At 71.7% G+C, this 57,671-nt stretch carries 40 protein-coding genes (2 of these 40 cut by a window edge); 8 read left to right on the top strand and 32 right to left on the bottom strand.

The features are described 5' to 3' along the window. The 3 genes in view from NQZ70_RS45615 to NQZ70_RS45605 are tightly spaced (at most 55 nt apart) and all read right to left on the bottom strand, a layout consistent with a single transcriptional unit that may run on beyond the window. Positions 1–1,312, bottom strand: partial view of an RsmB/NOP family class I SAM-dependent RNA methyltransferase gene (locus tag NQZ70_RS45615; protein WP_129579830.1) — the 5' portion only. It extends 188 nt beyond the left edge of the window; the window shows 1,312 of its 1,500 coding nt (coding positions 1–1,312); its start codon is at positions 1,310–1,312; its stop codon lies off the left edge, out of view. Next, positions 1,305–2,975, bottom strand: coding sequence for an RIP metalloprotease RseP (rseP, locus tag NQZ70_RS45610; RefSeq protein WP_129579829.1), 1,671 nt, complete (start codon positions 2,973–2,975; stop codon positions 1,305–1,307). Before rseP ends, NQZ70_RS45615 begins: the two co-directional genes overlap by 8 nt. Positions 2,976–3,030: 55 nt before the next feature. After that, positions 3,031–4,083: a hypothetical protein gene (locus tag NQZ70_RS45605; RefSeq protein ID WP_129579828.1), complete on the bottom strand. Its 1,053-nt coding sequence runs from the start codon at positions 4,081–4,083 to the stop codon at positions 3,031–3,033. Between the two features lie 293 nt (positions 4,084–4,376). Between NQZ70_RS45605 and NQZ70_RS45600 the strand changes: the two genes are divergently transcribed. After that, entirely contained in the window at positions 4,377–4,709 is a 333-nt protein-coding gene (locus tag NQZ70_RS45600) for a polyhydroxyalkanoic acid system family protein (RefSeq protein WP_129579827.1), read from the top strand. A 163-nt stretch (positions 4,710–4,872) separates the two neighbouring features. On the opposite strand, the gene NQZ70_RS45595 is transcribed toward NQZ70_RS45600, so the two are convergent. From NQZ70_RS45595 to NQZ70_RS45585, 3 genes are all read right to left on the bottom strand, one after another. Continuing rightward, complete coding sequence (locus NQZ70_RS45595) at positions 4,873–5,856, bottom strand: sigma-70 family RNA polymerase sigma factor (protein ID WP_129579826.1); 984 nt, start codon at positions 5,854–5,856, stop codon at positions 4,873–4,875. Between the two features lie 20 nt (positions 5,857–5,876). Further along, a complete protein-coding gene (locus tag NQZ70_RS45590) occupies positions 5,877–7,172 on the bottom strand; it encodes an NAD(P)/FAD-dependent oxidoreductase (RefSeq protein WP_129579825.1) in 1,296 nt (431 codons plus the stop codon). Between the two features lie 108 nt (positions 7,173–7,280). Continuing rightward, a complete protein-coding gene (locus NQZ70_RS45585) occupies positions 7,281–7,763 on the bottom strand; it encodes a Dps family protein (protein ID WP_272826937.1) in 483 nt (160 codons plus the stop codon). A gap of 286 nt (positions 7,764–8,049) precedes the next feature. On the opposite strand from NQZ70_RS45585, the gene metG reads away from it, so the two are divergent. Continuing rightward, a complete protein-coding gene (gene metG / locus NQZ70_RS45580; RefSeq protein ID WP_129579823.1) occupies positions 8,050–10,122 on the top strand; it encodes a methionine--tRNA ligase in 2,073 nt (690 codons plus the stop codon). 66 nt (positions 10,123–10,188) lie between these two features. Further along, on the top strand, positions 10,189–11,781 hold the full coding sequence (locus tag NQZ70_RS45575) for a sensor histidine kinase (protein WP_129579822.1): 1,593 nt from the start codon (positions 10,189–10,191) through the stop codon (positions 11,779–11,781). A gap of 38 nt (positions 11,782–11,819) precedes the next feature. Here the strand turns inward: NQZ70_RS45575 and NQZ70_RS45570 are convergent, their stop codons facing one another. The 3 genes from NQZ70_RS45570 to NQZ70_RS45560 all read right to left on the bottom strand — a co-directional run bounded on the left by NQZ70_RS45570 (position 11,820) and on the right by NQZ70_RS45560 (position 16,863). Beyond that, positions 11,820–13,307: a hypothetical protein gene (locus NQZ70_RS45570; protein ID WP_129579821.1), complete on the bottom strand. Its 1,488-nt coding sequence runs from the start codon at positions 13,305–13,307 to the stop codon at positions 11,820–11,822. Between the two features lie 396 nt (positions 13,308–13,703). Further along, positions 13,704–15,152 (bottom strand): non-reducing end alpha-L-arabinofuranosidase family hydrolase, encoded by a 1,449-nt coding sequence (locus tag NQZ70_RS45565; protein ID WP_237244654.1) that lies wholly within the window; start codon positions 15,150–15,152, stop codon positions 13,704–13,706. Between the two features lie 178 nt (positions 15,153–15,330). Further along, complete coding sequence (locus tag NQZ70_RS45560; protein WP_165374492.1) at positions 15,331–16,863, bottom strand: RICIN domain-containing protein; 1,533 nt, start codon at positions 16,861–16,863, stop codon at positions 15,331–15,333. A 1,302-nt stretch (positions 16,864–18,165) separates the two neighbouring features. Here NQZ70_RS45560 and NQZ70_RS45555 point away from each other — a divergent pair. Next, positions 18,166–19,374: a cytochrome P450 gene (locus NQZ70_RS45555; protein ID WP_129579820.1), complete on the top strand. Its 1,209-nt coding sequence runs from the start codon at positions 18,166–18,168 to the stop codon at positions 19,372–19,374. A 14-nt stretch (positions 19,375–19,388) separates the two neighbouring features. Here NQZ70_RS45555 and NQZ70_RS45550 read toward each other — a convergent pair whose 3' ends face one another. Then, complete coding sequence (locus NQZ70_RS45550) at positions 19,389–20,288, bottom strand: PaaI family thioesterase (RefSeq protein ID WP_129579819.1); 900 nt, start codon at positions 20,286–20,288, stop codon at positions 19,389–19,391. Positions 20,289–20,458: 170 nt separating this feature from the next. On the opposite strand from NQZ70_RS45550, the gene NQZ70_RS45545 reads away from it, so the two are divergent. The 3 genes from NQZ70_RS45545 (at position 20,459) to NQZ70_RS45535 (ending at position 24,805) form a co-directional block, all read left to right on the top strand. Then, positions 20,459–21,844: a sigma-54 dependent transcriptional regulator gene (locus NQZ70_RS45545; RefSeq protein ID WP_129579818.1), complete on the top strand. Its 1,386-nt coding sequence runs from the start codon at positions 20,459–20,461 to the stop codon at positions 21,842–21,844. A 477-nt stretch (positions 21,845–22,321) separates the two neighbouring features. Then, positions 22,322–23,146 (top strand): hypothetical protein, encoded by an 825-nt coding sequence (locus tag NQZ70_RS45540; RefSeq protein ID WP_237244653.1) that lies wholly within the window; start codon positions 22,322–22,324, stop codon positions 23,144–23,146. 957 nt (positions 23,147–24,103) lie between these two features. Next, complete coding sequence (locus tag NQZ70_RS45535; RefSeq protein WP_129579816.1) at positions 24,104–24,805, top strand: PHB depolymerase family esterase; 702 nt, start codon at positions 24,104–24,106, stop codon at positions 24,803–24,805. Positions 24,806–24,891: 86 nt separating this feature from the next. Here the strand turns inward: NQZ70_RS45535 and NQZ70_RS45530 are convergent, their stop codons facing one another. From NQZ70_RS45530 to NQZ70_RS45510, 5 genes are all read right to left on the bottom strand, one after another. Then, positions 24,892–26,163, bottom strand: a complete 1,272-nt coding sequence (locus NQZ70_RS45530) for a non-reducing end alpha-L-arabinofuranosidase family hydrolase (RefSeq protein WP_237244652.1) — start codon at positions 26,161–26,163, stop codon at positions 24,892–24,894. Positions 26,164–26,598: 435 nt separating this feature from the next. After that, positions 26,599–28,842, bottom strand: a complete 2,244-nt coding sequence (locus NQZ70_RS45525) for a DUF3160 domain-containing protein (RefSeq protein ID WP_237244651.1) — start codon at positions 28,840–28,842, stop codon at positions 26,599–26,601. Positions 28,843–29,035: 193 nt separating this feature from the next. Then, complete coding sequence (locus NQZ70_RS45520) at positions 29,036–30,439, bottom strand: DUF362 domain-containing protein (RefSeq protein WP_129579815.1); 1,404 nt, start codon at positions 30,437–30,439, stop codon at positions 29,036–29,038. Positions 30,440–30,465: 26 nt separating this feature from the next. Then, the gene (locus NQZ70_RS45515; RefSeq protein WP_129579814.1) at positions 30,466–32,712 is read right to left on the bottom strand and encodes a glycosyltransferase; all 2,247 of its coding nucleotides are present in this window, start codon (positions 32,710–32,712) and stop codon (positions 30,466–30,468) included. A gap of 81 nt (positions 32,713–32,793) precedes the next feature. Further along, positions 32,794–33,474: a methyltransferase domain-containing protein gene (locus NQZ70_RS45510; RefSeq protein ID WP_129579813.1), complete on the bottom strand. Its 681-nt coding sequence runs from the start codon at positions 33,472–33,474 to the stop codon at positions 32,794–32,796. A 332-nt stretch (positions 33,475–33,806) separates the two neighbouring features. On the opposite strand from NQZ70_RS45510, the gene NQZ70_RS45505 reads away from it, so the two are divergent. Further along, entirely contained in the window at positions 33,807–35,186 is a 1,380-nt protein-coding gene (locus NQZ70_RS45505) for a methyltransferase domain-containing protein (protein WP_165374491.1), read from the top strand. A gap of 80 nt (positions 35,187–35,266) precedes the next feature. On the opposite strand, the gene NQZ70_RS45500 is transcribed toward NQZ70_RS45505, so the two are convergent. The 17 genes from NQZ70_RS45500 to NQZ70_RS45420 all read right to left on the bottom strand — a co-directional run. After that, positions 35,267–36,580, bottom strand: a complete 1,314-nt coding sequence (locus NQZ70_RS45500) for an Ig-like domain-containing protein (protein ID WP_129579811.1) — start codon at positions 36,578–36,580, stop codon at positions 35,267–35,269. Positions 36,581–36,953: 373 nt separating this feature from the next. Further along, entirely contained in the window at positions 36,954–38,189 is a 1,236-nt protein-coding gene (locus NQZ70_RS45495; RefSeq protein WP_237244650.1) for a CotH kinase family protein, read from the bottom strand. 121 nt (positions 38,190–38,310) lie between these two features. After that, positions 38,311–40,440 (bottom strand): HlyD family secretion protein, encoded by a 2,130-nt coding sequence (locus NQZ70_RS45490; RefSeq protein ID WP_129579808.1) that lies wholly within the window; start codon positions 40,438–40,440, stop codon positions 38,311–38,313. 100 nt (positions 40,441–40,540) lie between these two features. Continuing rightward, positions 40,541–41,224 (bottom strand): DUF4956 domain-containing protein, encoded by a 684-nt coding sequence (locus tag NQZ70_RS45485; protein WP_129579807.1) that lies wholly within the window; start codon positions 41,222–41,224, stop codon positions 40,541–40,543. A gap of 64 nt (positions 41,225–41,288) precedes the next feature. Further along, positions 41,289–43,361 carry a PEP/pyruvate-binding domain-containing protein gene (locus NQZ70_RS45480; protein ID WP_129579806.1) on the bottom strand — a complete coding sequence of 691 codons (2,073 nt, stop codon included), beginning with the start codon at positions 43,359–43,361 and terminating at the stop codon, positions 41,289–41,291. Between the two features lie 57 nt (positions 43,362–43,418). Continuing rightward, entirely contained in the window at positions 43,419–44,471 is a 1,053-nt protein-coding gene (locus NQZ70_RS45475) for a hypothetical protein (protein WP_207217646.1), read from the bottom strand. A 62-nt stretch (positions 44,472–44,533) separates the two neighbouring features. Next, positions 44,534–45,592: a hypothetical protein gene (locus NQZ70_RS45470; protein ID WP_237244649.1), complete on the bottom strand. Its 1,059-nt coding sequence runs from the start codon at positions 45,590–45,592 to the stop codon at positions 44,534–44,536. 73 nt (positions 45,593–45,665) lie between these two features. Continuing rightward, positions 45,666–46,820: a tol-pal system YbgF family protein gene (locus NQZ70_RS45465; protein ID WP_129579805.1), complete on the bottom strand. Its 1,155-nt coding sequence runs from the start codon at positions 46,818–46,820 to the stop codon at positions 45,666–45,668. After that, positions 46,817–47,416: an RNA polymerase sigma factor gene (locus NQZ70_RS45460; protein ID WP_237244648.1), complete on the bottom strand. Its 600-nt coding sequence runs from the start codon at positions 47,414–47,416 to the stop codon at positions 46,817–46,819. Before NQZ70_RS45460 ends, NQZ70_RS45465 begins: the two co-directional genes overlap by 4 nt. Before the next feature lie 147 nt (positions 47,417–47,563). Continuing rightward, positions 47,564–48,928, bottom strand: coding sequence for a hypothetical protein (locus NQZ70_RS45455; protein WP_272826936.1), 1,365 nt, complete (start codon positions 48,926–48,928; stop codon positions 47,564–47,566). A 110-nt stretch (positions 48,929–49,038) separates the two neighbouring features. After that, positions 49,039–50,118, bottom strand: coding sequence for a prephenate dehydratase (pheA, locus tag NQZ70_RS45450; RefSeq protein ID WP_129579803.1), 1,080 nt, complete (start codon positions 50,116–50,118; stop codon positions 49,039–49,041). Positions 50,119–51,062: 944 nt separating this feature from the next. Next, entirely contained in the window at positions 51,063–51,533 is a 471-nt protein-coding gene (locus tag NQZ70_RS45445; RefSeq protein WP_129579802.1) for a hypothetical protein, read from the bottom strand. 68 nt (positions 51,534–51,601) lie between these two features. Continuing rightward, a complete protein-coding gene (locus tag NQZ70_RS45440) occupies positions 51,602–51,973 on the bottom strand; it encodes a DUF4150 domain-containing protein (protein WP_129579801.1) in 372 nt (123 codons plus the stop codon). Positions 51,974–51,979: 6 nt separating this feature from the next. After that, positions 51,980–52,630: a DUF3540 domain-containing protein gene (locus tag NQZ70_RS45435; protein ID WP_129579800.1), complete on the bottom strand. Its 651-nt coding sequence runs from the start codon at positions 52,628–52,630 to the stop codon at positions 51,980–51,982. Between the two features lie 7 nt (positions 52,631–52,637). Beyond that, the gene (locus NQZ70_RS45430; RefSeq protein WP_129579799.1) at positions 52,638–53,729 is read right to left on the bottom strand and encodes a pentapeptide repeat-containing protein; all 1,092 of its coding nucleotides are present in this window, start codon (positions 53,727–53,729) and stop codon (positions 52,638–52,640) included. Further along, positions 53,722–56,850 (bottom strand): DUF2169 domain-containing protein, encoded by a 3,129-nt coding sequence (locus NQZ70_RS45425; protein ID WP_129579798.1) that lies wholly within the window; start codon positions 56,848–56,850, stop codon positions 53,722–53,724. Before NQZ70_RS45425 ends, NQZ70_RS45430 begins: the two co-directional genes overlap by 8 nt. Before the next feature lie 83 nt (positions 56,851–56,933). Then, a protein-coding gene (locus tag NQZ70_RS45420) for a type VI secretion system Vgr family protein (RefSeq protein WP_129579797.1) crosses the window boundary here: on the bottom strand, positions 56,934–57,671 show its final stretch. 1,692 nt of this gene lie beyond the right edge of the window; only the last 738 of its 2,430 coding nucleotides appear in the window; the start codon falls outside the window, past its right edge; its stop codon occupies positions 56,934–56,936.

Here is a 57,671-nt window from a genome sequence, read left to right as displayed (position 1 = left end):
ACTCCTCGCGCAGCACGCTGCACACCGCGAACACGAGCCGGCCGCCGTCCCGGGCGCGCGTCGCCGCGCGGCGCGCGATCGCGACCTGCAGATCGGCGAGGCGCGGGAGGTCGTCCGCCGCGCGCCGGAGCGCGATCTCCGGGCGCCGCCGCAGCGTGCCCACCCCGGAGCAGGGCGCGTCCACGAGCACCCGGTCGTAGCCCTCAGGGACGTCGCCCGCGCCCACCGTCCAGTCCACGGCGTACGTCTCGCGGACGAACGCCGCGGCCCGCTCCAGCCCGCCGCGCGCGCCTGCGCCCCCGCCGCGCGCGCCTGCGCCCTCGCCGCCCCCGCCCTCCGCGCCTGCGCCCTCCGAGCTCGCCGGGGGCGCGCTCAGCGTCGCGCGCAGCTGCGAGAGCTTCGCGGGATACAGGTCCGCCGCGTCCACCGCGCCCCCGGGGAGCACCGCGCGCGACAGGAGCCACGACTTGTTGCCCCGGCCCGCGCAAGCGTCGAGCACGCGCTCGCCAGGCCGCGCGCCGAGCGCGAACGCGAGCGCCTGCGCCCCCTCCTCCTGGCCGATCCACGCCGCGCCGAAGCCGGGGAGCCGCCGCAGATCGCCCGCCCCACGCGCGACGATCGCGGCCGGCGAGACGCGCCCCGCCTCGAACGTCGCGGCGGGCGCGGCGCCCCGCAGCGCCGCGAGCCACGCGTCGCGGTCCTCGCCGGGCGAAAGGCAGAGGCCGGTCGGCGGCGGCACCGGGCCGGCCGACAGGAACGCCTCGGCCGCGGCGCGGCCGAGCGAGCGGCGCAGCGCCCCCCGCAGCCACCCCGGCGCCGACGCGACCACCGCGTCGGCGAGCAGCGGGCGACCGCCGGCCTCCACGGCCGCCGCGACCTTGCGCAGCACGGCGTTCGCGAACGCGCCCACGCGCGGCCCGCCGGCCGCCTGGGCGCCGTCCACCGCCTCGGAGACGGCCGCGAACGAGGGGACGCGATCGAGGAAGCACAGCGAGTACGCGCCCATCAGCACGTGCGCGCGCACCAGCGGATCCGCCGTCCAGCGGCCCTTCGCGGCGAGCTCGGCGATCCGCGCCTCGAGCGCCGCCTGCGCGCGCAGGACGCCGTAGACGAGCTCGGTCGCGAGGCCCACGTCCCGCGGGTCGAGCGCCGGGGCGCGGCGCAGCTCGGCGTCGAGGGCCGCCGAGGCGAACGCGTCGGAGCCCCACACCCGCGCGAGCACGCGCGCGGCCACCACGCGCGCGGCGCTCTCCCCGGAGCGCGCCGCGGCGCCGCCGCCGCCGCGCCCGCCGCGTTGTGCCCGGTCAGCCAACGAGCTCCTTGAACTGCCCCTGGATCACGTCCCAGCGGCGCTCGACGTCGTTCTTGAACGCGATGCCCATCAGGCCGATGAGCACCATGAGCCCGACCAGGCTCGCGATCTCGCGGACGCGCAGCGGCAGCGGGCGCCGCAGCACGGCCTCGAACGTGAAGAACAGGAGGTGGCCGCCGTCGAGCACGGGGATGGGCAGGAGGTTGATGAGCCCAAGGTTGATCGAGATGACCGCCATCGCCCAGACGAAATAGCTCACCCCCTTCGCGCCCTCCTCGCCGATCACGTCGTACACCGTGATGGGGCCGCCCAGCGTGGAGATGCTGACCTTGCCCTCCATGATGCGGACGATCCCGACCACGATGAACCGGATGACGTCGTACGTCTCGTCGACGGCGCTCTCCAGGGCGAACTGGAACGCGGACGGGCTCTCGACGTAGGGCTCGGCCACCATCGGCGACCAGTTCGACGCGCGCAGGTAGAAGCGCGGGCGGTGCTGGCCGTACTCGTCGACCCAGTCCTCGCGCCGGAGCTCGATCGTGCCGCTCTTGCGCTGGCCCGAGCGCTGCCAGGTGATCACGTGCGGCCGGTCGGGCGCCGCGAACAGCCGCTCGACGAACGTCGACCAGGCGGTGACCTCGACCCCGTCGACCTCGGTGATGCGATCGCCCGGCCGGAGCTCGGCGTCCCACTCGGCCGAGCCCACGGGCACCTCGGCGACGTAGAGATCGGCCGGCTCGATGCCGGTCCGCGCGAGCAGATCGCCGTGGCCGCTCTCCGGGGTCAGCGCGGCGACGCCCGACTCGTAGACCGCGAGCTCGGCCAGCCCGCCGAGCGCGCGCGGCACCGGCATCGGGCGCAGGTACGTGACCGGCACCGTGGCGCCGCGGCTCTCCTCGAGCGCGAGCTCCAGGTCGGCGAACGTCTTCACCGGCGTGCCGCGCACCTCGGTCACGACGTCGAAGGTGCGGAGCCCGGCGCGGAACGCCGGCGAGTCGGGCCGCGAGACGCCGACCACGGCGGCAGGGCGGCTCGGCTTGATGCCGATCTCGCCCACCCGATCGACGATCTCGAGCGGCTTCTGGACGACCTTCTCCTCCGGGACGACCGTGACCTCGACGTGATCCTTGTTGCGGAACACCTTGAGCCGGAGCTCCTGGTTCGGGCTCTTGGCGACGATGCGGTGGAGCTCGGCGAAGGTGCTGACGCGCTCGCCGTCCACCTCGAGGATCCGATCGCCCGGGAACAGCCGGCCCTCGGCCGGGTGCCCCGGCAGGACCACGCCGACCGTCGGCGGGACGAAGCGGGTCTCCCCGACGAAGACGGCGAAATAGAGGAGCACCGGGAAGAGCACGTTCATCGCCGGGCCGGCCATGACGATGATCACGCGCTTCCAGAGCGCCTGGGACTCGAAGGTGCGCTTGCGATCCTCGGGGAGCACCGCCTCCTGCCGGTTCTCCTCGAGCATCTTCACGAAGCCGCCGAGGGGCAGGAGCGCGATGCAGTACTCCGTCTCCCGGCCCCGCAGGCGCAGCACCCGGGGGCCGAAGCCGATCGAGAAGGTGAGGACCTTCACGCCGAAGATCTTCGCGCACACGAAGTGGCCGAGCTCGTGCACGAAGATGAGCACGGAGCAGAGCAGCGCGAAATACAGGAGGTCCACGGCGGCGGCTCTCTTTACGCGAGGCCGGGCGCGGTGACCACTGGGGAGCGACGGCTCAGCGGGGCGGCGGCCTCGGCAGGTCGCCGTCGGCGCCGCTCGCGCCGTTCGCGCGGGCGCGCGCCCCGAGCACCCTGCGCCGGGCGCGGCGGAGCGTGAGCTCGGCGGCCTCCTCGTCGGTCCGGAAGCGGTCCTCGAGCGCCGCGAGCAGCTCGTCCGACCAGGGCTTGCCCTCGGTCGCCTCGATCGCCTCGAGGAGCAGGCGCGCCCGCGCGCGCCGCTCGATGTCGGCGCGGTAGCGCTTGCGCTGCACGAGCAGCATCGTCACCCAGACCGCGAGCGCGACCGCGGCCGCGCCGAGCAGCCAGGTGATCGTGCTGACGAGCTGCGCGCCCTGGTCGGCGAGGTGGCCGATGCGCGAGAGCATCGAGTCGTCCCGCCGCTCGCCCCGCTGCTGCGCCTCGATGAGCGCGTCGTTCGCGCCGGCGACCATCTCGCGGGCGACGACGCGCGCCGTCTTGCCCAGCGCGCGCTGGAATTCCTCGCTGCCGAGCAGCGACGTCACCCCGGGGCCGAGGTCCTCGGCGATGACCGCCCGGAGCGCGGGGCCGAGCTGCTCGCGCATCGCCGCCGCCACGGACGGGCCGAGATCGGCCTCGTCGAGGCTCTCCTTGAGCTGCCGGACGCTCGCCTCCACCAGCGAGCCCGCCGCGCGCTGGAGCTCGCGCCGCCCGTCCTCGTCGAGCGCCCCGCGCATCGCGCTCCGCACGACCCCCCGCGCGTACTGCGCGGTGAGCTCGTCGACGCGCGCGGCCCGGTCCTCCTCGCTCAGCGAGGCGAGCGTGCCGTCGATCAGCCCGGCGACGAGCTGCCGCTGCGCCGCCCTGATCTCCGGGCTCGCCATCATCCGCGCGACGCGCCGCTGGGTCTCCGCCTCCTCCAGCTTGCGGAGCCCCTCGTCGATCGCCGCCGGCGTCTGGACCCGGGCCACCTCCGCGTCCACCGAGGTGATCCGCGTGGGGAGGGCGCACCCGCCGGCGCCGAGCGCCAGACAGAGCGCGGTGAGGAGCCCTCCTCGTAGACCGCCGGATCGAGCGCCTCGCGCACGCATGAGAGGGCGCTTTGCATCGCCGGTGCCCGCCGCCGGTCCGTCGCGCCGCGCGCGCCGAAGCCCGCCGCGCACGCGCGCGAGCCCACAAAGACCTGCAATTCCGCCTCGTGGCGAAATGCCACAGAGCACAGAAGTGAGCCAATCGCGCGCCGGAGGGCCGCGAGCTCCGCGCATCCGTGATATCTCACCGATGGAAATCGGCCGGGCGCAGCGCCCGCGAGCGGACGCCCCCGGCGGACGGCCCCCGGGCCGATTCTCGCGATGTGCCCCCCAACGAACTGCGAGGTCCCATCATGAAGCACACGATTGAGCACGACCTGAACGACAGCGAGGCGAAGGTGGCCACCGAACGAGCGATCGCGCAGTACCGAGAGCGGTACGCGGAGTACGAGCCGTTCCTCGTGTGGCGCGACGAGAAGCGCGCCGAGCTCGGCTTCTCGGTGAAGGGGGTCAAGCTGAAAGGCAGCATGGAGCTGCGCCCCGGCGCCGTGGACGTCGATCTCGACGTGCCGTTCCTCCTGCGCCCCTTCAAGGGAGTGGCGATCGCCGCCATCGATAAAGAGGTTCGCCACTTCATCGAAGAGGCGCACAAGGAACGGGCGCAGGGCGGGGGCAAGACCGCCTGAGCGAGCGGCCTGATCCGCCGTGGACATGAGCGTGCGCCGGCGCTATGTTGGTGCGACAGAATTCACTTCGCCGGCCGAAGCACGCCTCGCAACATGACTCACTCCAGTGCTCGGCCGGCAGGGGCTGTCTCCTCGCCGCGCGCCCTCGATCTCGCCGCGGCGCTCACGGCGCGATGGCCCTGACGGCCGTCAGCTTCTGCGAGGCGAGCACGATGTGGATGGCCGTGATGCGGCCGCGCGCGTCGACGTCGCAGCGGATGACGTACCGGGGCGCCAGCCTGTCGGCGGGGGCCCCGCGCTCGACGACGAGGCCGGGGAGGCCGTTGAGCAGGCGGACGTCGTAGCGGAGGTCTCCGTCGCCCTCGTGCCTCAGCAGGCCGACGAAGAGCCGCGCGACCCGGCTCGGGCCGACGACGATCCGGCGCGCGGCCCTGTACTCGCCGTCCGCGTCGCTGACGACGCGGACGCCCTCGCTGAGGAGGGCCTCGATGGCGGCGACGTCCTGCGTGGCCAGGGTCTCCAGGAAGCGCGCGAGCGCCGCGCCCGACCGCTCGACGAGCTCGGGCGAGGGGCGGCAGCGCTCGCGCTCGTACGGCTCGAGGGCGCGGCGGGCGCGGTGGTGCGTCGTCTTCACGCTCGCCTCCGACAGGCCGAGCGCGTCGGCGGTCTCCTGCACCGAGTAGTCGAAGACGTCGCGGAGCAGGAGCACGGCGCGCTGCCGCGCGGTGAGCGCCTCGAGCGCGATCAGGAAGGCGAAGGACGCGCTCTCGAGCAGATCGTAGCGGCCCTCGGTGCCGTCCTTGCCCGGGATCTCGAACGACGGCGGCTCGGGCTCCGCCTCGATGGGCGAGGGGAGCCACGGGCCGTCGTAGGCGCGGCGCTCGCGGCGCCGCAGGGCGTCCCGACCGAGGTTGAGCGCGACGCGCGCGAGCCACGGCCGGACGGGCTCTTCCGTCCTCGCGGGCGGGCGCTCCAGCGCGCGGACGAACGTCTCCTGCACGATGTCGTCCGCGTCGGCGGCGCTGCCGGTGAGCCGGTAGCAGAGCGCCCAGAGGAAGCGCTCGTGCTCGCGGTAGCTCGCGGCGACGAAGCTCGGCGGCGGGGCGAGCGCCGCGCGGGGAGCGGAGGAGGCCGTGGAGCTGCTCATGGATCGCCCGGGTAACCCCGTCACGCCGCGCGGTCGAGCGTCCATCGCGCGCGCGCGAGGACGGCCGCGGCGGCGTCCCGCGCGCTGCCGAGGCTCGCGTCGGCGAGCATGCCCGCCGGTCCGACCCAGTCGCCCGCGAGGTAGAGCCCGTCGACACCGGGGACGCGGACGCCGGGGCGCCCCGCGTAGCCGCCCCCCTCCGCGGCGACCACGGCGTTGGAGACGACGAGCGAGGGCAGGAAGCGGCGCTCGACGAGCGCGTCGCGGTAGCCCGGCTGCGCGCGCTCGAGGAGGTCCTCGAGCTCGCGCTCGGCGTCGCGGCCGGCGAGCTCGGGGCCGTACTGGACGGCGTGGAACAGGGCGCCGCCCGCGGGGGCGAGGCGCGCGACCTCGGAGTGGAGCGACAGGTAGAGGGGGCGGTCGACGCCGAGCACGACGCGGCAGCGCGGGCGGGGCAGCCGGGACAGCGCGACGTCGAGGCACGCGGCGCGGACCGGGACGGCGCGCTCGGCGTACGCGGCGAGCGCCGGCACGTCGGGCGCGAGCGCGGCGGCGGCGCGCGGGCTCGCGGCGACGAGCGCGGCGCCGGCGCGGAGGCGGTCGCCGTTCGCGAGCTCCACGAAGGCGACGGCGCCGCCCTCGGCGGCGACGCGCGTCGCCCGCACGCCCGTGAGGATCTCGACGCCGGCCGCCGCCGCGGCGGCGCGCAGGCCGTCGACGAGCGTCTGCCAGCCGCCGTCGAGGTAGAGCACGCCCTGGCTCAGGGCGAGCTGCACCTGGGCGAGCGCGGCGCCGGCGCTCTGGCGATCGGCGTCGGCGCAGTAGGTCGTCAGCCGGACGAGCATGCCGACGAAGCGGCGCACCTCGGGCGTCCGGAAGGCGTCGCGGAGCCAGGTCGAGACCGGGACCGCGTCGAGCGGGGCGGGGCGCATCGCGGCGAGGCCGCCGAGGACGCGGCCCACCTCGAGCTTGGCGGCGAGGCCGAAGAGGCCCGTCGTGAGGAGCGACAGGGCGCCGGACGGCAGGGTGTGGAGGGCGCCGCGGTCGAGCGCGAGCGCGCCCGACCCGGGCGGCGGCGCGCCCGTGTACCGGACCCCGAGCTCGCGGAGCACCTCCTGCGCCGGCCCGCCGCGGTAGAGCGCGTGGGCGCCGAGGTTCAGCGAGAAGCCGTGGCCCTCCTGCGTGACGGCGCGGCCGCCCGGCGCGTGCGCCTTCTCGATCACGGCGACCGACCGGCCCGCCCGCCCCAGGTACGCCGCCGCGGCGAGGCCCGCGAGCCCGCCGCCGACCACCACCACATCCTTTGTGCGTTCCATCACGGTTTCCCTTTCCTGGCGGTACCACGATCGGGGGTCCGGAAAGGTTACGCGCGCCCGGTCGATTTTCGGGGCGGGCCCGGAGGGGGAGGGGAGGCGGGCCGGGGCTCAGGTGGCGCGGACGAGGGGCGTGTCGACGAGGTGCTCGGAGAGGAACCACACGTGCATCTCGTTCGTGCGCAGGACGTCGCCCATGAGCAGGTCGGCGGTGCCGGCGTCGTCGCTCTGCGCCGTCACCTTCAACGCCTCGCGCGTGTCCGCGATGACCACCTCGTGGGCGTCGAGCAAGCGCGAGATCTGCACCGGCACCTGCTCGCGGCCGCGGGCCGGTCGCTCGATCCTCGTCATCTCCACGACGTCGTGCGCCATGGCGACGGCGATGCCGCCCAGCGTCTGCACCCGCTCTCCGAGCATGTCGATGAGCGCGCTCTGCTCCTTGAAGTGCTTATCGAACAGGAGGTGGAGCTGGTAGAAGGTCGGTCCGGACACCTGCCAGTGGTGCTTCTTGTAGAGATCGCGGAGGACGAGCGTGTCTGTCAGGATCTGATTCAACGCGCCGACGCTCAGCGCGCGAGCCTTTGAGCTCAGCACCAGCTGATAATCCACGACGGTCCCGAAAGGCTGGATCTCGGTGCTCCGCTGCCGGAGCAGAGGCTGGGCCTCGAAAGCTCGCGTCTGTCCGCCCTTGCCACGTTGTTGCCGGATCTTCGACGACATGATTCACCCCCCCGTGTGATCGGTCCACCCGGTACCTAGGGCGGCTGCCCGCTATGTCCAAGGCCAGCGGGCTCCGCGCGGGGCGGCGGGCAGCGGCCCGCGCGCCGGGGCGCATCGGCGCTCGCCTCCGGCCGGGATCTCGTGCAAAGTCCGGCGCAGCATGAAGAGGCTCCTGCTCACCAGCGCGCTCCCGTACGCCAACGGGCACATCCATATCGGCCACCTCGTCGAGTACACGCAGACGGACATCTTCGCGCGCTACTGGCGCATGGCCGGGCGGCGGTGCGTTTACCTGTGCGCCGACGACACCCACGGCACGGCCATCATGATCCGCGCGCGGCAGGAGGGGCGGAGCGAGGCCGACGTCATCGCCGACATGAGCGCGGCGCACCAGCGCGATTTCGCGGCGTTCCAGATCCGGTTCGACCATTACGGCAGCACGAACTCGCCCGCGAACCGGGCGCTGTGCGAGCAGATCTGGGCGTCGTTGCGCGAGCGCGGCATGGTGACCACGAAGGACGTCACGCAGCTCTTCGACCCGAAGGAGGGCATGTTCCTGGCGGATCGGTTCGTCAAGGGCACTTGCCCGAAGTGCGGGGCCGAGGACCAGTACGGCGACAGCTGCGACCGGTGCGGCTCGACCTACGCCGCCACGGATCTGGTCGAGCCGAGGAGCGCGCTCACGGGCGCGCGGCCCGAGGTGCGGAGCGCGCAGCACCTCATGGTGGCCATCGAGCCGGAGCGGCCGTTCCTCTCGACGTGGACGCAGGGCGAGGGGCGGATGCCGAAGGAGATCGCGAACTACCTGGCGGGCCACTTCCTGTCGGAGCCCCTCCGCGACTGGGACGTGTCGCGCCCGGCGCCGTACTTCGGGTTCGAGATCCCCGACGCGCCCGGGAACTACTGGTACGTCTGGTTCGACGCGCCGATCGGGTACATGGCCGCGAGCAAGGAGTGGTGCGACCGGGAAGGCGAGGCGTTCGACGACTGGTGGCGATCCGAGGAGACGGAGATCGTCCACGTCATCGGGAAGGATATCGTCTATTTCCACACGCTCTTCTGGCCGGCGATGCTGCGGGCCGCGCGCTTCTCGCTGCCTTCCCGCGTGCAGGTGCACGGGTTCCTCACGGTGAACGGGGAGAAGATGTCGAAGAGCAAAGGCACGTTCGTGCTGGCCTCGACGTACCTGAAGCACCTCGACCCGGCGTACCTCCGCTATTACTACGCGAGCAAGCTGAGCTCGAAGGTCGACGACATCGATCTGAACCTGGAAGAGCTCGTGAACAAGGTGAACGCCGAGCTCGTGAACAAGGTGGTGAACCTGGCGAGCCGGTCGTCGCGCTTCGTGGCCCAGACGGGCCTGTCGGCGGCCTACCCGGACGACGGGGGGCTGTTCGCGGCGGCCGCGGCGGAGGCGGACGCGATCGGGGCGGCGTACGCGGCGTTCGATTACGCGCGGGCGACGAGGATCGTCGTGTCGCTGGCGGATCGGGCGAACGAGTATGTCGACCGGATGCAGCCGTGGGCGCTCGCGAAGCAGCCGGAGAAGAAGGCCGAGGTGCAGGCCGTGTGCACCGTGGCGCTCAACCTGTTCCGGCAGATCGTGATCTACCTGGCGCCCGTGCTGCCGAAGCTCGCCGACGACGTGGCGCGGCTGCTCGGGTGCCCCATGGACCGGTGGGAGCTCGCGAAGACGCCGCTTGTGGGGACGCCGGTGGCCGCGTATGAGCACCTCATGAAGCGGGTCGATCCGGGTGCGGTGGAGAAGATGATCGCGGAGGGCCGCCCGGCCGAGGCGGCGGCGGAGGCCCCGGCGGCGGCGGGAGCGGCGGTGGCGGGAGCGCCGGCGGCGGGCGGGGGCGCGGCCGCCGAGGACGACGGCGCGGCGCTCGCCAAGGAGCCGCTCGCGCCGGAGTGCACGATCGACGACTTCACCAAGGTCGACCTGCGCGTGGCGCGCATCGTCGCGGCGGAGCACGTGCCCGAGGCGAAGAAGCTGCTCAAGCTGACCGTCTCGCTCGGCGGCGAGGCGCGGCGCACGGTGTTCGCCGGGATCAAGGCGTATTACAAGCCCGAGGACCTCCTCGGGAGGCTCGTCATCGTGTGCGCCAACCTGGCGCCGCGGAAGATGAAGTTCGGCCTCAGCGAGGGAATGGTGCTCGCGGCGGGCGACGAGACGGTGCACCTCCTGGCGCCCGACTCGGGGGCGAAGCCGGGGATGCGGGTGCACTGAGGCGAGTCCCTCGCTTCCCCGCTGTCTCCAGCGTTATCGTGCCGGCCTCCACGCCGCCGAGGCCCCATGAGACCGCTGGTCGCTCTCGCGTATTACCCGCTCTGGGCCGTGGCCGTGACCGTCGGCGTCACCGCGCTGCGCCTCGGTCGCAACGTGGGCCGCGGCCTCGTCGCCCTCTGCTTCTTCCTCGCCTTCTGGGTCACGGGGCTCATCCTGCTCGAGACCGACGGCACGGTCGCCCTCGCCGAGCGCGTCCTCCCGAGCGGGATCATCGTCGCCGCCGGCCTCGCCCACGCCTACGCCGACGTCGCCGGCGCCTCGCGCCGCCCCGTCGTCGTGACCTACGCCGTCAGCGCCGCGGTGGCGCTGCTCGGGGCCGTCTCCCCGCGTCTGCTCTACGGCCCCGCCGCCCGCTCGCCGGGCCCGCTGTTCCTCCCGCTCGCCGCCGTCATGGGCGCCGCCGCGGTCGCGCTCGAGGCCCAGGTCGGGCGCGCCGCGCTCGCGGCCCGGGGGCTCCAGCGGCGGCGCATCGCCGCGCTCTTCTTCGGCAGCGTGCTCGCGACGCTCGGGGGCGGCTTCCTCGTGGTGCTCCGCGTGCATGGGCTCGGGGACGTGCTCCTCGGCGCGCCGGTCCTGCTCCTCGCCATCCTGCTCGTGGCCTACGCCGCGCTCATCGGCGAGCTGGGGCGCTCCCGCCGCGTCTTCGCGCAGGGGCTCGCCTACGCCGGCCTCACGGCGCTCGTCTCGTCGCTCGGGCTCATGGTCTTCTTCAAGGTCCTGCCCGCGCTCGCGCCCGGCGGCGGCGCGTCGCTCCCCTGGCTCGTCTTCGTGATCTTCCTCGTCGCGCTCCCGTCCGATCCGCTGCGCCTGCTCGTCGTGGAGCACCTCGGGCGCCGGCTGTTCGAGCGGCCGATCGGCGTCCGCGACCTCGCCGAGGAGATCGAGCGCGTCGAGGTGCGCGCCGACCAGGCCGAGCGGCTCGCCGAGCTCGGGCGCCTCGCGAGCGCGGTGGCGCACGAGATCCGCAATCCGCTCGGGGTCATCGCCGCGCAGACGAAGCTGCTCGAGCGGCAGGGCGCGAGGCCCGAGACCGTGGCCTCGCTGCGCGGCCAGGTCGACCGGGCGAGGCGGTTCCTCGACGACCTGCTCCGCTACAGCCGCCCGCGGCCGCTCGAGGTGAGCGAGGTCGACGCGCTCTCCACGCTGCGGCTCGCGGCGAGCCACGTTCGGCAGATCGTCGGCGAGGGCGCGCCGCCCATCGAGATCGCGCCTGAGGCGGGCGGGCCGATCTTCGTGGAGGCCGACCGCGGCGCCTTCCTCGACGTCGCGACGGCGCTGCTGCAGAACGCGGCCATCGCGCTCGACGGGGTCGCCGAGGGGCGGATCCGGGCGGTGGTCGCGCGCGAGGGCGGCTCGGTGATCGTGCGCGTGGAGGACAACGGCCCGGGGGTGCCGGCCGAGATCGAGGGGATGCTGTTCCAGCCGTTCGTGACGGGGCGGGGGCGCGACGCGAAGCACCCGGGCACGGGGCTCGGCCTGGCCGTGGCGGCGCGCTGGCTGGAGCGGCACGGGGGCGCGCTGCGCTACGAGCGCGCCCCGGGCGGCGGGGCGCGCTTCGAGGCGCGGTGGCCCGAGAGGGCGGCGGAGGCGGCGGGGTGAGGCCTGGTCGGTGACCGGTTACGCGGTCAGCGACCAGGTCAGTGCGCGCCGTTGGCCCGCGTGAACGGCACGGTCACACCGTTGAGGATCCGCGTCGTCTCGCAGACCCGGCGCCACGGCTCGTGGTACGAGAACATGGCGCCCGTGCCCGCGGGATCCGGCACGGTGAGCTCGGTGCCCGGGGCGGGCAGGCCGACGGGCCCGCCGGCGGGGATGGGCGGTGAGGAGAGGAACGGCGAGAGGCCGGACTGCGCGCCCGGCGGGCGCGGGTCGATGTGCGTGAACGGCGTCGCCAGCTCGGTCGGGCTGTGGCAGCCGTTGCACGTGGCGAGCGCGAAATGGTGGCGCTCGATGGCCTGGAGCGGCGTCGTCGGCGTGTGATCCCAGAACGGCCCCGGCGCGGGCGGGGGCGAGGTCGATTCGCCGCCGAGCAGCGAGGCCGGGACCGGCGTCTGGGTGAAGTCGATCAGGTTGGGCGAGCCGGTCCAGAGCGCGTTGGCGTCGAGGTAGCCGTCGAGCGCGCCCGACGCGTTCAGGCTGTCGTCCGGCGTCTGCTTGGTCGTGTCCGGCCGGAGCAGCGCGGCGTTCGGCCCGAGGCCGACCTGCTGGAGCGTGCTCTCGCGGAGCTTCCAGTCGGGCCCGAAGATGATCTCGTTGGTGCGCACCTGGGCGATGGCGCTGCCGAAGTTGAGCGCGCCGGGCTCTGCCCCCGGCGAGGTGATGTCGGTGAGCAGCGACTCGAGGTGGGCGAGGTACGCGGGCGAGCCGATCGGCCCGAGGGACGGGTCGCTCAGCTTGTGAAAGGCGTTGGCCCAGTCGAACGTCGTGGCCGGAGCCCCGCCGCGCTGCGACGGGAGGCCGTACTCGAGGATGACCGTGGCCGGGAGCGGGCCGCCGCTCGGCAGATCGAAGATGCCGAAGACGAAGCGCACCTCGCCGGCGCTCGGAGGGCCGCCGTAGAGCGGCGAGGGGTCCTGCAGATCGGCGCGGTTGAGGATCGCGAGGAGGCGGAAGGGCGCCTGCGTGATGTCGAGCGGACAGGCGCCCGGGCCGACGATGGGCGCCCCCGGGGCGCAGCCGCTGGCGATGAGCCACGGGTCGATGAGCGTGGGCCGGATGCCCGGCCGCGCCGGCATGGCGAAGCCGTTGACGACGTTCGGCACCTCCCACGCGTGCAGCCACTCGGCCACGAACTCGTGGACGGGCGTCGCGCCGGCCATCTGGCGCATGAGCATGCCGAAGGTCCACGCGGCCGGGGTGCCGCCGGAGGGACAGGAGCCAGACCAGGTGGTGCGGCAGACGTCGTCGACGACGGCGACATCGCGGATGAGCAGCTCGCGGTCGAAGTCGACAGGCAGCGGGAGCGGCGGCCAGAGCGTCGGATTCAAGTAATCGCAATCGGTGACGAGCGACTGCGCCGCCTCGCCGAGCGGACCGTCATCCCCGGCCCCCGAGGTCCCGGTGTCGAGGGTGCAAGCCCCGATCGCGAGGCTGGCCAGTGCGCACAGGATCGATGTTCTTTGCATGGATAAGGAGGCACCTTTCTCGCGTGGCGCGGCTCCATGCCCGCTGGAGCGCGCGGCACGAACGCCCTGGCTGGAGCTCCGGGCGTGGGCACCTGTTCTAAATAAGGAATATCGGTATGTAAAGCGGCTCGGATCACGCGATCGTGGAGTCTCTGTGACTATCCCTGAGTGTCGGGGTGCGATGGAGTGTGAACGTGTATGGTTGTTGTGCGGCGAACGCCTTTATGTGTGGGGGTGGGCGCGCGATTCGGGCCCTGGCTGACCCCGAATTCACCCGGCACGGGGCTCGGTCTGGCTGTCGGGGCGCGCTGGCAGGAGCGGCACGGGGGGGGGCGGCGCGCGCTTCGGGCCGCGAAGGGACAATGCTCCCCCCACGGCGCGCGGGCCGCCGGCCCCTCATTGCTCGCGGAACGTGGCGTCGGCCTGCTGGGCGCTGCCGGACACCGCGCCGACGATCATCAGAAAGCCGGAGTGCCGCATGTACTGCCCGGGAGCGCTGTAGGACTCGAAGGACGACCAGCCGCTGTTCGCCAGGCCGGGGCGGCGATGCCAGGTGGCGTCGCCCCGGAAGCCGGACGACCCGTCGTTCGTGTCCAGCCAGATCTCGCCGCCGCGATGCCGGAGGAAGCGGCCGGGGAAGTTCACCGACTCGAACGAGACGGCGCTCGCGTTAGCGAGCCCAGGCACCACGCGGAACTGCGCGTCCTGGATCGGCGACACCGCCTCATCGATCCGGGCGCGGAAGGCCTGGTGGCGCAGGTACCGGCTCTGGAAGTTGTAGGATTGCAGCTGGCGGATGGTGCCGACCGGCGTCGTGGTCGAGCCGGCCGCGTAGTTGCGGATGACGCCGAGATCCCAGGGGAGCTGCTGGTACGGGGGGCCCGACAGGTTGAGGTTCCCCTGGATGAGGAAGTCGACGCGGTTGATGTCGTTGATCTCGAGCTTCTGGTTGACGCCAGCGCGGATGAGCTCGCCGTGGGAGACGCTCGTGGTCCACCGATCTGCGTTATACACGAGATTGCCGCGCCAGGCCCATTTCTCGGAGATCTGCCGCCACGGCCCGCCGGCGCTCGCCGACGTCCACAGCTCGTAATACCGGTTGTCCTTGAGGTCTTCGACGATGAGGTAGTACTGGCCGTCGGCGAGCGACTTGTAGACGTGCGCGCCTTCGAACGTATCGGTGATGGCCACCGAAGGTGATCCCCAGCCGCCCGGGAAGCTCCCCCGCGCCGTCTTGCGCACGTAGAGCCTGCGCGAGCCGTCGTCAGGGGTGTTGTACAGGTAGCAGCTGGCATCGTCGCAGATCACGTAGTAATCCCAGCCCATGTTGCCGGAGGCGCCCAGCGATTTCGGGCCGGACCACGAATTGGGGTCGGCGATGTTCGAGGTCGTGGCATAGGCCGCGCCGTGTTTCCCGTCCTGGTAGACCAGGTACCACAGGTTGTGCGGCTCGAAGTAGAACACCTGCGGTGCGCAGAAGTAGCTCTCGCCGATCCTGCTCAAGTAGATGTGCGGGGCGGTCCGGAAGCCCTCCATCGTCGTCGCGGACGAATACAGCATCTGCCATCCGCCGCTGGCGTTGGCGCCGGTGTAGAACATGTGATATTTGCCGCCTGAATACACGATGGTCGGATCTTTGACGGCGTAGTGGTCGTAAGGCTCCGCTTTGGCTTTGTACAGGATCGGCGCGTCCACATACCAGGTCGGGTTGGCGACGGCGGCGGCGCCCTCGAGCGAGCCGGCCTCCTCGCTCTCGCCCTCGATCTCCTCCGGGCCGACGACACACGACACGGCGATGGCGCCGGTCGCGGCGGCGAGCAAGGCGTGTCTGGATACGAACCTCATGTCGTTCTCCTCGTCCTTCCAAGGTTGCGCTGCGTGAATCTGTCGACGGCTCGACGCTGCGACGGCGAGCGAAGAGAGCGCAGAGGCATCGGTCGTCGATGCGCTCTGCGCCCTCTGTCGCGTCGTCAGCTCGATGTCTCGACGCGCTGCCGGTGCAGCGGTCGCTCCCTACGGACCGTCAGCGGCCGAGGAAGCCCATGAGCCAGCTCATGGCCGGCCGCATGGTGCCGTTCGAATGCTGGAGGCCGGTGTTGTCCCTCCAGGTGGCGCCGACGATGTAACCCCAGAGGGTGATGCCGGGGACGGCGGGGTGGTTCCAGAACATCTTGAACTGCTCCTCCATCACCTGCCTCTGCCGGTTGTCGTCCGCGATGCCGATGTCGTACTCGGTGATGTACACGGGCTTGCCGAGCGAGGCGAGCTTGTCGATGTACCCCTTCACGGTGTTCGTGTTGAGCTTGTAGGCGTCGTGGGCCTGCGCGCCGAGCGCGTCGACCGGGGCGCCCGCGTTGATCACCGCCCGCGCGATCCGCATGAAGTTCTGGTGATCGCCCTCGTACTCGATGTTGTTGTAGTCGTTGAGGATCAGGACCGCGTTCGGGCAGAACTCGCGGGCCCACTTGAAGGAGTTGACGATCCAGTCGTAGCCGCTGGCGCCGTCGCCGCCGATGCCGTTCTTGTAGGACGGCGTGGTGTGGGGCGGCGGCTCGTTGACGACGTCGATGTACTTCGTGTCGGGGTAACGCGCGCAGAACGCCCTCATCCAGTCGCGTACGGCCGCCTGCTGCTCCGAGCCGGAGAGCCCCCCGATCCAGCTGGGTTGCTGGGCACCCCATACGAAGGTGTGCTGCTTGAACGCGATGTTGTTCGTCTTCGCGTAGTTGTAGATCCTGTCGAGCGCGCTCCAGTCTCGCACGCCGCGGCTCCGCTCGACGGAGCCCCACTTGCCCTCGTTCTCGGGCGTGATCTGGTTCCAGTACCTCGCGAAGCCGTCGCGCACGGCACCGTTGGTCGTGATGTTGCCCACGAACTTCGCCCCGGTGGCGCCGCCGCCACCGCCGCCACCGCCGCCCGCGCCGCCCGCGCCGCCGGAGCCGCCGGAGCCGCCCGCGCCCGAGCTGCTGGAGCTGCTGGAGCTGCTGCTCGAGGCACCCCCGCCGCCGGTCCGGAGCGAGAACTTCTGGTTGTCGCCGTTCGCCCAGCCCCACTGCTGGAGGGCTGCGCCGTCCGCGCTGCCGCCAACGTCCAGGGACTTGCCGCTGTGGCGCGCCGTGAGACGCACGCCGCCGGTGACGTCCGTGAACGACCACTGCTGGTTTTGTCCGTTCCAGCAGGAGTATTGCTGGACGCGGGCGCCGTCGCTGGTGGAGGCGTTGGCGACGTCCAGGCAACGGTTGCTGGCCACGTTGCGGATGCGGTAGTAGCCGCCGTCTGCCGACTCCACGCGGAACTGTTGCCGCGTCGAGCCGTTGCAGCTGGCGATCTGCAAGCCCGCTCCGTCAGCGGTGCTGCCTCCTGCCACCTCGACGCACTTTCCGCTCTGCACGCCGACGATCGTGTAGACCGCGCCCGTATCGATCGTGATGGCGCCGTCGAGCGACCCCCCCTCCTCGGTCTCGGCGTCGTACGCCTCCTCGGGGTCGATGACGCACGACACGGCGAGGATACCCGTCGCCGCCGCAAGCAAGGCCTGCATCGTTCCAAATCTCATCTTGTTCTCCTCTTCCTGTTAAGTAAGTGAAACTAGAATCTTCCCACTGCTCGACGCTGCCCTCGCGTGGGTCGGGGTCGCTCGCCGCGCGCTGAAGGCCCCCGAGGGGCCGCCGCGCTGGCCATTGCCGCTGCGCTGGCCATTGCCGCTGCGGATGAACCTCGCGCGAGATGCGCGCGGAGCGGATAAGTTCGTTCGATGCGCGTCAGGCAGCGCGTCGGGGGTATTTCTTGCTCTCGACTGGCATGTTCGTCAAGTCGATTGTGCATCGCGAGCGGGCATGAGCCTCATGAAGGTGCGATATGCACAGATGCGAAGTTACGATGGTGGTTTGACCCCGACATGGATCGAGGCATCGACCGCGATCGCCAGGCGCGCATGGCGCGCGAAGAGCACCGTAGATCGCCCGTGATCCGCGGGCCGCGCCGGCCGCGCTCGGCAGGAGAGCGCGCTCGAAGAGCTGGAGTGAGATCAAGGAAAGGCTGCGCGCCAGGAGGGCCGCACAAGGCTCCTCCTGGCGTGAAGCGACTCGAGCCGATCGAAGCGGCGCGGACGGTCGAGCGCTGCACAGCGGCCCCGTCATGCGGGCCTGCGCTCCCTCTGCCGCGTCACCGTCTCGGCCGGTGCGCGCCGCCCTGGGCATCGCGCAGCGATGGCTCCCCGGGGTCGTCAGCGCCCGTCAGCGGCCGAGCGAAGCTATGGTACGGCGGGTCGTAAGAGCGTGAAAATCTCGGGTTTCATCGTAATCACCTTCGCGAGAGGGTGATGGCCGACAGACCGACCGGCATGGGGCGACAACCCTCGATCGCTCCGAGGCGCGATCGGGCTGGGCGGCGCGCAGGCCGAGGCCCCGCGTTCCGTCGAGCGGATGCCGGCGGAGCCGGTGGGCGTGCGGGTCGCGGAACGACCTTGCGCCCGGCGCGGGTAGGGCGCGACCGCCGCCCCCGCAAGCGCGCCATCGCACGCGCCCGCGGCGATCGAACGAACGGAGCCGATGCCGGGATCGATCCCGGTGACGAAGAGAGCGGTGCGCATGAGACAACCCCCACGCAGGGCAAAGCCGAAGAATGAGACGATTGTGAGCGCTAACATCTCAGATGTCAATTCCGATCCGCCCTCCCACGGCGTCACGCCTGCGGCATGGCGCGCGCGTAGCTCTCGCGGAGGTGATCCACCAGCGCGAAGGCAAGGTGGTGGCCGCGGAACACACATCCTGCGCCACGACAGCCCGCGCAGGCAGCGCACGGACACGGCCGCAGGCCCTCTGATATTCTGCAAAGCCTCCGAGGAGGCTCTGCTCATATGACCCCTGAGACCGTCGACATCCTCGATCCGGACCTTTACCTCGCGGGCGCGCCGCACGATCGCTTCGAGATCCTCCGCCGGGAGGCGCCCATCTACTGGCACCCCGAGCCGGCGGGCCGGGGGTTCTGGGCGATCACGCGGCACGACGACGTCGCCCGTATCTCGCGCGACCCGGCCGCGTTCTGCTCGGGGCGCGGCCTCTTCATCGAGGATTTCGCGCCCGGGGACATGCGCGACAACCCCGATGTCATGATCATGATGGACCCGCCCAGGCACGGCCGCTTCCGGGCGCTGGTCAGCAAGGGGTTCACGCCCCGTGTCATCCAGCGCCTCGAGGCGCACGTGCGGGAGCACGTGACGCGGCTCATCGACGAGGCCTGCGCGCGCGGCGGGTGCGACTTCGCCAGCGACATCGCGGGCAGGCTGCCCCTGACCGTGATCCTCGAGATGCTCGGCGTCCCCCGCGAGGACCAGGAGCAGATGCTCGACTGGACGATGCGGTTCTTCGGGGCCAGCGACCCCGATTACCGCATCTCGCCCGAGGAGCTGAACACCGTGCTCCGCAACATGAACGCCTACGCCCATGGGCTCGCGGAGGAGCGGCGGAGGTCGCCCAAGGACGACATGCTGAGCCTGCTCATGGCCGCCGAGGTGGACGGCGAGAAGCTCTCCTACACGGAGTTCGGCGGCTTCTTCAATCTGCTGCTGACGGCCGGACACGACACCACGAAGAACCTCATCTCCAACGGGATGCTCGCCCTGATCGAGCACCCCGACCAGCGCCGGCGCCTGCTCGACGACCCATCGCTCCTCCCGACCGCCATCGAGGAGATGCTGCGCTTCTCGCCGCCGGTCTATTATTTCCGGCGCTCGGCGGTGCGGGACACCGAGATTCGCGGGCAGCGGATCGCGGCCGGGGACAAGGTGGTCCTGTGGTACGTCTCGGCCAACCGCGACGAGGACGTCTTCCGGGATCCGCACACGTTCGATGTCGGCCGGACGCCCAACGAGCACCTCTCCTTCGGCATCGGCCCCCACGTGTGCTTGGGCCTCGCGCTCGCGCGCCTGGAGGCGCGAGTCGCCTTCGAGGAGCTCCTGCGCAGGCTCCCCGATCTCGAGGTCGCCGGGCCGGTCGTGCGGCTCCGCTCGAACTGGGTGAGCGGCGTGAAATCGATGCCGGTCCGGTGCGCGCGCCCTGCCGGGTAGCGCGCGCCGGCCGCTCATGATCCGTTCTTCTCGCTGAAGCGGTACACGACCGTCCCGAAGGCGTGCACGATCCGGGAGGCGCCGCCGGCGACGGTGACGTCGGTCCAGCAGATCCGCGCGTCGCGCGCGCGCACGACGGCGCGCGCGACGAGCCCGTCTCCGGGCAACGCCCCGAGGAACTGCGCGCTCAGGGCGATGGTCGCGCCCGATGCCCCCGGCGACGGCGGGACGGCCGTCCATGGGCAGGTGGCGCCCGCGGCGTCGATGAGCGTCAGCACGGCCCCTTCGTGCATGGCGCCCTCGCCGTCGAGGTTCGCCGCGGCGGCGTCCATCGCCATCTCGAGCGCCCCGCGGCGCATGCCCAGGAGGCGCAGCCGCCTTCGCGACAGGAACGGACTGCCCGCCATCGCCGCGCGGATCGCTTCCGAGACGCCGCTCGTCGCCTCGTCCGCGGGCGCGACGAAGTCCCGCCCTTCCGCGGGGAGATCGGAGAGGGGAGGGGAGCCCGCCGGTGCGCCGTCCGGCCCGGCCTCGCTCACGGTCGACGACGCGTGCGCGACCGCATTCCCGTCCGCGTCCCTGATGAGCGCCTCGAAGAAGCCCAGCTCGCGCACGCGGCGCACGGCGCGCGTCTCGACCGTCACCGCCTTGCGCGCCGCGCGCACGTAGCCCACGTGCATCGAGACGGTGCGGAGCGGCGGCGCGACCGCGCGGGCGGGCTCGCGCGCGATGGCGTGCGCGGCGATCGGCACGAGCGACGCGAGCGCGCCGCCGTGGACCAGCCCGAACATGGTATTCCGCTCGTCGAAGGGCAGAGCCAGGCGCGATTGCGCGTCGTCGGCGGCCTCGATCTTCACCCCGAGGTCGGCCGGGTAGGAGCCGTCCTCGAACCGCGTCCTGATGTTCTCGGTCATGCCGTAGTCTCCAGAGATCGGCCGGAGTCGTCCAGCCTCGCGCGCCGGGCGCGGCTCCCTCCGGCCGCGCGCCGTCGCGGGCGGCGCTGCTCGGTGGAGCGGGGGAGAGCGCCGCGCCGCGCCCCCCGACAGGCCTGGATCGGCGCCCGGGCGCCGCGGTACGGTCACCCGTGACCGAGACTGTCCTGCTCATCGACGACGATCCGGGGTTCCGCGACGCCTACCGCGAGCTGCTCGCGCTGGAGGGGTATACGGTCGCGGAGGCCGGGGCCGCCCCGAAGGCGCTCGCGGAGCTCCGCCGCACGAGCGCGCGCCTCGTCGTGCTCGACCTGATGCTGCCGCCGTCGGGCCGCCCCGAGGAGGGCGCCGCGCTCGCCGACAAGATCCTCGCCGAGCGGCCCGCGGCCAAGGTGATCGTGGTCTCCGGCGCGGGCGAGACGCCGCTCGCCTTGCGCCTCGTCGAGCGCGGCGCGTACGACTTCCTGGCCAAGCCCGTCGATCCGGACGTGCTGCTCGCCGTGGTCGCGCGCGCGGCGGCGCGCCTCGCGCTGGAGGACCGGGTGACGGAGCTCGAGCGCTCGCTCACGGCCCGCGAGGGCGACGCCTCGGCGCTGCTCGGGCAGTCGCCGGCGTTCCTCGAGGCGAAGACGCTCTGCGAGCGCGCGGCGCCGACCGACGTGCCGGTGCTCATCACGGGCGAGTCGGGGACGGGCAAGGAGGTGTTCGCCCGTTACCTGCACGCGAGGAGCCGGCGGAAGGACAAGCCGTTCATCGCGGTCAACTGCGGCGCGCTCGCGCCGACGCTCCTGGAGTCGACGCTGTTCGGCCACAAGAAAGGCGCGTTCACGAGCGCGATCAAGGACGCTCCTGGCCTGTTCGTCGAGGTCGACGGAGGGACGCTCTTCCTCGACGAGATCGGCGACATGGATCCGGCGCTGCAGGTGAAGCTGCTGCGGGCGCTCGAGACGGGCGAGATCCTGCCCGTCGGCGCGGCGCGCCCGCTGACGGTGGACGTGCGCATCGTGTCGGCCACGCACCGGTCGCTGGAGTCGATGGTCGCGAACAAGACGTTCCGCGACGACCTCTACTGGCGCGTGCGCGGGATCGAGATCGCCTTGCCGCGCCTGGCCGACCGCGTGGGCGATCTGCCGCTGCTCGCGCAGCACTTCCTGAACATGTCGCGGGCGCTCGTGCCGCGCTCGCCGGCGACCACGATTTCGCCCGGCGCGATGCGGCGGCTCGAGGCCTGCGACTGGCCCGGCAACCTGCGCGAGCTCCGGCACGAGATGCAGCGCGCGCTCGTGATGGCCGGGGGCCGGGGAGAGATCCTCGAGGAGGACCTCTCCCCGGCGCGGCGAGGCGGCGCGCCCGCGGCGTCGGCGGGCGACGAGCCGGCCGAGGGGGCGACGCTGGAAGAGAAGATCGCGGCGCTGGAGCGGCGGGAGATCGCCGCCGCGCTGCGGGCGACCCAGGGGAACAAGAGCCAGGCGGCGGCGCGGCTCGGGCTGTCGCGCCAGGGGCTGCTCAACAAGATGGATCGTCACGGACTGAAGTGAGCTGTCCGTTCATGCAGTGGTGAAGAACAATTCCGACCCATAGGGAACGACCTCGGTATCTGCCGGCGACCGAAAAAACATGAGCCGCGCCGCGCTCGGGCCGGCACTGAAGGACCGGAGAGCGCGGCTCGCCATGATCCATCGCTCGTACTGCGCCGCCCAGGGGCGTCCCTGGTCTCACGAGAGAGGGAGCCACAGAGGCACAGAGAGCACAGAGGGAAGAGAAGAAGAGAGCGAGATGATCGACTCTCTACCTCGGTGCCCTCTGTGAGTCTGTGGTTCTGTTTCTCCCCATCGCGGACCAGGGACGAACCTGGCACGAGGTACCAGCTCAGGCCGATCGAGGCCGTGTCCCCGTCATCACGGGGCCACGGTGCCTCTCGATCGGCGCGACGCCGGCCGCTCTGCACGCGCGATATCGGTCGCTCGCTCCTCTCCGGGGGCGAGCGCTGCGGATGAGCAATTTCAGGAGGAGTCATGACGCTTTGCAGGATGGTGGTTGTGGGGTGTCTGTCGCTGGTGGGCTCCGCCCTCGCCGCGTGCGCGAACAGCGGTGCGGAGCGGCTCGGCGAGGGGAACGGCAACGTGGACGTGAGCCCGACGACGTGGGAGGACGGCGGCTGCACGCTCACCCAGGGCTACTGGAAGAACCACGAGCCGAACTGGCCGGTGTGGTCGCTCACCATCGGCGGCGTGACGTACTCCCATGAGGAGCTGCTCGAGCTCTTCCGGACGCCCCCGCGCGGCGACGCCAGCCTGATCCTGGGCCACCAGCTCATCGCGGCGCTGCTCAACGTGGCGACCGGCGCGAGCGACGCCGCCCTCGACGGGGCGCTCGCGAAAGCCGACGCGTGGATGGCCGCCAACAAGGACGCCGACGGCCGGCTCCCGTACGGCGTGAAGCGCGGCAGCGCGGCCGACGAGGCCGTGTCGCTCTCGGGCACGCTCGCGTCCTTCAACGAGGGCGGCATCGGCCCCGGCCACTGCGACGACGGCCCCAGCAGCGGGTCCGGCAGCACGGGCAGCGGGTCCGGCAGCACGGGCAGCGGCGAGTGGGGCGAAGGCGGCAGCGCCGGCGGCGAGGGCGGCAGCCACGGCGGCGAGTGGGGCGAGGGCGGCAGCGCCGGCGGCGAAGGCGGCAGCGACGGCGGCGAGTGGGGCGAAGGCGGCAGCAGCGGCGACCCCGGCGACGGCGAAGGCGGGTCCGGGTCGGAAGGCCCGGTGTGCTCGGATCCGTGCAGCGACGGCTGCGGCGACGGCTCCGTCTGCATCCTCGGCTGCTGCGCGTTCGTTCCCAACTGAACCGCCTTCCAACGGGCGCACCGAACGCGGCTCGCGCCCGCCGGCGATCCTCGCGCGACGGCGGCGCCAGAACCACCTCTCATCCCCATCACGCATCACGCCGCCCCGTCGCGCCGCCGCGTCGGCCCGCCCGACGAGCGTAAAGCCGATCAGCGCACCGACGGCTGCGCCGCGGTCGAAGCGCACCGACGGCTGCGCCGCGGTCGAGGCCGAGCTGGTCCAGCGCGAGAGCACCGCCCAGGTCTCCCGGAACCACGAGCTCGCACGCGCCGGGCGCGCAGGACAGCTCGCGCGAGCGCCGCGGCTGTTCGCCGCAGCGGCCCCGTCGCAAGCGAGGACGGCCGCGCGCCGGTCCATTTTGATTGACGCCGGACATGTGAGCGCTAACATTTAGCTCCGGCTACTCTTTTGTTTTGCCCTGGATAAGCGCATCATGCGCACCGGGCGCCGTGTCGCGCTGTCTGCCTTTCTTGCTGAAAGATTACATCGGCATGCGCTTGGACGACCGCGGACGCAGGGCCGCAGCGTTGGGCGCGATGCAGGTGAGTGATGCCAATCGCCTGAGCTCATCGCGGGGTCGCCATGGGGCGAGTGCCGAAAGGCGATTCGCGCGATCACGATGGGGTCCAGACCATGCTGAGACTAGCTGCTCGTTCGTCCTTTCCCGCTGTCGCTTTGATGTTTCTCGCTTGCTCGTCCGAGACGGGCTCTCCCGGTACGGGAGGTGACGGAGCCGGTCAGGCCACGGGCGGCGCAGGCGGGGCCGGCGCTTCTACGACCAGCGGGGGAGCCACCTCGACAAGCTCCGCGAGCGCTGGCGGCGGCGCCGCCAGCAGCGGGTCGACCGGGGGCGAATCGTCGGCGGGGGGCGGCGGGATGGGGGCCGGCGGCGCCGAACCGGCCGCGGGCAACCCGAGCCCAGGCTGCGGCAAGGCGGGGAGACCCGCGAACGGAACCGTGAAGGTCGACAACGATCACATCTACACGTTCCCGGACAGCTACGACGGCAGCACCCCTCTCCCGCTCTTGATGGGCTTCCACGCCTGCGGCAACCCGATCGACCAGTTCATCAACCTCACGCGGGGGTCCGCCTTCGAGACCGAGTACGTGCGCGCCGTGGGCAGGTCGTCGGACGCGGGGGGGTGCTGGAACTACAACAACGACATCGCCAAGGTCCTTCGAATCTACGACGACCTGATGGACAACTACTGCATCGACATGGACCGTGTGTTCGCCACCGGCCACAGCTCCGGTGCCCAGATGATCGTGCAGATCTTGGCGCACAGGTCCGACGCCGAGCACATGAATTTCAAGGCGGTCGCGCCCGTCGCGGCCTCCGACTACGGCGCGCTGCAGGTGTCCATGCCCGTGATGTACATCCAGGGCAAGAACGACACCGTTCGCGGGGGGGACGGGGCGAGCACGGTCGCCAGGTTCCGCGCCGCCAACATGTGCCAGACGAGCTCGACGCCCTACTCCGAGGTCATGGGCTGCCAGAGCAGCGGCAAGGCGGTGAACCCCGGCTGCGTCTCCTACAGCGGCTGTTCGGCGCCGACGATCTGGTGCTCGCACGACGACCCCGCGTACAGCAATACGAGCCACGGCGTGCCGTGCTTCGCCATCAAGGCGATGTACGACTTCTTCACAGGCATGCCGTAAAGAAGCGCGCGAGCCCGCGGCGACGTTGCGTCGCCACGGGCTCGATGGGGGGCTCCAGCGGGGAGCCCGCCTCGAGGGGACCGGAGCTACTTCTCGAGCGTGAGCAGCCCGAGCCTGTAGGGCAAGCGGCCGTACTCCCCCCCGACGCTCGGATCCCTCCCCTGGTAGAGGAACCGCAGGTCGCACGGGTTGAGGGTCATGCGCTCGTCGTGCCCGGAGCGGACCAGCTCGCCGTGGCTGATGTCGTCGCTCCAGTCCCCGCCCTCGAACGTCACGTTCGCGGGGCCGGCGAAGGGCTTCGCCTTTGTGTCGGCCAGGGGCGCCCAGGGCCCATCGAGGCTCTCGGAGGTCCAGGACCTGAAGAAGCGAGGGCTGTTGTCGAACGCCTCCACCAGGAGCAGGTACTTGTTCGACCCGTCGATCTTGTAGACGTTGCTGGCCTCGAACAAGAGCCCCGAGCTGGGAGCCGTCATGACGACCTCATAGCCCTCGAAGTTCGGGAACTTGTCGATGCTGACCTTGGAGCGGTAGAGCTTCCCGTCGTCCCGCGAGAAGAAGAGATGGCAGTTGGCGTCGTCGCAGATGTTCCAGAAGTCCAGCGCGCCGAGGACGTTCCCCATGGCGCCCGGCTCGCCCTTGAGCAGCGGCTGCGGGCGGCTCCAGCCGTTCATGTTGTTGATGTCGTCGTTGGTCGAGTACCTGCCGTTCCACTGGTAGATGAGGTACCACTTGTTGTGCGGCCGGAAATAGAAGACCTGGGGCGCGACCGTGCTGCCGGTGGGCCAGCTCCCCATGAAGTGCTGCTCAGCGGCGTTCGCCTGAGGGAAGTCCGTGAAGCTCGTGTAGATCGACTGCCAGTTGTTGCTCGGAGCGGTCTCGAACACGGTGGCAAAGACGTGGTACTTGTTGTTGAAGAACACGATGGTCGGGTCCTTGACCGAGGCCCAGGTGCGGCCACCAGGCGGCTTGGGGCTGATCACCGGTTGGCTCGACTTCCACTTGAACGTGGTGGGCAGGTCGCAGGTCACCGGCGGGCTGCCTCCTTCGCCGCCGCTGCCCCCTTCCCCTGCGGAGCCGCCGCTCCCCGCGGCCGACGTGCTGCTGCTCGCGCTCGTGACGCCTCCCCCGCTCCCGGCGGCAGGCGACCCGCCGGTGCCCCCTCCACCCGATCCCGCCGTGGAGCTGGCGCTCGTCGTCGTGCTCGCCGAGCTGCTCGTCCCATCAGCGGGCTCCTGCCCGTCGTCCGGATCGCTGCCGCAACCGGCGAGCGCCGCGAGCACACAGCCGAGGGCAGAGAGACGAAGGGTGGAGCGGTGGTGAGTCAGGGGTTGGTGGGGCAGAGCGAGGTGAGTGGTCATGCTAGTCTCCAGAGGGATGCCCGACAGGGCCAGCGAGCTCCTCAGAGCCCGACCGTCGAGGTTGAAGCGGATGAGGACGAAGGGCCCGGTGCACAGGACGGCCCATCCAGGGCAAAGCTAAAGGATCCCCGGAGTCCTGATTGTGAGCGTTAACATGGCCGGCGTCAATCAGAAACCGGCGCGCGGGTATCCGCGATCCCGACGGTTGCGGAGCGGCGGCCCGCGGCGATGCTCGCGTGGGCTACCCCACGAGGAAGAGGGCGCCCGCCGCCCTGGCAGGCTCGTCTGCGCCCCGCGGTGCTGCTGCGGCAGGCTACACCGCATCTCCGAGCGCGTCGCGGCGCGGGACGGTGCTACTGGAAAGGTGCGAGCTGGACTACCCGGGGGCCAGAGCGCTCGAGCCAGCGGTGACGTTGTCGAGCGGGGTCCCCGCGCTCATTCGCTCAGCAACGGAGCGAGCCAGGGCACGACCGGCAGATCGTTGTCGGTTTGGACCTTCGTCTTCCATTCCTCGTCGGTGAGGCGCACCAGGCCGTCTTCAAGGACTTCGTGGTAGGCGGAGACGACGCCCGCGTACGCGCGGGGACCCTGGCAGGAGTCGACGGTCACCACCATCAGGCGCGGCACGCCGGTGCCCACGTGAAGCACGCTGGGCTTACGAGGGACCGGCAAGTCGCCGCCGATGTCGGTGTGCACGTCGGTGATGGTGGGATCCATCTCCACGGCCTGCAGCGGGTCGAAGTGGAGCTCGCTGTACCAGCCGGAGTGGCCGAGGACGGTCCCGTCGCAGTTCACGCTGGCCGTGACGGCCCGGTTGATGAACGCGAGGTGCTCCGCGTTGTGCGGCTGGCCGCTGCGCTGGGCGCGCGCCATCTCGGCGAGCGTGAGGTTGATGCGCGCGACGCGCGCGAAGTAATCCTCGATCTGGCCGCCGAAGCTCGGATCGAGCTCGAGCGTGGCGGTGAGCTCCTGCGCGCGCTCGGCGAAGCGGACCACGGCCTCGAAGAACTCGGGGTAGGGGTCGACGTAGGCGTCGGGATACTCGCACGACGCGTTCGACGTATACGACTGCTTCACGTAAAGCACGTTGTTGTGGCGGAGCTGCGCCCACGAGCTGAGCTGGGTGTTGAGCAGCCGGCGGCCCCAGGCTTCGCTGCGGGCCACCGCGGGCAGGTCCGAAGGCGGGGCGCCCGCCGCGGGCGACAGCGTGCGGAGCGCGCCGAGCCAGCTCGTGTACAGGCTGCCCTCCCAGTATGGCTCGGGGTGCTCGTCGACCAAGAGGCGCACCGCGGAGAGCTCGCCGGGATAGCCGGCCTCGACGTCGAGCTCGTCGCCGAGCAGGCCGAGCGCCTGGTCGTTGCCCAGCGCGGCGAACGCCACGTCGAGCGGGTCGGGCACGACGCGCGTGGGCAGGCGGTCGTAGACGAGGTTCGAGAAGACGTGGCTGTCGACGGTGTAGCGCTGGCCGAACAGCGCGAAGCTCAGGTTCAAGGGGAAGGTGCTCGCGCCGCCGGCCTGTCGCCTCATCACGTGGCTGGCGATCCGCTGCTCGCCGAACTGACCGTCGACGAGCGCGCCGGCGAGGGTCGCGTCGTCGACGGCGGCGATCCCGTCGGGGGCGTCGAGCGCGGTGAGCAGCTCGTCCACCTCCGGCAGCGTCATGTAGTCGTGCTCGCCCACGAACGCGCTGATGGTCGCGTCGATCGATTTGTATTCCGCGAACGTGCTCTCGTCGAGGAGCCGGCGCAGCGCGATGACGCTCTCGACCTGCCTGCGCCGCAAGATCTGCTTGCCGTCTTCTTGCGTCTCGAGCAGGCGAAAGTCGATGCGGCCGAGCCACATCATGCTGCGGAAGTAGCGCTCGAGCTCCGGGTCGCCGTCGTAGTGCCCGCGCGGCTTGAACTGGGAGAAGTCGATGTTCCGCTTCACGCCGAACAGCACGCGCTCCTGGATCCCCGCGGCGCGCGTGGCGGCGTCGACGAAGCTCTGCACCCCTGCAGGCTCGCGGGAGTCGACCTTGCCGTTCAAGAGCGACACGGCCACGCCCAGGTAGAAGTTCAGATCGGACGCCACCTCCGGCTCCAGCCTGTCGGCCGCGTCGATCAGCGAGCTGCGAACGTCGGTCAGCAAGCGCTTGAGCCGAGGCCGCAGCGCCTTCTTCTCCAGCTGCTGGAGGATCTTGTCGTGCGAGCGGTAGATGGCCTCCAGCACCATGTCGCTGCTGATGAACACCGGCAGATCCTCCATGTAAATAGTGGAATAGCCGAGGGCGAACGACGAGAATCGGTGGCCCGCGGCGATGGCGAAGCCCATCTGCGACAGGCGCTCTTTCGGAGCGTTGTCAGCCGAGAAGAAGGCGTTCAGGATCGGGTCGAGGTTCGTCGCGGCGAGCGGGTCGTAGCCGAGGTTCGGCGCGAACTCGACGGTGTGGCTCGCTCGCAGCTCGTCCGCGGTCGCCAGCCGCGCCTCGTCGAGCTCCTGGAGCAGCGGGTCGACGCTGGCCGGCGTGGAGACCGTGATCTCCGTGCCAGGGTCGATCTCGCTTGGCACATCGGCGATCGCGCTGGGATCGGGGCCGACGGGTCCACACGAGCAGGCGCAGAGCAGCGCCAGCAGCGGCAGGGTCACTCTGGTCCCGCGCCCGAGCCAGGTCATCGTCGTTCGCATCATGCCATTCATGTCATGCCTCCCGCTCTCCCGGTCAAAATGTGCCACTCGATGGGGGAGAGCCGAGGCTCGCGAACCGCAACCGGCGTGCCAGGCGTAGCGACACCCCCTCTGGAGCGAACGGCCTGCGACCAAGCGTGGATTTCGTGCTGAGGATGCCGAGCCGCGGAGCGCGGTGCTCTGGCCGAACGCGCGGAACTCTGGGTCAGGCCGCCGCGCCGGCCACGCCCGCCAGCAGCGACGGCCAGCTCCGGGGCGGCTTGAACCGGTGGGTCGGCGCGGGCCCATCGACGATGTGCTCGACCTCGTCGAGGCGGCCGCCGGGGAGCAACACCCCGCCCAGCGACGCGCGCACGAGCGGTATCCGCGCCGGATCGAAGCCCATCACCCGCGACGCGATCGCGTCGACGACGCTCGGGTCGAACCCGCCGATCAAGAGCCCCGCGGGCACCGGCGTCGCGCCGAGCGGCCCCTCGCCCTCGCCCGCGACGATGCCGTCCACGATCGTCAGGTACCGCCGCTGCGGCTCGCCGCGCAGCGCGCCGCCGCGGTCGGCGAAGAACAGGATGCGGTTGAGATCCAGGATGGTCCGCCAGAGCGTGTCGTTCCCCTCCCAGCTCCCGTCGATGACCTTCGGCGGCGCCCCGAGCCGCGGCGCGCGCGCCACGAGCGAGTGATCGCCCGGGAGCGGGAACCGGCTCAGCTTGTCCTCCACCGCGTCACCGAGGCCCTGGGGACGATCGAACTCGTCGCCGCCCACCGACGGATCCCCCTCGGTGAAGTGCGGGAGCCAGTACTTCTCGTTCGTCAACCCGATCACGCTCTTCAGCGAGAGCGTGACCCCGGTCTTCTTGTGCGTCTTCAGCTTGGGCAGGTTGATGACGACATCCGCGTCGAGGAGCGTCTGCGGAATGCTGTACTCGTGCCGCTCCCCGGTGTGGTGCGGCACCGGCGTCGCGTAATGGCTGCGGTGGAAGCGGAGCGCGCCGGGGCGCGGGGCGCCCGCGCCGGCGAAGAAGCTGTCCCGGCCGAGATCGACCACGCGGTAGCCCCGGGGATCGCCGGGCAGCGGGCGGCGGAGGAGCAGCCCGAGGTTCCACGAGCGGCCGAAGCGGCGCACGTCGTCGAGCGCGAACACGGGCGCGACCCGGAAATAACGCAGGTCGATGAAATCGACGTCATGACCCTGGGCCTTCAGGTGATCGATGACGTCGAAGATGCCGAGAGGGCCGGCGACCTTCTCGATCTCGCAGCCCTCGACCGGCGAGTCGACCACGCGCACCCGCCCGCGCGGGCCGGCGGCGCGGAGCGCATAGTCGAGCACCGGCCGGAGGAGCGAGCCGTGCGTGCTCGACGCGGCGAGCCGCTTGCCCGTGATCTTCTGGTGCAGGTTCTTCGACGAGACGAGGTTCGGCTTGATGATGACCCGGTCGCCCGGCGCGATCAGGTCGCCGAGCGGGTTCCACGCGGGCGTGCCGGCGCGCGCCGCGTCGAGGCCGAGCCCCCGGAAGAGCGCCTCGACGGCCTCGTAGACCGGGCCCGGCGCGCCGTACGGTGCGCGATCGGCGTAGCCGAGGCCCGGCCTCGATACCGTCACAACGCGGCTCATCACCGTTGTCATCCGGAGCGCCCCTCTCAACCGCCCGCGCCGTTCGCGCCGAACGACAGGATCTCCGCCGGCGCGGCGCGCTGGAAATCGACGTTCAGGCGCGAGACGCTCGCGAGGTGCTTGCCCGTGCGGACGAGCGCGATGTCGTCCGCGAACTCGACCTGGATGCGCATCCGCTCGCCGAGGAAGCGGCGGAACGTGGACAGCACCTCGTCCAGCACCTGCTGCGAGAACCGCCCGCCCTTGACCACGCGGAACGTGATGGCGTCGCGCTCCTCCTGCACCACCTGAAAGCGCTTGATCGCGTAATCGAACTCCTTGAGGTAGTGCGCGAAGAACGTGCCGGGCAGATAACGCCCGTCCGTCCCCCGGATGATCGACTGGACCCGCCCCTCGATGCGGCCCACGCGCGGCGCCCCGCGGCCGCAAGGGCACGGCACGGCCGGATGCATCGCCTCGGCGAGATCGCCGATGCGGTAGCGGACGAAGGGCATGCAGAAGTTGTTGAGGTCGGTGATCACCACCTCTCCGATCTCCCCGGGCTCCGCCGGGCGCCCGTCGCGGAGGATCTCGACGATGTACCCCTCGGCCACGACGTGGTGGCCCTCGTGCGCCTCGCACTCGTAGGCGATGCCCGAGAACTCGCGGCTGCCGTACTTGTCGAAGACCTCGCAGCCGAACGCCTCCTCGATGAGCCGGCGGCTCGGCAGCGGCAGCGTCTGCGCGCTCGACATGATCGCGCGCGGCCGGGCCGCGACCTTGCCGGTGCCCTTCACGTAGTGCGCCAGGAAGTCGAGCGCCTCGGCGTAGCCGTCCATGAGCACCGGCTGCACCTCGGCGATCCGCGCGATCATCTTGCCCAGGTTGTCGTCGGACAGCTCGAAGATGGGGATGAACGTCCGGTTCGACAGGATGGCGTCCGCGCGCTCGCGGGCCGCCTGCCACCGGGTCATGCCGATCGTCTGGTGCCACAGCCGCACTGTCGGGTCGCCGAAGCGGTAGCCCGTCCACTCCTGCGCCCGGAGCGTCGCCGCCCAGCGGAACTCGAGCTGCGCCCGGTCGGCGTAGCAGACGAAGGGCTCGCCCGTGGAGCCGCTCGTCGTGATCTTGAGGACCTGCGACTTGTCGTGGTTCTCCGACATGATGTCGAAGTAGAGGTGGCGCCGGATATCCGTCTTGGTGAGGAACGGCAGCTTGTGGAGGTCCTCCTGGCCGCGGATGTCCTCGGGCCGCAGCTTGAGCTCCTGCATGCGGGCGCGGTAATAGGGCACGTTGCGGTAGCAGTGGCGGAGCAGCCGCCGCAGCTTCTCGTCCTGGAGCTCGCGGGTCTGCTCCGGCGTGAGCCACTGCGTCTTGCGCAGCGTCTCGTAGTAATGCTCGACGTCGCGCGTGATCATCCAGTGGGTGTGGTTGAACGCTGCGAGGTACGCGCGCCACTTCGCCGTGATGAGCGGATCGCGCTCCGGCGAGCGATCGATCACCGGGTGGCGGCGGAGGTACTGCGTGGCCACGTCCGCCGGGGGCCGGCCCACGCGGTACTCCCACATCGCCTTGCCGAGGTCGTAGAACGATTTCACCACGGCGCCGGCCGCCCCCTTGTCGAGGAAGGAGACGCCCTGCCGGCGCTGCTCGAAGAGCGTCTCGACCTCCTTGTACGAGTAGCCCTTGGCGTGGGCGGCGACCAGGATGAACGATTGCCAGTAGAAATAGCTGCCCTTGTACGTCAAGAGGTCCTGGAACACCTCGCGCGCGCACATCACGAAGCCGCTCTTGTTGTCCTGGAGCGACATCCCGAAGGTGGTGTTCAGCAGGGAGTTGAACCCGCGGCTCAGGTGGTAACGGCGGTCCTTGCGCCGGCCGACGGCGCTCCTCCAGCCCTGGATGACATCGACGCTGTGCTCGTAGAGCTCGCGCCGGAGGCGCAGCAGGTCCTCGGGCTGGTACTGGAGATCGGCGTCGATGATGGCGACGAGCTTGCCGCGCGCGGCGGCCGCGCCGGTGCGCCACGCCGCGCTGATGCCGCGGTTCTGCGGGTGGAAGCACCCCACGACGAGCCCGGGGTGCGCGGCCACGAGCGCGCGGATCGTGGTGGCGGTGCCGTCGGTCGAGCCGTCGTCGACGAGGATGAGCTCCCCCGCGAGGGCGCCCTCGCGGAAGACGCCGAGGACGCGCTCGGTGAGCTCGGGGATGTTCAGCTCTTCGTTCAGACACGGCACGATGACGGAGAGCTCGATCGGGGTCTCCGGAGCAGGCTCGGACTGGGGTTCGGACATGGTGGTTCGCCTATCTTGCCTGGAAGGGGAGCCCGCGGCGGGGCGACGGGCGCTCGGGGCGGTCCGGGTGCACGGCGGGGGTCACCGGGGGACGCAGCGGAAGCAGGCGCGGATCGGCAGGACGCCGTGGGGCGCGGCGCGGCGCTCGGTCACGCGGAAGTGGCGCTCGAGAAGGCGGCCGAACTCGTCCGGCGTCCACTGGTGCAGGTGGTAGACGTCGCCGCCCCACTGGATGCGGTCGCGCAGGAGGTAGCCGACGGGCGTGCGGCGGACGAGGCCCTTCAGCCGCGCGATGAGCGGGTCGTTCGGGACCGTGATCGCGGCGACGCCGGCGGGGCGCAGGAGGCGGGCGATGGCCGCGAGGACGGCGGAGGGATCGACCGTGTGCTCCAGGACCTCGGTGCAGATGATGCGATCGAAGCTCGCGGCGGGGAGGTCGAGCCCGTCGACCTCGCCCTTGAGGAAGCGGGCGTCGTAGCCCGCGAGGTTCTTGCGGGCGGTGTCGAGGAAGACGTCGGAGACGTCGATCGCCGTGATGCGCGCCCGCGGGAACATGCGCAGCACGTGGCCGCCGCCGGAGCCGACCTCGGCGAGGTCGAGGCCCGCGCAGTCGCCGAGCATGTCGCGGATGATGGCGAGCCGCTCGCGCTCGATGAGCCGGATCGGCAGCGGGGCGCGGTCGTAGTAGTCGTCGATCGGGTGCTCCCGGGCGAGGCGGTCGTTGAGCGCCTCCACGTCGATGTCGCCGGCGGCGTTCGGCATGGCAGCCCCATAGCACGGGCGCGGCGGAGCCTCACCCGGGCCGCGCGGCCGGGCTGAGCCGGGAGCGCGGATCGGCGCCCTCGTCGACGACCATTGGCTCGAATCCGCACGTCATGTTCCGACACGCGCCGAACAGGCTGGAGCGCCGTCCGACGCACGAAACGAGCCTCTGTGGCGAGGTCGCCGCGTGGCACGGCGGATGCTTACGCTTAGGATGCTTACAGGCTTACAGAGCCTGTAGGGGTGGGCCCCGGCGAGCCCTGCGATGGCCCTGGCGAGCATCGCCAGCCGCCCCCTTGCGCCCGCCATCGAACTGTCCATGGAGCATCGATATGGGAAACGGCGATATCTCGTGGTCCTGCGTGCGCTGCGGGCGAGCCTTCGGCGCCGCGCGGCCTGATGCCTGTGTCGTATGCGGGACCGAGGCCCCGTCCATCCTCGGCATTCCCATCCTGACGTTCAGGCCGCACGTGTCGATCGACGCGCTGCGGACGCAGCTCGCCACGGTGCCCGACGCGGCGCAGCCGGTGAACCGCGAGGCCGTGAAGCGCGTCCTGGATCCCGCGCTCGCGCAAACGGAGGGCCTTCCTCGGCGCCCGATCGGCACGAGCGACTTCATGGCGACGCGGATGGCCGGCTGGGAAGACAGGTTCACGTATCTGTACATCGATTGGACCGACACCGAGGAATTCCGCGCCGACCGCGCGTTCGTCCTCGACGCGGTCCTGCGGCATTGCCCGGATCGGAGCGTCGCGGCCGTGCTCGGCTGCGGCGCCGGGGGGCTCGTCGCGAGCCTGGCCACGGCCTTCCCCGCGAGCCTCGGGCTCGACGTCTCGCTGCCGCACCTGCTGCTCGCCGACCACCTGCTGCGGGGCGGCGCGCTCTCGCTGCAGCTCCCACAGGCGCGCTGGCGCCAGGTCTCGATGCGAGGGCCGACGACGCCTCCCAGAGGGGCAGGCTTCATCGTGGCGGACGCCGCCGCGCTGCCCTTCGCTCCCGGATCGATATCGCTCGTCGTGACCCAGTACCTGCTGGACATCGCCGGGGCGCCGACGTTCATCGCGCGGGAGATCAACCGGGTCCTGTCCCCAGGAGGCGTATGGCTCAATCTCGGCTTGCCCTTCCGCCGCTCCTCGGATCCACCGGATGCCGGGCTCCTGACGTGCGACGACATGCCGGCATTTCTCGATGACCTCGCGTTCGACGCGCTGGAGATCCGCCGGAGGAGGGCCATGTTCCACGACCTCTCGGCGCTCGACGAGTGGCTCCCTGCGTCGGTTCACTCCACCATCTTCTTCGCCGCCAAGAAGCGCGGAGACCTCGCGCCCGATCCCGTCGCGCGCGCCTTCGAGGGCCACGCCGCCCGGCGCGGGACCGCGATCCTGGACATGATCCCGCGGCTCATCGCGGGCCGACGCATCCATCTGCTCGAGGGGTGGTCCTTCGGCCCCGGGGGCGCGAAGCCTCGTGTGGAGCTGATCGCCGCGAGCGGCAAATCGATGTCGATCCCGGGCCCGCTCGGCGCTTTCCTGCGCAGGCTCCTGTCGTCCATCGACGGCGAGCGGACGGCTCGCGAGGTCCTGGCCGCCGTCGGTTCGGCCTCCGACGACGCGCTCACCGAGGACGACTTCGTCGTCCTGCTGCGGACCCTGATGCTCCGGGGCTGGCTCGAGATCGGACAGACGAGGCCATCCGCCCAGAGACAGCCCTGAAGGCGTGCGCCGCTTCCGCGAGCAGACCACGGCTGCCCGGCGTCGGACAGCTGTGTCCAGGCACGCCAGCAGCGGAGAGACTAGAAGCCGCAGGTCGACAGGCGGTCATCGCCGACCGCGATCGTGACCCCCCAGTTCTCGCCGTTCGAGTAGCTCCAGTTGAGGTAGCTCTCGCCGTTGGTCACGGTGTGATAGGGCATCACGGCCCAGCGGTTGCCCCCCAGGTCCCACTCGGCGCACCACGAGTACGGGCTCTCGTCGCAGCTCGCTGCGTAGCTGTTCGAGTACTGCCCCGTGTCCGGGCCGGACCAGGGGCCGTCGAGCACGCGCCAGTACTTGTTCCAGGGGCCCGAATAGAAGGTGCCGCCGCCCTCGTTCGTCTGCGTGACGTAGGTGTCGACGTAGAAGGCGGCGTTCTCGGAGCACCAGGCGGTCGCGCCCTCGCTCGTGACGATCTCGAACAGGATGTACTGGCTCGAGCTCACGCTGCCGAGGCTCGAGAAGAAGTCGTAGAGCGATTTGATGCCCACGTCGTCCGCCGGCGTGTCGACGTAGCTGAAGACCGAGACGCCGCCGCACGGCGCGCACGGGCCCCCGCAGTCGACGCCGGTCTCGCCCTGGTTCAGGATGCCGTCGCTGCAGGTCCCCCCGCCGCAGTCCGCTGCCGACACGTGCAGGGGGAACGAGAGCCGGCTGCTCCCGCCAAGCACATCGGTGACCGTCACCTGGACCGTGGCGACGCCCGGGCCCGCCGGGGTGAACGTCGCGGCGCTGCCGGCGCCCGCGAGCTCGCCCGCGCCGCCCGTGAGCTCCCAGGCGACCGAGAGCGCGTCGCCGTCGGGATCCGACGCCGTCACCGCGATCGTGGCGGTCTCGCACTGCGTGATGAACTTGCTCGGGGCGATGTCGATGTCCTCGATCGCCGGCGGGTCGTTCAGGGCGGCGATGACGTCGAGCCCGCCGTTCGGCGCCCCGGCGCACTGGGATACGAGGGTGATCTCGGACGTCCCCTCGGGGAAGACCGAGGCCGTCGCCTCGGCGGGGGCGCACTCCACCGAAGGGCCGGCGCTGCTCAGCGGCGTCGCGCAGACGCGGTAGACGCCGGGCGGCACCACGAACAGGCCGTCGGCCCCCGCGTGGACCCTGGACCCGGGAGGCAGCGCGCGCTCGGGGAGCGCCTCCTCTTCCAGCGCGCTCGTCGTATCCGCGATGGCCGCATCACCGCAGGTGCCGTCCAGGGCGACGACCTTGTAGTGGACCGCGACGACGTCGTGACGCAAGCCTCCGACCGTGAGCGCCGCATGAATGACCCCTGTCTCCGCGGCCTCCTTCGCCGCGGCGCCCTCCGCGTCCCGGTCGCACGCCGGCGTCGCGGCGACGAGCGCGATGAGCATCGTTCTACTCGCGCGAGAGTGGAATACGCTTCGCATGGTGCACCTTCTCCCTGGTGACGTTCGGCAACATCATCGCGGGCGCGGCGAGCTCTGCGGACAGCCGCTCTGCTGACAGCAGAATCTCCAGGGCGGCCCCACCGCCCCTTGCGCGCCGGGCTCCGCCTGCAGCATCGCGCATGCCGCGGTAGGGCCGGCGGAAGGCGTCGGGATTTTGCGGTTCAGCGGCGCCGGAGGCGCTCTGTCGGATCGGGACGTCTGCGGGCCTTTGCGCCATCCCGCAACCGTTCGCGGGCTCCGGCAGCGGCTTGCGCAATACGACGGTTGAGCTCGGTCACGCTCGATGCTGTGCGGCAACAGGGACGGTCGCCGGCGGTCAGGGCTCGACGCGGCACGCCGCGCTGCACCCGTCGCCGGCCGCCGTGTTGCCGTCATCGCACGTCTCGAGCCCCGCGACGTCGCCGTCGCCGCACACGATCGCGGGATCGATCAGGGCGCGGCGCAGCTTCAGGTCGTCCCGGAGCGCGCTCGCGTTCGCGTTGAACTCGATCAGATCGTCCCGGGTCGCCTCGCCGGCGCTGGCCGTGTTGATCACCTGCGCCGCCCGCTCGATGGCCGCGAGCGCGGCGCCCTCGTCCCACGCCGCGCGCGCGATGCGGTCGAGCTCGGCGCGGAACCGCGCGTCGAGCGCCGGGATCTCGCGGATCCGGCGCGGGAGCACGGCGACCGGCGCGGTCTCGGTGTCGAAGCGCGGGTCGTCCAGGATGCGGTCCATCCCGTGGGGAAGGAACACGAAGCGCCCGTCGACCGGGTTCTTGTACAGGTAATAGTTGTTCGCGCGGTACGCGTAGCCGTCCCAGTGACCGAGGAGCGCCTCGAGGGCGAAGCTCGTGATGAAGCGATCGAGGTCGAGGTGCTCGCCGACCTTCGCCGCGAGCGCCTCGTCCGGCGTGTCCCGGATGGCCTCGGCGAGCGCGCGGAGCGCGGCCGCGCCCTTGTCTTCCCCGCCGTCGAGCTCCGCGGCGCCGAGATCGTCGACGAAATCGCCGCAGCACGGCCCCTCGTAGAGCGCCCCTTCGTCGTTCTTCTCGCCGAAATGGCGCCTCAGGAACCGCTTGTCGATGGCCTCGGTGACGACGTAGATGCCCTTGTCGACGCCGTTGAGGCTCACCACCGCGTGCGCGGTGCGCGCGGCGGGCACCCCGGCGCGCTCGTGCATGTCCCCCCCGAGCTGCTCGCGCAAAAAGCTCGAGTCCTGCTTGGCGCTGTTCAACAAGAGCTTCTTGACCCCGTCGAGCTCCGCCCGCTCGTCGAACTCGTCGATCTTGACGCTGAAGCTCGGCTTCTTCTCGAGCTCCTTGATGTCATTGCCCTTCTGCCGGATCCCGGCGCCGCGGACGACCTCGCCGTCGTAGGTCAGCGTGCACGGCACGCGGTTGTCGAGATCCGTGGCGAGCTGTTCCAGGTGGGCCTCGTCGACGGTGATCGCGATCGTGTGCAGCTTCGTCCGATCGAAGACCGCTTCGCCGGTCTCCTCGTGCACCGGACAGCCGCTCTGGCTCGCCACCACGAGGAGGAGGGCGAGGGCGGCGGAAGCGTGGCTGGTTCTCATCGTTCCCGGTTTCCAGTGGAGCATCTCTCTGGATACCGCCTCTCCTCCGCGTCCGCCCGCGCGGACTGGGGCCGGCCGACCGCGCCGCGGCGCGGCGCGAGCGGGGCGCCGGGGCCCGCGCTCACGGGCGCCACGGGAGCTCCTGGAACGAGGGCGCGGCGCTGCCGGCGTCGAACACGATCATCAGCGCGCCCGGCGCGAGCGAGGGGGTGAGCCCCTCGGGCTTGAGCCCCGGGAACCGCTGGACGAGGCGCGGCGAGAGGACGCCGGCCTCGGGGCGATCGACCCGCCACAGCGCGCCGGCATCGCCGTCCGCGGTCGAGGGCGTGGACGCGATCGCGAGCGAGCCGTCCGGCATGAAGGCGAGCTCCGAGATGCCGCCCGGCGTGGGCCGCCCGTCGACCTCCACGTCGACGCGCGCGCGCGCCCACAGCGAGACGCCGGCCGCCTCGAAGCGCCTCGCCTCGTCCGCGGCCCGGCCGCCCTTCGCCCGCGCGGCCTGGACCGGGGAGGCGCCCTCGCCGCCGAAGAGCGCGAGCGGGGCGGCGACCCGCCAGAGCATCGCGTTGCCCTGCGGATCGAGGGGCGCCTTCAGCCCGAGGTACAGCGCGCCCTGCCGGAAGGCGAGGCCCTCGATGTCGAGCGCCCGCGTCCCGTCCGGGAGGCCGAGCGCCGCGGCGCGCGCGGGGGCCGCGTCGAGCAGCTCCGCCAGGTGGATCTCGCCGTCGACGCGGAAGCCGCCGCCCTCCGGGCGGAGGCGGAGGAGCGCGGTCCGCGCGGGCTTGCGCTTCCCCTTCTTGCTGTAGCTCTGCGACGAGAGGAGGTAGACCTCGCCCGCGTCGCCGGCGGCGATCCCCTCGACGTCGCTCAGCTCGTCGACGCCGCTCACGGGCACCGGATCCGGCGCGACGGCGCCGCCCGCGGACATCGCGAAGAGCCACGGCGCGCCCTCATTGCGCTCGTGGCCGGTGTCGTCGCTGACGATGAGGTACCGCGACTCGCCGGGGCGGGCGAGGACGCCGGACGGCTCGAGGCGCGAGCGGCCGGCCAGCGCCGGCGGCACCTTCATGGGGAGCCGCGACGAGGCCGCGGCGGCCTGCGGCGCGGCGGCGGCGCCGGGCGCGGCGGGGGCGGGGGCGGGCTTGGGCGGCGCCGGGGCGGGCCTGGGCGGCGCGGCCGCCCGCGCGCCGCCGAAGGTGATGTCGAAGGCCTGGCCGGGGACGAGCGCGGCCGGCGCGTCGAGCGCGATGGTGACCACGCGGCCCCACGCGGGCACCTGCGGCGCCGGCCAGCAGCGCGGGGGGAGCTCCGAGACGAGCGGACCCACCGCGGCGACCGTGCCCGGCAGCGCGTCGCCGAGCTGGCCCCGGATCCAGAGCTCGGCGCCGTCGCCCTCGTGGACGCCGAGCGCGAGCCGCTCGGGGACGCAGGCGATCGCGCGCGCGCCCGAGCGCGCGCTCACGAGCTGCGCCACGGGCTCGCCGGCCGGGACCACGTCGCCGGGCTGCCGGTCGATCGAGGCCACGCGCCCCGCGCTCGCCGCGCGCAGCGCGTACCCGGCGCGCCGCTGCTCGAGCATCGCGATGCGCTCGGACGCGACGCGCGCGTCGGCGTCGAGCTTCGCCGCGAGCCCCGACGTCTGATCCCGGAGCTCGCTCCGGCGCCGATCGGCCGCCTCGAGCTGCGCCGTGAGCAGGCTCAGGGTCCGCGGCTTCTCGCTGGCGATCGCCGTCACCGTCGCGCGCTGCAGATCGAGCTTCGCCAGCTGGTCGACGGCCGTCAGGTGGCCCTCGACGAGCTGCCTCATCCTCGAGATCTCGCCGTCCAGCACCTTCGCCTCGGCCACCGCCCGGCGCTGCTCCTCGCGCTGCTCGGCGAGGTGGCGCTCGACCGACGCGCGATCCACGTCGAGCTTCTGCTCGACGAGGGCGAGCTCCATCCGGAGATCGGCCTCGACCTGCGCCTTCTCCGCCTTCGCGACGCTGATCTCGGCGTCGATCGCCGAGGCGTCCAGCGTCGCGATGACCTGCCCGGCCGAGACCTCCTGGCCGACGGTCACCTCGATGGAGGCGACGCGGGCGGTCTCGATCGGCGAGATCGCCTCGGGCAGCGCCTCCGCGAAGCCGAAGACCTGCCCGCGCGGGCCGCCGCCGTCCAGGTGGAGCCACAGCGCGGCTCCGAGCGTGAGCACGAGGGTGATCGCGGGGCCGGCGTCCTTGAGCGCCGAGCGGAGTCGCAGGTAGCTGTGCATCGGTGATCCTTGCGCGGTGATGACGACGGCGGTCGCGTCGACGGGTCGAGCGCGCCCGCGGGGCGAGCGAGGCGGGCCCCTCGACGAGGGGCCTCGGCCGCTAGAGATCCAGCGTCGGTTCCTGGAGCATGAGCGAGACGTCCTGCACGCCCGGGATGGCCTGCAGCCTCGAGACGAGCGACGCGCGGAGCTCGGGCGCGCGGACGCTGATCTGGTAGGCGTGCTCCATGAGGGTCCCCTGCGCGGCCTCCCGGAGGGTCACGAGGGAGAAGGTCTGGCAGTGCGCGCGGAGGATCTTCGCGAGCGCCTCCTCCGCGTCGGGCATCGAGGGCGCGGTGAAGCGGAGCAGGCCGTCCGGCTGCCGCCGCGCGCCGTAGCCGGTGACGTGGAGGAGCAAGGTCCCGCCCCCGAAGATCGCCGTCCCGGCGAGCGCCGCGCCGAACGCCTGGAGCCCGCAGGCGATGCCGACGCCGAGCGCCGCGAAGATGAACATGACGTCGCGCGGATCGCGGAGCGTCGTGCGGAAGCGGACCGCGCTGAGGCCCACGGCGACGCCGATGCCGGCGGCGAGGCTGCTGCCCACGGCGAGCATCAGCATGCACGTGATGACGCTGCCCATGGCCATGCTGTGCACGGCGGAGCGGGCGTAGGAGAGGCCGCGGAAGGTGGCCATGTAGACGAGCGCGACCACCTGCCCCAGCCCGAACGCGAGCAGGAGCGCCACGAGGGCCCTGCGGAGGTCCACGGCGCTCCCCTGGGTGAGCCATCCGAGCCAGTCGATCATGACGGTCCGTTCTCGCCTGCGGCGACCGCGGGGCGCGGCCCCCCCGGGCCCGCGGTCGGCCGCCTCACGGCGCCCCGGCGGCAGCCCCGCGGCCGGGGTAGGGGCGCGCTTGCTTGATGTAGAGCGTCGGCGGCTCGTTCGGGCTCGCGTCGTCGTCGAACTTGAACTCCACGTCCATCGCGTACCAGCCCGTGTTGCCCGCCGCGGGGCCGTACGCGGGGGAGAACCGGGTGTGGATGGCGTCGAGCGCCTTGCCGAGCGCGTGCACCTGCGCCGCCGTGAGGACCGTCTGGCCCTCGGGCACGAGGGTCGAGTGCGTCAGGTAGGTGACCGGCTGGTTCGGCTGGTTGAAGAAGTAGAGGAACTCGTCGTTCGTCACGCCCGCCGGCGGGGCCACGACCTCCACGTCGCCGCCCGCCTGCACGTTGACGTAGAACGCGGGCTGGACGCCGGCCGTGTCGAACGGGTTGTTGGTGATGGCCACGCCGTTCGCCTCCTCGTCGGGGAAGTTGTGGTGCACGAGCAGGGCCATCCCGATCGACCGGTGATCGATGCCGTAATAGGTGCGCTCATCGAAGGTGCGGAGCTTCCAGGCGCTCGCGTACGTCTTGCGGATGGCGTCGAGGACGTCCTCCCAGTCGGTCGGATCGCCGGTGTTCGAGTCGTAGCAGCCGGCGCACGGGAACCCGTCGAGATCCTCGCTGTTCGTGCTGGTGCGGAACCGCATCTTGTGCCCGGGGTACTCCGCCTCGATCTTCGCCTTGAGGAGCGCCTGGAAGTCGGCGTCGACCGGCGCCGCCTTCATGGCGTCGCGGAGCGCCTTCAGCTGCTCGTCGCGGGCCGCCGGGTCGGTGTTGAACTTCGGGTCGTCGAGCATCGCCTCGATCTGCTCGTAGAAGCCGTTCTGCTTCATGAACTGGTCGTAGTAGTAGACCGGGATCGCGAACGCCTTCTGGATCGGGAGGTCGGGGATCCTCGACAGGATGGAGTAGTGGGCCGCCTTGCCGCCGAAGGCGAGGACGGCCTGCTTGATCGCGTCCCGGAGCGGCTCGCCCTCCGGCGGATCGGGGGTCACCTCCGCGATGTCGCGCAGATCGGTGACCGTCAGGTCGAGCTCGGGGAGCGTGACGGGGTCGGGCTTGTGCGCCTCCCAGAACGCCTCGGCCTCGGCCTCGGTGACCTCGCGGACGCTCCAGGACGACGGCCCCGCGGTGAGCTCGACCAGCTTGTCCTTGAGCGCGAGCAGCTCCGGGTGGCTCATCGCGTTGCGCAGCCCCATGTTGGGCGTGCGCCGGTTCTGGGAGAGCACGTTGACGTGCGACAGCGGCGTCTGGAACTCCTCGGTGATGATCCCCTGGACGACCGAGATGTCGTTGGGCGCCTCGTCGAGCACCACGATGTCCTGATGGGACAGGTACTCGTCGTCGAGATCCGCCGCCTTCGCGAAGTGGAGGCGCCCCATGGCCGTGCCGAGCGAGAGCGGCTGGTAGTCGATCCCGGCGTAGAGATCGCCGGTGCTGACCACGGGGACGTCGGCGGGCAGCTTCTTCGCCTCGACCGCGACGGCCTCCGACGTGGGGTGGAAGGCGAGCTTCGCGCCGAAGAAGGAGGCCCCCTTCACCGCCCGGAACAGGGTGGCGATCATGTCCGCGGACGCGGTGTCGTACGGAGACAGCTCGAGCGCCCACGCGTCGGGGCCCTCGTAATGCGTCACCGCGCCGAGGACGAAGCGGCGATCCGGCGTGAAGTACTCGGTCGCGTTGAAATCGGCGAGGGGGGGGACATAGGGCAGCCCCTCGCCGGACAGGTGCGAAGATACGAAGTCGTAATGGATCTGGTAGAGAACGCTGTTCTGGAAATACAGCGCGTTCTGATCGGCCTGATCCAGGACGACCTTGACCGAGCGCGCGCCGGGCAAGCTCGCGTCGACGGGCGCCGACGCGAGCGCCTCGAAGTCCTCGGCGCACCCGACGCGCTTGAGGAACTCCGTCGATCCGTCGTCGCCCTTGCGCTCGCAGACCTCCGGAGCCGCGCCGACGTCGTCCGGTGCGCCGCCGCCGCCGCCGCACGCGCCCGGCAGCACCGCGGAGAGCAGGGCGAGCGCGACGATCGACGAGATGCGTTTGCCTTGAACCATGAGTCCTCCTGAGACAAGTAAGTTGATCGAGGGGCGGCGCGCGCCGGCACGCCTGCGTCAGGGCGTCAGCGCGAAGCAGTAGATCCCGCCGTAGCCGCCGCCCGAGCCGACGGTCGACTCGTTGGGCAGCGGTCCCCCGGTCTCCAGGAGGTTGATGCCAGGCGCACACCCCGACTCGTCGAGGGACGACATCCAGTTGGCCATGTTGAGGTTCCCGCCGGGGCCGCCGGGGTCCCCCCCGCCGGTGGGGAAGCCCCCGCCGGTGGGGAAGCCCCCGCCGGTGGGGAAGCCCCCGCCGAAGTTCCTCGGCCACGAGTGCCCGACGCGCGGCCTCCCCTCCGCGTTCTTGTCGCCCGCCGCGGCCGTCCAGTCCTTGCACGTGGCCGTCGCGCTGTAGAGCTTGCCCTGGTCGTTGGTCCCCGTCAGGATGTCGTGGTTATCGACCTCGGGCTGGCTCGGATCGGGCTGGTGGTTGGGGACGCCGTCCTCGTTCGGCAGATCATCGATGATCGCCTCGTCGGCCGCGGTGGGTCGATCGTTGAGCAGCTCCTGCTTGTTGTTGGCGACCAGCCGGCCGAGCCGGTCGTACCAGGGCCCCTCGCCGATCCGGTCGATCGCGTCGACCTGCTTGCCGTCCTCTCCGGCGACGGCGCTCAGGAACGCGCGCCACTGCTTGCTCCCCGCGCCCGGGAGGCTCCTCTCGGCGATCGTCGCGCAGATCTTGTCCGCGCCGCGGAGGCCGGCGCCCGGGCCCGTCTCCCCGAAGCGGAGATCGCCCCCGAAGCCGTCCTGCGAGCCCGACAGCTCCTGCATGGCGACGAGGCTGGTCACGAAGAAGCTGAATTTCTCGGTCGTCCCGCCGCCGGTGCCGGTGGTGGCGCCGCCGGTCGTGGCGCCGCCGGTCGTGGCGCCGGTGGTGGCGCCGCCGGTGGTCGCGCCGCCGGAGGTGGCGCCGCCGGTGGTGGCGCCGGAGGTGGCGCCGCCGGAGCTCGACGACGTGGTGGTCGTCCCGTCGCCCGGCGCCTCCGCGTCCGAGCCGGAGCAGCCTACGGCGGTGGAGAGCAGCGCGACGGCGAGGGGCAGCAGCAAGGGGCGATAAGTGATGGTCATGGGATCTGTTTCCTTTGTCTTGGTTAAGCTGGGCTGTGCGCCGCGCCGGCCGCCGGCGAGGCTCATTTGCAGGTGAGATCGCTCTGGCAGGTCTGGCCCTCGGGGCACTGCGAGCTGTCGTTGCACGAGGTGATCCCCGCGATCTCGACCGACTTCTCGATCTGCGACGAGATGACGAGATCGACCCGGCCGGACGCGATCGTCGCGGAGCCCACGGACCTGCGCGTGACGATGATGGTCGGGAAGCCGGCCGCGCCGAGATCGAGGAGCTGCGTGACGAGCGACCCCGGCACGTCGAGCGAGCCCGTGTCCTCGGCGGAGCACTCGATCATGCCCTTCGTGCCGCCGTGATGGCTGATGTCGAGCTTCACGTAGATCTCCGAGGCGCCGGCCTGCCCCGGCGGCGTCCACGCGAGCTGCACGTCTTGATCGGGATCGAGGCGGATCGTGTCGTTCAGGAGCTCGAGCGGGCGCACGCCCTTGGCCTCCACCGCGAAGGCGTCGAAGTAATCGCCGCTGGCCTCGAAGCGGACCGTCTGGCCCTCGTCGGCGGGCGGATAGCGGAGCTTCGCGCCGGCGGGAGGCTGGTAGTTGTTCGCCACGGGGTTCATGACGAGGGACGCCTCGCCCGACTCGAGGTTCAGGCCGGTCACCGTCACGGCGCCGGCGCTGTGCGCGGCCGGGTAGGGCTGGCACGTGTCGTCCTCGACGCAGACGGCGCTGCCCCCGCAGGGCTCGTTACAGAACGGGACGCGCGGCGTGAGGAGCCGGCAGCTGCCCTCCTCGGCCGCCATCTCCCAGATGATCTGCGACGGCGTGGGCCCGTCGTAGATCTTCCCGACGACCGACGTGCTGCCGGACGGCGCGTCGCCCGCCGGCGTGTCGGGGAGCGAGCGCACCTGGAAGGCGCCGATGAGGCGCGTGGGGTCGCCGGGCGGCCCGCCGGGACCGGTGGAGCCGCCGGAGCCGCCGGAGCCGCCGGAGCCCCCGGCGCCCGGCGTGTCGCCCGTGCCCGACGACGAGCAGTGAAGAGAAAGAAGGCTCACGAGCCCGAGGAGGACGCCGGCGCGCCCTCCGGTCCGGTGAGGGAATTTTACAATTTTGCGAATTTTTCGCGACATCTCGATGACAGGGTGGAGATGTCGCAGGTTCGGGGGTCAATCTTTTTTGCGGAGGCCGCGCGAGCGCTGGCGCTCACGTGCCGCCGAGCTCGGACAGGCGCGCGCGCAGCCGCGGGGCGTGGACGCTCTGGCCGTGGCGGGAGAGGAAGTCGGCGATGGCCGCGCGCTCGTCGGCCGTTCGCCCGAGCCGGCGCAGGCACTGCGCCCGCCCGACCCGGGCCTCGGCCGCGAGGGGGCCGCCGGGGCCGGCGAGGTAGCGCTCGAAGTGGCCGAGCGCCTCGGCCGGCTTGCCCTGGCGGAGCGCGATCTGGCCGAGCGACACGAGCGCCGCCCGCGCCTCGGGGCTGGACGGGTGCTGCGCGAGCAGGGCGCGGTACGCGGCGCTCGCCTCGGCGGTCTTCCCCTCGCCGAGCCGGGCCTGCGCGCGCAGGAGCAGCGCCTCGGGGCCGATCGGGAGCTCCTCCGCGCGCGACCTGGGCGGCTGCGGGGCGCGAGCCCGGGCGTCGCCCGCGCCGGTGGCCGCGGGCTCGCTCGCCGCCGAGCCCGCGCGGGGCGACGGCTCGCTCGGGGGAGCGGCCGCGCCTGCGCCCGGCGAGAGCGCGCCCGGCGGCTCGCCCGGCGCCGCGGCTGCGCCCGGCGAGGGCGCGCCCGGCGGCTCGCCCGGCGCCGCGGCTGCGCCCGGCGAGGGCGCGTCCGGCGAGGGCGCGCCCGACGGCTCGCCCGGCGCCGCGGCTGCGCCCGGCGAGGGCGCGCCCGGCGCCGCGGGCGCGGGGGCGGGCGGCGCGCCGCTCGGAGCGAGCGCCTCGCTCGTGCCCGGCGCGGGCGGGGGCGCGTGCGCGGGCCCGTCGATCAGCTCCGCCGCGAGCGCGCCCAGGAGGGTCGCCGCGGCGGCCACGCCCGCGAGCGTCCCCGCGACCCCGCGCCGCAGCGCCGGCCGCGGCGCCGCGCGCGGCCGCGCCGCGCTCCTCGGCGCGGGCTCGACGTGGGCGCGCGCGAGCACCCGCTCCAGCATGGCGGCGTCGCTGAGCTCGAGGCCGGCGCCGCGCTCGTCGCCGAGCCTCCCGATCGCGGCCCAGAGCTGCGCCTCGCCGCGGAGCTCGGGGTCCTCCTGCTCGGCGCGGCGGAGGAGCGCCGCGTCCTCCGGGCGGACCGGCTCGCCACGCGCCTCGGCGGCGAAGATGGCGGGCAGGCGGTCCAGATCGATCTCGGGCTTCTGGGTCGCTGTCATGATGCCCTCTTGCGGCCGATGGCGATGTCCTGGCGCACCTGCTTGCGGAGCGCGCCGATCCCGAGGCGCAGCCTGCTCTTCACGGTGTCGGGGCTGACCTCGGTCATTCCGGCGATCTCCTCGATCGAGTAATCGAGCGCATGGTGCAGCAGGATCACGTTGCGTTGCGCCTCCGGCAGCGCGTCGAGGTACGCCCGCGCCTCGCGCGGGAGCGCCTCGAACGGGGGTTGATGCGGCGCCTGGGCGACCTCCTCGTCGATCGCGCTCTCCGGCGCGACCGGTGCGCCGTCCCGGCGCTGCTGCTTGACGTAGCGGAGGATCGTCCGGACGGCGATGCGCTTGGCCCAGGCCTCGACGGCGGCCTCGCCGCGGTAGGTCGAGGCGCTCTCGAGGATCGCGAGCAGGGCGAGCTGCGCGGCGTCGTCGGCGTCGGCGGAGCTGCGGAGGAACGCCCGCGCGATCCGGCGGACCCGGGGGATGACGTGCGTCATGAGCCAGGCCTGCGCCTCTGGATCGCCCGCGCCGGCGCGGCGCATCCGCTCGAGATCGAGCGGCAGGGGCGCGGCGGGCGGCGGTGTGGGAGGGGGGCGGGTCATGGCGCTGGCCGGGCACGGCTCGGGAAACGGTCCGAGGCTCGTGCGAAGAGCTCGTGTGTGCGCAGCGTCCATCGCCGCGACCTGGTGCGGCGCCCGGCCCGACCCGGGTCAATTTTCTTTCCGAGCCGGGTCACGGGGCGGGGGTGGTCATCGCCGGACCGCGCCCTCCGTCGCCGGCGAAGCCGGCAAGGAGAGGCCAAGCTCCAGCCCGAGGCCGGCGAGGAACCGCACCGGGTGGGGCTGGAGCGCGAGGGCCGGGTGCACCGAGGCGTCCGGCTGCGTCAGGAGGACGTCCGCGCCCAGCATCGCCTTGAGGCGAAGCCACCCGGTGATCGGGTACCCGAGCTCCGCGACCGGCGCGGCGCTGACGATCACGTCGGTCCGGGCCTCGGGCGGGGGCAGCTGCCGCGGGATCATCCGCGGCCACCGCCAGGGGGGAAGGAAGCCCGGCGGCGGCGGCTGGCCCCGCGGCGGCGGCGGCCAGGCCGGCAGCGGCCACGCGGGCGGCGGCGGCCACGCGGGCGACGACGAGGTGGGCTGCGCGGAAGGCTGGGGGATGCGCTCGACGACATCGACGCAGGCGCGCGCGCCGAGCTGCAGGTCGAAGCCGAGCGGGAGCCGGAGCCGGAGCTGGCCGGTCGCGCTCACGGGGTGACGCACCAGCTCGAACGGCGACCGGTCGTCGCCGAGCGTGGCCGGAGGGACCAGATCGTACCCCAGGCCGAGGACGGCCTGATCGATCGGCGCCCACGAGGCGCGGAGCGCGGCGGCGCTCTGCCAGGGCACCTCGTCGCTGAGGTTCGCGCCGGTGTAGCCGACCTGCACGGCCAGCGTGGGCAGCCTGGGCGCGTCGGGGCGGGCGCGCCGCTCGACCGCGGGCGGCGGCGGGCCCGGCGCCGCGCCCGCGGCCGCCGCAGGGGGCGCCGCGGGCGCAGGGGCGGCGGCGGGCTCGGGGGGAGCCGCCGGCGGGGCCGCGGCCGCGGCGACATCCACCTCGGCCAGGCCGGCGATGCGCCCCTCGCGGAGCTCCTCGGCGACGGCGCCGGCGATGTTGGCGAGCGCCTCGAGGGCCGCGGTGGTCTGTCCGGGCGGGACCGGGATGCGGCGGCCGTAGACCTGATCGCCGCCGCGCTCGACCGCGTACAAGGCCAGCTCGTCGGCCGAGCCGGCGTCGATCCAGAGCACGCCCCGCGCGTCCCAGGCGTCGGCGAGGGCGCGCGCGTCGGGGAGGAGGGTGTGCAGCGCGGGCCTCGACGCGCCGGGGCGGACGACCTGGAGGCGGACGCCGAGGGGGCGGACATGGGCTGCGACGAGGTCGATGGCCCGCTCGTCGATGCGGTTGGCGCCGGGGAAGGCCGCGAGGACGAGCACCGGCGCGCGGGCGGCGCTGGGCGCCTCGCGGGCGGCGCGGGGCGCTTCGGCGGCGGCCGGGAGGGCGACGAGCGTGCAGACCACCGCGCTGGCGGCCGTTCGGGCAGCGCGGAGGGCGAGCGCGAGCGACGCAGCCGGCACGGGCTGCGGAAAATATCATCCTTCCCTCCGGGGCACCATCCCCGGCGGGCCGGCTCGAGCCGCGGAGTTCGTGCGATCACGGCGGGGCGGCGGCGCCGGAACTAGCGGCCTCAGCGCGCTCCGGCCGACCGCGGGTAGCTGCCGAGCACCTTCACCATCTCGCAGCGGGCGCGCAGCCGCTCGATCGCCTCGGCGACGCGCGGATCGCTCCGGTGGCCCTCCAGGTCGACGAGGAAGACGTAGTCCCAGTGCTTTTGCCGGCTCGGGCGCGACTCGATCCTCGTCAGGTTGATGGCGGCGTCGTCGAAGATGGCGAGCACCCGGCGGAGCGCGCCGGGCTCCTCCTGCACGGAGAAGACGATCGATGTCTTGTCCGCGCCCGTGGGCGGCGCGTCGGCCCGGGCGATGACGATGAAGCGGGTCGCGTTCTCGGGGCGGTCGTGGATGCGCTCGCGGAGGAGCGGCAGCCCGTAGAGCTCGCCCGCGCCGCGGTTGCCGACCGCCGCCGCGGCGGGATCGCCGAGGACCTCGTGCGCCGCCGCGGCGACGGAGGCGGTCTGGACGATCTGCGCGCCGGGGAGGTGCTTGGCGAGCCAGAGGCGGCACTGCGAGAGCGCGTGCGAGTGCCCGAGGACGCGGGTGATACCGCTCAGCCCCTCGGCCTTGCTGAACAGGCAATACGCCACGTCGAGCACGAGCTCCTGCCGGATCTGGAGGTCGCTCTCGATGAGGGCGTCGGCGGTGAGGGTCACCGAGCCGTCCGTGGAGCTCTCGACGGGGACGACGCCGCAGGCCGCCTCGCCCGCGCGCACGGCGTCGAAGACGCCCTCGATGGTGCCGGTCTCCCGGTAGCGCGCGGCCAGCCCGAAGAGGTGGCGCGCGGCGACCTCGGCGAAGGCGCCCTCGGTCCCGGGAAAGGCCACCTTCATGGGCTCCTCGAGCGCCAGACAGGCGCTCATCACCTCCCGGAAGACGACCCGGATGGCGTCGCGCGGGAAGCGGCCGGCGCCCTTCGTCTGGAGGCGGTCGAGCACGCGCCGTTCGCGCTCCGGGTCGTGGAACTGCGTGGCGTTGGCGGCGCGCTTCGCGTGCGCGACCTCGACGGCCACCTCGGCCCGTTCGGCGAGGAGCTCGAGGATACGGTCGTCGATGCTGTCGATGCGCACGCGGAGCTCGCCCAGGGTCGTCATGTACAATTCACCTCGGAGGGGACCGGCGGCCATCAAAGCGCAGGGGGCGCCGCCGCGCAAGGCTCGCCTCGGCGGGGGAACGCGCGTGAAACGCGCGCGACGGAGGCGCGCGTCGTGGGCGAAGCGGCATCCGTGCGGGCTCGACGCGTGGACCCCGCTGGGAGAGAGGAGACCGGCGAAGGCGAAGGGGAAGAGCGAGCGCCTGACGAGGGAGCGGGAAGGGCGGGAGCGATAGGGGCGGGTGCGGGAGCGACAGGGGCGGGGGCGGGAGCGGCAGGGGCGGGCGCAGGCGTGAGAGGATCGGGGGCGAGCGTGAGAGGATTGGGGGGAGGGCGCGATACGATGCCAGACGTGCGGTACGGCCGCCTCCTGGTTGAGCGTAACGGGGGATGGCCGCTCATGGGGAGGAGCTGTCAATCAGAGTGGCCGATGCGGAAGAGGAGTTTGTCTCCTTCCTGTGCCGCAGCATCGATGTCAAGGGTCAGGCTGCCTGAACGATTGATGTGCGCACGAGGACTGATGGTCCGTCGCGCAAGAGGATGGCGCACGCGCCGCGTCAGCGCGACGCATGCGCCCATCGGTCCATGCCTCCGTCTGGACGATCGCCGATCGACGTCAACTACTCTGACTCTCCCGCACCCTTGCTGAAGGAGTGGGGCGAGCTCTTCCGGAACGACTGCCGTCGAGCACTCGTGCCCCTCGCCTACGGCGGCGAGGTCCACGGCACCGTCTACGTGGAGTACGGGACCCGCGGCGCCGGGGACGAGGCGCTCCGCTTCGTCGCCGAGCTCGCCGACCTCGCGGGGCTCTTCCTGAAGCGGGCGATCGAGCGCGGGGCGCTCCGCCGCCGCACCCAACAGCAAGGATTCGTCGCGCTGGAGCTCCGGCCCGGACGCGACGCCTCACTCGCCCTGTCTCCGTGGAGGAGACACCTGGTCCTGCGCTCAGCGGGCGCTTACGGCGAAGATGTGCTCGATGGCGTCCACGCACATCTGTTCCGCCACCTCCTGGGTGATCCGCGACAGCACCCGAAACCGCGTGAGCTCGGTCAGGGTCTGGTAAACGTTGACCTCGGCGATCACCTCTCCATCGCCCTCGGCCTCGGCGTTGTAGAAGAGGCGGATCAGGTTGTTGGCGTCCGCGGGCACGCCCCGGAGGAGGACGTGGAGCTCGATGCTCGGGGTCTGTTCGCCCACGTCGTGCTCGATCCGGCAGGCGTGGCCCGACGCGGCGAGCTCATCGCCGATGGCCTTGAACGTGGGCACGAAGATGTCGGCCAGGATCCGCCGGAAATCACCCTTGAAACGCTCGCGCCGGTCGGCCGCGCCAGCGCCGCTCTCGCCCTGGGTCAGGCGCTTGCCGTATTTTTGTTGAATGATCGCCAGGCGGATGCGGGCGTGCTCGTTGATGGCCATGCTTGTGTCCCTCACCGGGCAGAACAGCGCAGGGGCTCGGGTCGGTCTCGCGGACGACCGGGCGGGCGTCAGAGCAGCAGGACCTTGACCTGACTCGGGGCGATGGTCGTCCCGTTCACGTTGATCTGGTTCTGGATGCCCGTGGCGCCGAGCCGCACCGCCGGCTTGTTCTGCAAGAGCAGCTTGGGATAGGGGACGAGGCGCCGCGAGGGGCCCATGTTGCGACGGGAGATCACGCCGCCGAGAATCCCAGGGTTGTCTCCCATGGAGATGGGAATGACGGTCGCCAGCGTATGGGCGGGGCCGCGCCCCAGAATCACCTTGTACGCGACGGACGTCGCCATGGTTCGAGACGCGATGTTCGGGTACGGGACGGGCCCCGGCAAGCAGACGTCCGGCATGCCAAAATCGAGCCCACCGCCCGAGGTGCTAGCAAACATATCGGATCACCCTACCTGGATCTGGTCGCCGTCGATCTTCACGAGGTGCGACGCCGTGATCTTGGCGTTCTCGCTGTGGATGGCGAGGTTGCCCTTGGCCGCGTAGTCGATGCGGTCGGCGCGTACGTGGTCGGCCTCCTCCACGATGCGGTAGGAGCGCTTCACCCTCTGCATCAGCCGCTCGAGGTGCGCGTCGAGGCTCCGGCCGACGAGCTTGGCCCGGTCGACCTCGCCGCGGACCAGCTTGCTGACGAACGAGAACAGCCCCAGCGCGACGTGCCCCTCCTTGGCCTGGACGCGGAAGGTCGACGCGACCATCGAGAGGTCCTTGCCGGTTTGCACGTGCACGCCGTCCGGCGCCGAGAGGCCGAGCGCGCCGCGCTGCAGGCGGATCTGGAGATCCCCCTCGGCGACGAGGCGCGAGGGCGCGCCCTCCTCCCGCTCGAGGACGGCGAGGATGTAGCGCGCGCCGTTCACGACGGCCAGCAGCACTAGGTCTCCGGTGGCGGGCTCCAGCAGACAGCTCGTCGCGCGCTTCGCGCGGACCTCGCCGTCCTCGGTCTCGACGATGTACGCGGAGCCATCGAGCCGGAGCACGGCGCCGTGCTCGCCGTGGGCCTCCCGCTCGTACCGTCTCGTCCTTGCTACGCTCTGCATGGTGTTCTCATGAGTGAGGGGTGCGTTGACCGCCGGCAGGCTTCCCGAGAACGTTGGCCTGCCAGTCTTCTGCTTCCTTGAGCTCCTGGTCGTCGCCGTGCGCCAGCGCCTTGCTCAGCGGCCAGACGGTGCCTTTGTCCGTCACGCGATGCAGCCGCGCGCGGGACAGCGTCGCGTCGGAGAAGTCGGCGAACGACACGTCGGCGTGGGAGAGGTCTGCATGGCTCAGGTCGGCCCCGCAGAAGCGGGCGCCCGGGCAGCTCGCCCGGTGCCAGACGCTCATCTCGAGCCGCGCGCCCGAGAAGCTCGCGGCGTCCACGCGCGCATCGACGAAGAGCGTCTGGGTCAGGTCGGCCTTGGTGAAGCTCGCGTTCATCACGGCCGCCTCGACGAAGACGGCCGCATGGGCGCTGGCTCCGTCCAGCCGAGCCCCGGTCAGGTTGGCGCCCTTGAAGCCGCATTGGGTCAGGTTGGCCCCGGAGAAGTCGCAGCCGTGCAGGTCGGCGTTCGTGAGCTGCGCCCCGCTGAGGTCCATTCCCCGGAGGTCCTTGGGCCCCATCCGCACCTCGACCAGGATCGCTTCCACGAGGGTGATGCCCGTGAGGATGGCCTGGGACAGATCCTGACGGAACAGGACCGCCTTGGTCAGGTTCGCCTGGGAGAAGTCCGCGCCCCCCGTCTCGGCCTGGAACAGGGCGGCGTCGGTCAGGTTGGCGCGGACGAGCCGGGCGTTCTCGAGGCTGGATCGCGCGATCTCGGTCAACGAGAGATCGGCTCCGGTCAGATCGGCCGATTCTAGGTCCACGTCCGAGAAGCTCGCTCCGACCAGCGAGGCGCCCGCGAGCGCGGCCCCCGCGAGCGTGCAGTCCACGGCGCTGCCGAGGTGAAAATCGAGCCCCTTCAGGTTGGCTCCCGAGAAGTCGCAGCGGTGAAAGATCGCCTCGCGCGCCTTGGCGCCCTCGAGGTTGGCGCTCGCGAAGCGGACGTCCTCGAAGATCCCGCCCGAGAGGTCGATCCCCGAGAGATCGCGGCCCGACAGGTCCAGCTCCGAGACGACCTCGCCTTGCTCGATCAGCGCGCGCAGCGCTTCCCTATCCATGCTGCCTCTCGGCCGGTATCATCCGGAGTCGCTTGAGGTTGGCGCCGGCGAAGCTCGTGTCGTCGTCTCCGACCACCCGGTCGGCGCACACGCCGAACAGGTTGGCCTTCTCGAAGCTGGCCCCGCGGACGCACGCGTTGTTCATGACGCTCTCCCTCAGGTCGGCGGCGTGGAGCGACGCCCTGGTGAGGTCGGCTCGCATCAGCATGGCCTCCGCGAGCTTCGCGCGATCCAGCTTCGCCTCGGTCAGGTCGGCCTCGTTGAGCAGCGCGCCGCGCAGGTCGGCGTCGGCGAAGTTGCTGCCGTGGAGGCGCGTCCCCATCAGGTTCGCGCCGGCGAGCGTCGCTCCGCCGAAGTCCGCGCCCGCGAAGGACGAGCCCTTCACGATCGCGAGGTCCTTCGCCATGGCGTTCCGGAAGATCGCGCCGTCGCCCTCGGCGGCGATGAACGTGGCGGAGCTCAGGTCGACGCCGGTGAAGTCGACCTCGGTGACATTCACCTCGTTGAACGTGCTCCCCGAGAGCCGCGCGCCCGCGAGGCGCGCCTCCGTGAGATCCACGTTCTGGAACGTCGCCTTCTCTGCGACGACGTTCTCCAGGTTCGCGTCGCAGAGGTTCGCCTCGGAGAGGTCGGCGCCCGAGAGGTTGGCGCCGGACAGGTCCGCTCCCCAGAGGTCGGCCTTGACGAGCACGGACCCGCCGAAATCGACGCCGCCGCCGGCCTTCACGTCCCGCAGGCATGCCGACCCGAGATTGGCCCCTTCGAGCCTGGCCCCCGAGAGATCCGCGCCCACCAGGTTCGCGTGCGCCAGGACGGCTCCCGTGAGGTTCGCCCTTCGCAGGATGCTCCCGGTGAGGAAGGCCGATTCGAGGATGGCGCCCGAGAGGTCGATCCCCTCGAGGTCGAGGTGGGAGAGGTCGGCGCCCGAGAGGTCGCACCCCGCGAAGCTCCGCCCCTCCTTGTGCCCGGCCTCCACCTCGCGCCGAAGCCGCAGAGCATCTTCGCTGTCGAGCGCCGCCGAGGCCGGCAAGAGGTGCGCGATCCGCGGCCCGTCTTCGCCCCAATCGAAGGTGGGCGCCTTCTCGTCCAGCCCCTCGGCAAACTCGAAGTCCTCTTCGTCCGCAGTCTCATCGCCCCAGCCCTCGTCCTCTGGCAGGGGGTCACCGTCTGGCTCCTCGGCCAGGGCGTGGGCGTCGTCGGGGATGTCGTCGTCGCCGTCGAGGTCGGCGTCGTCGTCGGCCCGGGTACCTTCCTCGAGCGCTCGCCAGTCCAGCCCCGACAGCAGCTCTTCGGTCTTCTCTGGCGTGACGCCCTCGCTCTCCAGCGTCTGGCGCGCGCGCTCGCGGACCTGCGACACCGTGACCTCGCTCGGGCGCTCGGAGGCGTGCTGGCGCGCTTTCGCGAGCATCGAGCCGACGTCGACCCCGTGCATGTGCACCGCAGCGCGGGCCTTGCCTTCGACCAGGCTGACCAGGGCCTCCTCGGACTCATCGAGGGGCTCGGGGGCCTCGGAGGGGCCTTGCTGGGAGAAATCTGCCTCTGATTCCAAGCCATGGTCTCGCAGCCGCCTCTTGGCCCATTCCGCGAGCGCCGCCTCCTGGCGAAGCGCTTCGGCGTCCTCGGCGCCGTCATCCGCGTCGGGGGCCCTCGTCGCGGCCGCCGGCTCGGTCGGCTCCGGGTCCGCCTCGTGGTTTACCCCCGTGTCCGCCTCGAGCGCGGACCACGCGAGGCTGTCCTCTTCCTCGTCGGACTCGGACCACGCGAGGCTCTCCTCTTCCCCCTCGCCGTCGGGGAAGTCCATGGCCGGCTCCGCCTCGTCCTCGCCGGCGGCGGCATCGAGGTGCTCGGGGTCGATCCCCATCTCGGCGAGGTCGTCGTCGAGCTCCTCGATGTCGGGGTCCCTCTCTGCTCCGGCTTCGTTCGCACCGGCGGCGACGACACCAGCCCCGGCCGCGGCCGCGGCCGCGCGCCTGACGGCTCGATCCGGCGTACTTCCCAGGAACCCCTGCCGCCGGAGCCTCGACGCGAGCCCGGAGAGCCTGTCGTCGGGCAGCGGCGGCGCCTCCGGATCCTCGGGCTCGGGCATGAGCACGTCATCCTCGTCGTCCGGGAGATCGGGGTTCCGGGGACCGAGCCGGGGGGTCAGGTACTCATGGTAGTACGCGGCGGGCCTGGGAGCGCCCATGGCCTCGCAGGCGACCAGCACGGCCACCACGTCCTTCGCGTCGTCCTCGGCGATCTCGACGCCGCCGCGGAAGAGGACGATCCCCCGCTCGCGGTGCGGGAACAGGCGCACCGTGTCGAGCTTCATGGCGGGCTCGCGGACCTCCACCCCGTCGCGCGTCTTGATGCAGACGAAGCACCGGCTCGCGACCCCGGGGAGCGCGCCTTCGATCCGCGGCTTGTCGGGGTGCATGTTCTCGACCACGAAGGTCTCGTCGCCCCGGAAGAACCCGTCGATCTGCTGGTCGTCCGGGGCCATGTTGAACATCGTCGGGTCCAGATCCCGCGCAAAGCCCGGGAAGCACTCGTTGCGCCACGCCGCGTCGTGGGTGCCGATCTTGGAGAACCTCTGGGGCCAGGTCACGTCGTACCCGTCGAGGCCGGCGGGCGCAGGGCGGTCGCTGCGGGCGTGGATCAGGTGCTTGGGCGACTCGATGTTGGGGAGCGCCGCGCTCTTGTCGCCATGGCCCTTGCCCAGCGGGTTCTTGGCGAAGCCGTCTCCGCCGAACGCGTTCCGCCAGGTGACGGGCATCTCGGTGAACGGCGCCGGGTCCGACATCCCGAGCATTCCCCACGTCCGGTCGCCGACGACGTAGAGGCCCTTGTCGATGGATCCGAGCTGGACGCGGACCGAGCTCGCGGGGCGAGCGACGCGCCCCGGCGGATAGCAGCGTCCGGTGACCAGGAGCTCGCCCCGCGTCTTCGGATTGAACTCGTCGAGGACGCCATCGTTGCCGAGCTCCTCCGTGGCCATCGTCCAGACCGTCGGCTCGTAGAGCAGCCGGGCCGGCCTCTCGTAGGAGAAGCCGACGAAGGCGGTGACCAGGAGGTGCGGGGTGCGCTGGTTCATGAAGACCCGCGGCACCACCCCGAGACGCATGGGTTTGACGATTTTCATCCGACGGAATCCAGGGTAGCGGGCCTCGAGGGGTCGTCCGGCTCAGCGCCGAGCGCGAGCCTCTTCCAGACGCGGCAGGCAGATCACTTCACGATGTGCAGCTCCGACTGCAAGAGGTCGAGCTGGGACGAGATGCGATATATCTGGGCCTTGGCGTTGAAACCCTTTGTCTTGAGCTCCGACATGCTCAACTGCTTCACCTCGAGAGGGGCACGTTTGTATGCCAGCCCGTCGATCCGCTCGGTCTTTGTGCCATGGATCCTCTCGACCCGTGTCCCGATGTCGGTCTTGTAAAGACCAGTCACCGTGCTGGAGGCAGGGCCCACGACAGTGCTCTTCCTCCACCCCCTGACCGTCGTGCGGCTCCCGCCTTTGATCTTCGTGACGCTCTGACCCGTGATGTCCGTGAAGCTGCCCACCGCGTGAACGGTGGTCTTTCGCCCTGCGCGGAAATCGCTGGTGTCGAGGCCGACGATCTCGGTCTTGCGCGTCCCCGTGACGCGGGTCTCGTTCTTGCCATTGATCGTCGTTTTGTTCTGAACGAAGACCGTCGTCTCTCGGCCGTTGTCGAAGACGCCCTTGTCGTGGCCTCGGATATGAGTGTCGCGCTTCCCGAAGATGGTCAAATCACTGTAGCCCCTGACGGTGAGCTCACGGTTGGACATGAGCAACGTCGTGCTGTCGCCGCCGATGGTCGTCTTCCGGGTCCCCTTGATGCGGGTCTTTCGATTGCCGTAGACGTTCGTGGACTCGTTGCCGAGGATGCGCGTGTCGCGATAGCCCAGGATCACGTTCTGCGCGTATCCGGCGACGAAGCTCCC

It is taken from the genome of Sorangium sp. So ce836 (genome assembly GCF_028553905.1).
In the GTDB taxonomy this organism is placed as follows: domain Bacteria; phylum Myxococcota_A; class Polyangia; order Polyangiales; family Polyangiaceae; genus Sorangium; species Sorangium cellulosum_D.
Note: the sequence above shows the minus strand (reverse complement) of the source record. Positions and strands in the feature narration are given on the sequence as shown.

What these genes read in the sequence shown, in the direction of transcription:
- NQZ70_RS45605 (WP_129579828.1), bottom strand. Translation starts at nt 4,083, where the DNA reads ATGCGTGCGCGAGGCGCTCGATCCGGCGGTCTACGAGGAGGGCTCCTC.
- NQZ70_RS45600 (WP_129579827.1), top strand. Translation starts at nt 4,377, where the DNA reads ATGAAGCACACGATTGAGCACGACCTGAACGACAGCGAGGCGAAGGTG.
- NQZ70_RS45595 (WP_129579826.1), bottom strand. Translation starts at nt 5,856, where the DNA reads ATGAGCAGCTCCACGGCCTCCTCCGCTCCCCGCGCGGCGCTCGCCCCG.
- NQZ70_RS45590 (WP_129579825.1), bottom strand. Translation starts at nt 7,172, where the DNA reads ATGGAACGCACAAAGGATGTGGTGGTGGTCGGCGGCGGGCTCGCGGGC.
- metG (WP_129579823.1), top strand. Translation starts at nt 8,050, where the DNA reads ATGAAGAGGCTCCTGCTCACCAGCGCGCTCCCGTACGCCAACGGGCAC.
- NQZ70_RS45575 (WP_129579822.1), top strand. Translation starts at nt 10,189, where the DNA reads ATGAGACCGCTGGTCGCTCTCGCGTATTACCCGCTCTGGGCCGTGGCC.
- NQZ70_RS45570 (WP_129579821.1), bottom strand. Translation starts at nt 13,307, where the DNA reads ATGCAAAGAACATCGATCCTGTGCGCACTGGCCAGCCTCGCGATCGGG.
- NQZ70_RS45565 (WP_237244654.1), bottom strand. Translation starts at nt 15,152, where the DNA reads ATGAGGTTCGTATCCAGACACGCCTTGCTCGCCGCCGCGACCGGCGCC.
- NQZ70_RS45560 (WP_165374492.1), bottom strand. Translation starts at nt 16,863, where the DNA reads ATGAGATTTGGAACGATGCAGGCCTTGCTTGCGGCGGCGACGGGTATC.
- NQZ70_RS45555 (WP_129579820.1), top strand. Translation starts at nt 18,166, where the DNA reads ATGACCCCTGAGACCGTCGACATCCTCGATCCGGACCTTTACCTCGCG.
- NQZ70_RS45550 (WP_129579819.1), bottom strand. Translation starts at nt 20,288, where the DNA reads ATGACCGAGAACATCAGGACGCGGTTCGAGGACGGCTCCTACCCGGCC.
- NQZ70_RS45540 (WP_237244653.1), top strand. Translation starts at nt 22,322, where the DNA reads ATGACGCTTTGCAGGATGGTGGTTGTGGGGTGTCTGTCGCTGGTGGGC.
- NQZ70_RS45530 (WP_237244652.1), bottom strand. Translation starts at nt 26,163, where the DNA reads ATGACCACTCACCTCGCTCTGCCCCACCAACCCCTGACTCACCACCGC.
- NQZ70_RS45525 (WP_237244651.1), bottom strand. Translation starts at nt 28,842, where the DNA reads ATGAATGGCATGATGCGAACGACGATGACCTGGCTCGGGCGCGGGACC.
- NQZ70_RS45520 (WP_129579815.1), bottom strand. Translation starts at nt 30,439, where the DNA reads ATGAGCCGCGTTGTGACGGTATCGAGGCCGGGCCTCGGCTACGCCGAT.
- NQZ70_RS45515 (WP_129579814.1), bottom strand. Translation starts at nt 32,712, where the DNA reads ATGTCCGAACCCCAGTCCGAGCCTGCTCCGGAGACCCCGATCGAGCTC.
- NQZ70_RS45510 (WP_129579813.1), bottom strand. Translation starts at nt 33,474, where the DNA reads ATGCCGAACGCCGCCGGCGACATCGACGTGGAGGCGCTCAACGACCGC.
- NQZ70_RS45505 (WP_165374491.1), top strand. Translation starts at nt 33,807, where the DNA reads ATGGGAAACGGCGATATCTCGTGGTCCTGCGTGCGCTGCGGGCGAGCC.
- NQZ70_RS45500 (WP_129579811.1), bottom strand. Translation starts at nt 36,580, where the DNA reads ATGCTCATCGCGCTCGTCGCCGCGACGCCGGCGTGCGACCGGGACGCG.
- NQZ70_RS45495 (WP_237244650.1), bottom strand. Translation starts at nt 38,189, where the DNA reads ATGAGAACCAGCCACGCTTCCGCCGCCCTCGCCCTCCTCCTCGTGGTG.
- NQZ70_RS45490 (WP_129579808.1), bottom strand. Translation starts at nt 40,440, where the DNA reads ATGCACAGCTACCTGCGACTCCGCTCGGCGCTCAAGGACGCCGGCCCC.
- NQZ70_RS45485 (WP_129579807.1), bottom strand. Translation starts at nt 41,224, where the DNA reads ATGATCGACTGGCTCGGATGGCTCACCCAGGGGAGCGCCGTGGACCTC.
- NQZ70_RS45480 (WP_129579806.1), bottom strand. Translation starts at nt 43,361, where the DNA reads ATGGTTCAAGGCAAACGCATCTCGTCGATCGTCGCGCTCGCCCTGCTC.
- NQZ70_RS45475 (WP_207217646.1), bottom strand. Translation starts at nt 44,471, where the DNA reads ATGACCATCACTTATCGCCCCTTGCTGCTGCCCCTCGCCGTCGCGCTG.
- NQZ70_RS45470 (WP_237244649.1), bottom strand. Translation starts at nt 45,592, where the DNA reads ATGTCGCGAAAAATTCGCAAAATTGTAAAATTCCCTCACCGGACCGGA.
- NQZ70_RS45465 (WP_129579805.1), bottom strand. Translation starts at nt 46,820, where the DNA reads ATGACAGCGACCCAGAAGCCCGAGATCGATCTGGACCGCCTGCCCGCC.
- NQZ70_RS45460 (WP_237244648.1), bottom strand. Translation starts at nt 47,416, where the DNA reads ATGACCCGCCCCCCTCCCACACCGCCGCCCGCCGCGCCCCTGCCGCTC.
- pheA (WP_129579803.1), bottom strand. Translation starts at nt 50,118, where the DNA reads ATGACGACCCTGGGCGAGCTCCGCGTGCGCATCGACAGCATCGACGAC.
- NQZ70_RS45445 (WP_129579802.1), bottom strand. Translation starts at nt 51,533, where the DNA reads ATGGCCATCAACGAGCACGCCCGCATCCGCCTGGCGATCATTCAACAA.
- NQZ70_RS45440 (WP_129579801.1), bottom strand. Translation starts at nt 51,973, where the DNA reads ATGTTTGCTAGCACCTCGGGCGGTGGGCTCGATTTTGGCATGCCGGAC.
- NQZ70_RS45435 (WP_129579800.1), bottom strand. Translation starts at nt 52,630, where the DNA reads ATGCAGAGCGTAGCAAGGACGAGACGGTACGAGCGGGAGGCCCACGGC.
- NQZ70_RS45430 (WP_129579799.1), bottom strand. Translation starts at nt 53,729, where the DNA reads ATGGATAGGGAAGCGCTGCGCGCGCTGATCGAGCAAGGCGAGGTCGTC.
- NQZ70_RS45425 (WP_129579798.1), bottom strand. Translation starts at nt 56,850, where the DNA reads ATGAAAATCGTCAAACCCATGCGTCTCGGGGTGGTGCCGCGGGTCTTC.